Origin of the sequence: Streptomyces sp. NPDC007157, from assembly GCF_040634235.1 — a bacterium.
Lineage (GTDB): Bacteria > Actinomycetota > Actinomycetes > Streptomycetales > Streptomycetaceae > Streptomyces.
In genome coordinates, this window is the sequence record NZ_JBEYFE010000005.1 from 113,243 (window position 1) to 170,913 (window position 57,671).

Genomic DNA, 57,671 nt, shown 5'->3' on the forward strand with positions numbered 1-57,671 from the left:
CTTCGCCCCTCGGTCGCGGTCGGTCGCGGTCGGCCTAGCCGGTGACGACCGTCTCCAGATACAGCTTCACGTACCGGGCCACGTCCACGTCGAGTGCCACGTCCACCATGGCCTGTTCCCGGCCGCCGCCGTGGATCTCGGCCTCGCCCGGGCGGGGGCGGCGGTCCACGACGGTCTGGCCGCGGGTCGGTCCCGGGGCCAGGGAGACCTCGACCGGGAGCCGGCGGGTGGTCAGGCCGACCGGGTCGGCGACCGCACAGACCGCGCCCGCGTCACCGAGGCCGCCGTCCGCGTCGTCGCCGTCCGGGTCCGGGGCGGCGGGCCGGTGCGCCAGCAGGTCACCGGCGAGCCGGGCGCCCGGTTCCGCACTCGCGCGCAGCCTCCGCACGTCCGCGCCCGGCACCACGACCCGCTGGAAGACGTCCAGGCCGTACATGGTGATCGGCACTCCGGCGGTGAGCAGGATCGCGGCGGCCTCGGGGTCGTGCCAGACGTTGAACTCGGCGACCGGGGTGGCGTTCCCGGTGGCGACCGCGCCGCCCATGAAGACGATCCGCTCGATGTTGCGGGTGACCTCGGGGTGGGTGCGCAGCAGCAGGGCGATGTTGGTGAGCGGCGCGGTCGGGACGAGGGTGACCGGGCGGGGCGAGGTGAGGATCTCGCGGCGGAGCAGGGTGACGGCGTCGACGTCGGCGGGACGGCGGGTGGGCGCGGGCAGCCCCAGGTCGCCCATGCCGTCCGTGCCGTGCACGTGCCTGGCCGACCGGGCCGCCTCGATGAGCGGCCGCTCGGCCCCCCGCGCCACGGGCACGTCCCCGGCCCCGGCCCGCTCCAGCACGGTCAGCGTGTTCCGGACCACCCCGTCCACGTCGGTGTTCCCGGCCACACAGGTCACCGCCCGCAGATCGATCCCCGGGTGCCGCACGGCGAACAACAGGGCGAGGGCGTCATCGACACCGGTATCGCAGTCGATGATCACGGGGATGGGCAGACCAGCCACAGGGGGCTCCTTCCGTCACCCCGACTCTATGCGCCGACCAGAACACCCGAACGAACGGCAGGACAGCCGCCCCCTCACTCGTCCCGCAGTCCGGTCCCCCGCCCCCTCACTCGTCCCACACTCCGGTCCCCCGCCCCCTCACTCGTCCCACAGTCCGGTCCCGCGCCCCGCCACCCGCGCCCCGATCCGCCGCACCAGCTCCGCCGCCGGCAACGCGCCCACCCGCCGCCCGTCCCGCAGCCGTACGGCCGCCAGTCCCGCCTCGGCCTCCCGCGCGCCGATCACCGCCTGGTACGGCACGAGCCGGCCGCCGCGCACCCGCGCGCCCAGACTCCCCTGCCCGGGATGGGCGACCTCGGCCCGCAGCCCGCCCGCGACCGCCGCCGCGACCAGCGCCTCGGCCTGCGCCGACTGCGCCTCGGCGACCGGCAGGACGAGGAGTTGCACCGGCGCCAGCCAGGCCGGGAAGGCCCCGCCGTGCACCTCCAGAAGATGCGCGACGGCCCGCTCCACGCTCCCGATGACGCTCCGGTGCACCATCACCGGCCGGTGCCTGCCGCCGTCCGCCCCGACGTACCGCAGATCGAACCGCTCCGGCTGGTGGAAGTCGATCTGCACGGTGGACAGGGTCGACTCCCGCCCCGCCGGGTCCGCGATCTGTACGTCGATCTTCGGGCCGTAGAACGCGGCCTCCCCCTCGGCCTCCTCGTACGCCACGCCCGCCCCGTCCAGGACCTCCCGCAGCAGGACGGTGGCCCGGCGCCACAACTCCGGGTCGGCGACGTACTTTCCGCCGTCGCCGGGCAGCGAGAGCCGGTGCCGTACGGCGCTGATGCCGAGGTCGGCGTAGGCGCGGGCGATCAGCTCCAGGGCGGCACGGGCCTCCTCTACGGCCTGGTCGAGGGTGCAGAAGATGTGCGCGTCGTTGAGCTGGATGGCCCGCACCCGGGTGAGGCCGCCGAGGACGCCGGACAGCTCGGCGCGGTACATGCCCCCCAACTCGGCGATCCGCAGCGGCAATTCCCGGTAACTACGTGCCCGGGACCGGTAGATCAGCGCGTGATGCGGACACAGACTCGGCCGCAGCACGACCTCCTCCGCCCCCACCCGCATGGCCGGGTACATGTCCTCGCGGTAGTGCGCCCAGTGCCCGGAGATCTCGTACAGCTCGCGTTTGCCGAGGACGGGCGAGTACACATGCCGGTACCCGGCGCGGCGCTCCGCGTCCCGGACGTACTCCTCCAGGGTGTGCCGTACGACCGCGCCGTCGGGCAGCCAGTAGGGCAGGCCCGCGCCCATCAGCGGGTCGGTGTCGAACAGGTCGAGTTCACGGCCGAGTCGGCGGTGGTCGTGCATGGCGGATCTCCTCCGTCAGGGAGGCGAGCGACCCGCGACACGACAAAGCCCCGGGGCGTTCGCCCCGGGGCTTCGGACAGGTCAGGTGTCAGCGCGCCGGGACGGTCTCCGGCGTCGTCGTGGAGGACGGACACGGCTGGGCGCGCTTCATGCGGTCCACGGTAACGAGCGGGGCGGGCGACGGGCCACGGGTTATTCGGCTGCCTCGCCGGGCCGACCCCGCCCGGCGACCGCACCGACGTCACACATTCGTCACAACTCCCCCACGCGATCAGATCATCCGACTGACAGAGGGTCATGATCGGTCATATGACGATGACTTCGGTGCCGAGGAACCTGACCGCGGCCCTCACCGCCGCGTTCCTCGCCGCGACCGCGGCCACGGTCGCGGCCCCGTCCGCGGCGGCCGCGACGGTGCCCAGCTGTTCCACGACCGGTGACTCCACCAACCAGAAGGCCGACATCCACAGCCTGGCGAACCACCGCGGCGTGGTGGTCCTCAAGCTGGACACCAGCGTGAACAGCCTGCCGACCGAGCTGCACGTCGGCTCGTGGACCGTGCCGGTCAGCTGGGTGCCCACCGGTACCGCGAACACCTGGCAGACCGACGGGCCGATCCACCTCGACGCCTACGGCACGTGGGCCGCCTACGCCGACGCGCCGCTCATCCACTACCCGGGTCTGTCCACGGAGCTGTACGGCCTGGTGGACTACACGCTCCAGCCGGTCGTCCAGACGGCCCGCACCGACCGGGCCGCGTCCGACACCGACCACCGGACGGTGACCGTCTCCGGCACGGTGCTCGGCCGCGATCCCTACACCGGGCAACTGCAGCCGTACACGGGCCTCGCGACCGTGAAATGGCTGTCCGAGACCGAGCTGGAGCCCAGCACGACGGACGCCCCGCTGGCCGCCGACGGCACCTTCAGCCAGGCGATCACCGTGGCGGGCGGCGCCTGGGTCTCGGTGACCGCCAACCCGGGCACCGACCCGGCCGCGCACGTCGCGGGCACCGCCGCCTGCACGCTGGCACCGGGCCTCGCCAGGACCGACGGCGCCGTCAGCATCGGCGCCAGGACCTCCGCCTCCCCGGTGCGCTCCGGCGCCACGGTCACGCTGTCCGGCAAGGCGACCTGGACCGAGCAGGTCAGCCCGTACACGGTGCATCCCCTGGCGGGCCGCACGATCCAGGTGAGCTACGCCGACGGGGGCTCCGCTCCAGCGGTCACCACCACCGCGGTGACCGGCGCCGACGGCTCGTACAGCGTGCGGGTCACCGTCACCCGTCCGGGCTCCTTCTCGCTCGGCACGTCCGCGGAAGCCCCCTACCTCAGCAACGCCTGGGCCGACGTCACCCAGCAGGTCCAGATGCCGCTGTCGATCACGGGCTTCAAGACCACGCTGGGCGCCGACCACAAGGCCACCGCCTCCGGCAAGCTGGCCGCGACCGTGAGCCGTTCACCCGGTCTGGGCGGCCAGGCCGTGGACCTGGAGTACTCGGCCGACGGACACACCGGGTGGACCCGCGTGGCCACCGGGAAGGCCAAGGCCGACGGCACCTTCACGATCAGCGCGAGCAACCGCGCCTCCGGCTGGTACCGGGCACACCACCGCGCCTCCACGACCTACCAGGACCAGGTCACCACCGCGGTCAAGAAGTCCCGGACCGCCAGCCGGATCACCACGCTGAAGATCACCCCGCAGCCGGTGGCCAAGGGCAAGACCCTCACCGTGACGGGGGTACTGCAGCACCACACCACGGCCTGGAAGGCGTACGGCGGTCAGCGGGTCACCGTCCTGTTCCGGGCGACCGGCACCACCACCTGGAAGACCGTGACCACGGCGGCCACCAACAGCACCGGCCACTTCACCGCCAAGCCGAAGGCGACCCGCGACGGCACCTGGACGATCGACTACGCGGGCAACAGCACCCACTTCGCCACCCGGTCGGCGCAGGACTTCGTGGACGTCCACTGACCCGGCGACACCGGAGACCGCCCGGGGGAGCCCACCCGAACCCCGGGACTCACCCGGACGGACCGGAGCGGTGGTAGGCGGGCGCCAGTGGTGATGGCGTGATCTCACGCGTCCACCGCTCCTGTTCCCGGAGAGGCCCCCGCCATGAGAGTCATCGCCTCCGGTCTTGCCGTGGCCGGCCTGCTCGCCGTCTCCGCCTGTACGGCCGGCCGGGCGCCGCAAGCGTCCGCCGCGGGCGCCTCCCCCGCGGCGAACGCGACCGCCGCCGAGCGTCCCGCCCCCACCACCCCGGCCGCCTCGCCCGGCACCCCGGCGCTCACCCCCGACCAGGCCCAGGCCGCGCTGGTCGAAGAGGGCGACCTCGGGGTGCCGTGGACGGCCGGCGACTCCACCGCCACCTGGCACGACGGGCTGCTCAAGGCCGTCGCCGGGCAGCCCGACTGCCAGCGCCTGCTCGACGCCCTGTACGCCGACGAGCTGCTCGAACCGGCCGGCCCGCACGCCGTCACCGTCCTCGACGACGGCGACGACAACGCCCAGCTCCGCTACCAGGTCTATGCGAGCCGCGCCGCCGACGTGGACCGGACCCTGGCCTGGCTGCGGGCGGTACCCGGCGTCTGCGGGCGGTTCACCGCGCAGACGACGTCGGCCGGGACCGAGACCGTCCAGGTCGCCGACTCCGGGCTGGCGGCCTTCGGCGAGGCCCGGCAGGGGCTGCGGGTCACCCTCACCACGCAGCCCTCAACGCGCGACGACCCCACCACCCTCACCGTCGACATCGCCGTCGTCCGCGCCGGCGACGACGCGATCGTCCTCACCGCCGGCGCCCTCGGCACCCTCCCGGCGCACACCACCGAACAGACCCTCGACATCGGCGTCCAACGCCTCGCCCAGGTGAGGGAACAGGGCCGGGCACAGGCCTAGCGCCCGTCCTGGCACCCGGCCCCGGCGGTCAGGGGAGGATCGAGTCGACGTACCCGCCGTCCACCCGCAGGGCGCCTCCGGTCGTGGCCGATGCCTGCTCGGAGCTGAGGTAGACGACCATGTGGGCGATCTCCTCCGGCTCGATCAGCCGTTGCAGCAGGGACTGCGGCCGGTACTCGCGCATGAACGTCCGCTGCGCCTCCTCCCACGGCAGCTCCCGGTCCACGAGTCCGTACACGAAGTCCTCGACGCCGCCGGTGTGGGTGGGGCCCGCGACGACCGAGTTCACCGTCACGCCCGTACCGGCCGCCTTCTTGGCGAACCCGCGGCTCACCGCCAGCAGCGCGGTCTTCGACATCCCGTAGTGGATCATCTCGGCCGGGATGACCACCGCCGAGTCGCTGGCGATGTACTGCACGCGCCCCCAGCCGCGTTCGGTCATACCCGGCAGGTACAGCCGTGTCAGGCGTACCGCGGCGAGCACGTTGACCTCGAAGTAGCGCCGCCATTCGTCGTCGCTGAGCTCCAACGGGTCGGCGGCCCCGAAGACACCCAGGTTGTTGACGAGGATGTCCACCTGGGGCAGCAGCTCCGTCGCCCGGGCCGCGCCCTCGTCGGTGGCGACGTCGGCGGCCACGGACACCAGGTCGGCGCCGGGGACCTGCTCGGCCAGCGCCCGCACGCTGTCGGCGACCCGGCGTTCGTCACGGCCGTTGACACCCACGCGGGCGCCGGCCCGGGCGAGCCCCGCGGCGATGGCCGCACCGATCCCCTGTGTGGAGCCGGTGACCAGTGCGGTGCGTCCTGTCAGATCGATATGCATGGGCGGGAGGGTTCCCTTCGTCCACCTGCGAATGCCAGGGTTCGTGTACCGGTGCCTACGGATGCCACCGTCCGTCATGCGGGGCGGCGCGACCCGGCCACCTGGGCCGAACGGGCTACGGCGTCTCGTAGGGGTCCGCCGGCTGCCGCACTGTCCTCGCCGACCTCGCGTCCAGCACCGGCGGCCAGGCCGCGTCCGAACCCAACGTGCCCTTGGGGTGCCAGGTGCCGGTGACGGTGACCCAGGTGTCGGTGAGCGGCGCGTCCTCGCCCCGGATCTCCACCTTGCTGGTGGTGGCGTCGGCGGCGCAGCAGGTGACCATCAGCCGGGTCAGGTACCAGGTGCCGTCGGAGCCGTGCGTGACGAAACCCGTCATCCGGACGGTACGGCCGGTCAGCGAGCGCCAGCTGTCGTAGATCGCCCGCGAGCTGAACCCGGCGAGCGTCGGCGCCACCGGGTTCCCGGCCGGCAGCGCCGGGAAGGCCCCGACCCCCTGCGCCGCCCGCTGCGCCGCCTCGCGCTGGGCGCTGTACGAACCGAGCGCGCCGCCGCTCAACGACCGTGCGCGTCGGGTTTCACGTCCCGTGGCGCCCCGGTCACCACCACCGGGCGGTGGCCGCACCCCCTACAGCGGCGGCTGTGCCGGTGCCGGGCCCAGGGTCGTGGTGCCCGGGGCCGTTCGGTGGCCGAGGCCGGTGCGGTACGCGTCCAGGGCCGCCTCCACCCGGCCGGTGCGGCGCAGCAGGTCTCCCAGCAGCCGGCACAGGTCCGCCAGGTCGCCGGCCGCGCCCGCCCGCTCCAGCAGGCTCAGCGCGCGCACGTAGTGCTCCTCCGCGGCCTCCGTCTCCCGGGCGTCCTCGGCGATGATGCCGAGCAGGCGGTGCGCGGCGGCCGCGTGCACCGCGCCGCGCTCGGAGGAGAAGTCGCCGAGCACGTCGTGCAGCAGCGCGGCGGCCTCCTCGGACTTGTCCCGGCGGTGCAGTACGTCGGCCAGCTCGACGGCCGCCTGGCTGCGGTACAGGGCCGCCCGGGTCTCCGACAGCATCGCCAGGGCTTCCCGCAACTCCCCCTCGGCGCGCTCCAGTTCGCCGTTCTGGGCGTAGACGTAACCGCGCATCCAGTGGCAGTTGGCGAGTTCGGTGCGCAGCTGGAGCTGGCGGTACAGCTCGGCGGCCTTGGCGAGGGAGGCGTCGGCCTCGGCGACCCGGCCCTCGGCGAGCAGGGTGCGGGCGACGGAGCGGTGCATCCGGGCGATCAGCGCCGGGTCGCCGGCCTGCGGGGCGAGGGCGAGGGCGAGTTCGGCGGCCTGGGCGGCGCGGGCGTGGGCGCCCATGTCCATGTACGGGCCGATGGCGGAGGCGTAGAGGAGCAGGAGCGCGTCGGGGTCGTGCAGGCCGCCGCGGTTCAGTTCGTCGAGCGTGGTCTCAAGGAGGTAGACGGCGTACCGGAGTTCACCGGCCAGGTAGTGGCTGACGGCCCGGCCGCGGATCGCCGGGACGCGTACGGGCAGCGGCTCGTCGGCCGTCCGCACCTCGGCCCGCTCGAAGAACTCCCTGGCCTGCCCCAGCTCACCGGTGTCCAGGGCGCACTCGCCCATCCCGAGCAGTGCGGTGGCCTGCTCGACCGCCAGTCCGTGCGCCTCCGCCTCGTCGAAGAGGGCGGCGTACAGGGCGGCGGCCTCCTCGGCGGCGCCGGTGGCCAGGGTGCGCTGGGCCTCGGTGAGCCGCAGCCTGAGGTCGGTGGCGAGATGGGCGGGGCGCCCGCTGGCCAGCTCCTCGAAGCCGACGCCGAGCCGCCCGGCGATGTGCCGCAGCGCCTCGTCGGAGGCGCGCACCCGACCCGCCTCCAGCGTGGAGATATAGGCCGGTGTGTAGGCCGGTTCGGCCAACTGCCGCTGGGTCAGCCCCCGCTCGGTGCGCAGTTGCTGCACCCGTCGCCCGATGGTCTCCGGATCGTCCCGTTCCTGCATTCTGTCACTCCCCCCAACTCCCCCTGGACCCCTTGCCGTTGAGCTCTGTCAGCCCCTAGGTTAAACGGCGAATTAAACACGCTTAACCCGCCCCTGTCGTTGCGAGGTCGCCGTGCTCGGACGCACATCCGCACGCCCTGCCGCACTCCCCCACTCCAGGCTCCGCTCGATCGGAGGGACCGCCACCGTCCGTAGTGTGGCAGCCGCGGTGATCGCCGTGGCCGCGCTCATCACGGCCGCCAACGCGGGGCCCGCCGGAGCGGCGGACAACGGCTCCCGTTCCACCGTGCCGGCCACCGCCGAACACGCGCCGCGCTGACGCGCCCCACCTGCCCCGGCGGGACCGTCCCGGCCCCGCCGGCCGGACTTCGTCCCGGTGCGGCGACACCGAACTCCCGCTCCAGGGCTCCCGGTTCGCCGACCACCTCGGCAAGGCGAAGCCGATACACCACCTTTGACGCATACGCCCGACCCGCCGCGGCCGCCCCCTCCCCGGGCCGTCGGCGACCGCTTGCCGGCCGGGGAATCCCGGGTGCTGATTGTCAGTGGCATGACCTAGTCTTCATCACATCCGCCACACACGGCCCACAGCGCACGCACACCGTAAGCACCCGTGGGCCACCTTCCCGTGGCGCCCCACTTCATTCGATCCGGGGGGTTCGAATCAGCGTGCGTATGCGCACCCGCACCGTCACAGCCGCCACCACCCTGGCGGTCCTCTTCAGCTCCGCGGCCCTGGCCGCCACCACGCCGGCCTTCGCCGACACCAGTGCCCTGCTGCCGATCAAGTCGACCGGTGACATCGTCGTCGACGGCGTCCACCAGCAGGTCTTCATCAGCGACCCGAGCAACGGCAAGATCGTCGTCACCGACTACTCGGGCAATGTGCTCAAGCAGCTCACCACCGACCTCTCAGGGGTCACCGGCCTGGAGCTGTCCGCCGACTCGGGCACGCTCTACGCGGCCGTCCGGGACCTGGACGCCGTCGCCGTCATCGACACCGCGACGGACACCGAGACCACCCGCTACACCGTCGGCGACAAGCCACGAAGCGTCGCCGTCGCGGACGGCAAGCTGTGGTTCGGCTACGGCGGTGACGCCGAGGGCAACATCGGCTCGGTCGACCTGGCCGGCGACCACCAGGTCACCCTCGGCCAGGACAACAGCTGGTACTCGGCGCCTATCCTGGACGCGGCACCGGGCACCGACACCCTGGTCGCCGGCGACCGCGACCTGAGCCCCGCGTCGCTGACCTCGTACGACGTCTCGTCGGGCACCGCGACCCAGCTGGCCCACATCCGCACCGACGGCAGCAACCTCAACGACCTCCAGGTCACCCCCGACGGCAAGGACGTCGTGGTGGCCAGCGGGGCGCCGTACTACCACCAGGTGTACAAGACGTCCGACCTCAACGAGGACGGCAAGTACACCAGCACCGCCTACCCGAACGCGGTCGCGATCGCGCCCGACGGCACGGTCGCGGGCGGCAGCTTCGCCTGGTACGACCCGGACATCTACATCTTCCACCCGGGCAGCAGCGAGGCCGTGCGCACGTACGACTTCCCCAACACGGGCACGTCCAGCGGCGCCGACACCCTCGCCGACGGCGGTCTGGCCTGGACGCCGGACGGCTCCCGGCTGTTCGCGGTGACGTACAACGACGCGGACGTGTACTCCCTGCGCGAGTACGACACCCCGGGCCGGGCGGCCACCACCGTCACGGTGAACGCCCCGGCGACGGCGACCCGCGCCAAGCAGCTCACCGTCACCGGCACGGTCTCCTCGACGGCCGCGCTGCCCGCGGGCACCCAGGTCACGGTCACCCGCACCGACCTGGACTCCCCGACCGGCAAGGCGCTGCCTGCGGTCACGGTCAAGGCCGACGGCACCTACTCCTTCACCGACACCCCGCCGGCCGGCGGCAAGGTGACGTACACGGTCTCCTACGCGGGCGACGCCGACCACACGGCCGCCTCCGCCAAGGACACCGTGGACGTCTCGCGCGCCAAGCCGACGCTGACGCTGAACAACAACGGCAAGGTGTACGCGTACGGGCAGGACGTGAAGTTCACGGCCCACCTCGGCACGACGTACAAGAACCGCACGGTGGAGATCTGGGCCGACCCGTTCGGCTCGGACAAGCCCAACAAGCTGGCCAAGTCCGGCAAGGTCGACTCGCACGGCAACCTGTCCGTCACCCTGGACCTCAAGCGCGACACCAAGGTCACCGCGAAGTTCACGGGCGACGCACGCTGGCAGCCGCGTTCGGTGTCCAGCTCGGTGGGCGCGAAGGTCAGCATCTCCATGGCGGTCAGCCGCCAGTACAAGTCGAAGAAGGCCTGGGGCCAGACCTACGCCTACTTCCACAAGACCAAGAACCCGCTGTTCACGACCAAGATGCCCTACTACACCGGCCGTGCGCAGCGGTTCGACTTCCAGGTCTACTACCAGGGCAAGTGGTACTCCGACGACTCGAAGTACTTCGCGCTCGCCGGCAGCGGCATCTCCCAGGTCGAGTTCACCGGCAACCACAAGCAGGACGTCGGCTGGCGCTTCCGGGTCCGCTCCGACTACATCAACGGCACGTCCGGCGACACCGTCAACTCCACGACCTACGGCGCGTGGAAGTACTTCACCTTCACGAACTAGTGAATCAGCTGGTCTGAAGCTGCCGCAGGTGCTGCTGGACATGGTCCAGGGCACCCTCCCGGCGGCCCGGCACCCTGAGTCTCAACTCCGCGAGCGCGGGCCCCAGTTCACGGGCCCGCGCCGCCTCCTTGATGGCCCCCCACTGGTGGTGGGCCCGGTCCACGGCCGTCTCGACGGCCGGTGCGTCGGCCGGCTGCCCGGCGGCCAGCCGGACATGCGCGACGGTCAGCCAGGTACGACAGCTGCGCGCCGCGTCCCCGGCGAACATCGCCAGGTCGGCCCGCACCTCGGACCAGTGCAGGGCGTCCTCGGAGGCCGGCCCGTGCGCCCGCGCGGCGGCCTCCTCCCAGCGGGCAGCGAGCCCGTCGGCCTCCGCGTACCGGCCGCCCCGCGCGGCCGCGCTGATGGCGTCGTGCGGATCCCCGCTGTCCGGGGTGTGGGTGCTGAACAGAACACCGCTCGCGACCTCGGCGCCGAGCCGCGCGAGCACCTGCTGGTGCAACTGCGCCAGCGGCGGCCGGTGCCCGCTGCGCAGCACGGTCGCCACGGCCCTCATGTACGACGGTGACGCGACCTCCCGGCGGGCCGGCGGCGGTGCGATACGCCCGTACACGGCGTTGTTGCGCCCGGAGTCCAGGGGCACGGTACGCAGCCACTCCCAGGTCTCGTGGTCGGCGTGCAGGTCGAGGACGAGCGTGGTCGCCCCGGCCGGCCGCAACCGCAGCTCCTCGCGGATCCAGTGCCAGGGCAGGCCGGTGTAGCGGACGGTGGCGGGCGTGGTCCGGGCCAGCGCCAGATGCGGCAGCCGCTGCTTGCGGTCCAGCTGCAGCTGACCCGTGACGAACACGGTGAGCGGGCCGGGGGCGGCCGCGGCGGCCCGCAGCCGGGTCAGGACGGCCTGCGGCTCCAGAGGGTCGGCGAGTTCCACCACGTTCGCGGTGTCGGTGCCGGAGAGTATCGCCGGGGGCACGGCCGCGAGCACGGGGAGCACGGAGGCCGCGTCCACCAGGCACCCCTTGCCCGTCGGCGAGGCCGCGAGCAGCAGCACGGTTCCGGGCATCGGCCCTCCCCTAAGTTCCCCAGGTCCACTTACGTCAGCACCGTAACCGCTGCGCCTGCAAAGCGGGGGGTACGGGAGAGGTTTGGGCTGGGATGGGGGTGTTCCGGCCCCGGGCCCCTAGCCGGGGGTCGGCGTTCGGCGGATCGCGAAGATCGTGGTGTCGTCGGAGAGACGGCCCCGGCTGTGTCGGAGTACGCCGTCGCGGATGTGGGCGACCAGGACGGCCGGGTCGGAGGTGGCGGCCCGGGCGGCCTCCTCGGGCAGCGCGTAGAACTCGCCGTCCGCGTTCCTCGCCTCGGTGACGCCGTCCGTGGTGACGAGGAGCGTCTCGTCGGCGGCGAGGGCGATCCTGAGGGTCGGCGGAAGGCCGGACCCCGTCGCCAACTCGCCCATGCCCAGCGGGAGTCCGTCGCCCTGCGGCAACTCGCGTACCCCCGTCGGACGCACCGCGAGCGGCGGCTCGTGACCGAAGTTGACCAGCTCCACCGCGTCCGGCTCGCCCGGCAGGAAGCCCAGCAGCACCGCCGTGGCGAAGCGGTCGCCGTCGTCGCGGCCCAGGGCGACCGTGTGGCCCCGGTGCCGGAGCATCCGGGTCTCCAGCCGGCCGGCCACCGTCGCCAGGTCCTTCTCGTGATACCCGGCCTCCCGGAACGTGCCCAGCAGCGCGGCCGCCGTCTCCACCGCGCCCAGCCCCTTGCCCTGCACGTCCCCGACCAGCACCCGGATGCCGTGCGGGCCCGGCTGGATGTCGTAGAAGTCGCCGCCGACCCGGGCCACCGTGTCGGCGGCGAGATAGACCTCCGCATGGTCCAGCCCCGCCCACCCCGGCGGCAGCGGACGCAGCACGGTCCGGCGGGTCGTCTCGGCGATGTCCCGCATGTGCACCAGCCGCCGCTCGCCGCCGGCCCGGACCACGCAGGCGAGCATGGCCAGCAGCCCGGCGAAGGCGACCAGGATGAAGTCGGGCAGCCCGGCCTGGTACTGGTGCGGCCAGACGCTGTCCACGGCGATGTAGTCGAGGACCGCCAGCACGGCGAAGACGGCCGTCGCCCAGACCCCGCAGATCGCTGCCGCGATCCCGGGGACCAGCACGATCCAGGAGATGATCCGGAACCGCTCCGTGGTGTTGAGGTCGACCGCGGTGATCCCGGCCAGCAGCAGCAACGGCGCCGCCCAGGAGAAACTCCGGCCCCGCGCCCACTCCAGGGGCTGCCGGCGCAGCAGATCCTGCCACCACCGCGGGGCCGCGTGGTCGGTCACGACAGTCAGAGAACCACGCGCCGGGACCCGCCGCATGTCGTGGGCGCCCCAGAAACCCCGGACGGCCGACTTGCCAGGGGGTACCCGCAGGTGTGCCCTGGAAGCTGGGGGGCGAGGAGAGAGGAGCACTCTCATGGCTCAAGCGGCACCCACGTCCGGCGGTATGCCCCGGCGCGGCCCCACGCCCGACATCTTCAGCCCGCAGGCCCACGTCATGGCCAGACTGGCCTTCCCGGTCGTGACCGGGCTGATCTACGGCTACTGGGCGGCCGCGAACCGGCGCAGCGGCGGTCCCATCACCGGCTGGAACCTGCTGTTCGGCTTCGTGACGGCGATCGTCTTCGCCGTGGTGCTGTTCGGCGTGCTGACGATCGCCCCACGGCTGGGGCGGGAGGTGCACGCGCTGATGTGGACGGCGTTCATCGGGATCGCCTTCGGCTTCCTGTACAGCCAGAGCGGAGAGTCGATCCTGCGCTCCACCGGCATGTCCCTGGCGGTCGCGGCGGTGACGTTCGTCGTGATGTTCTACCGGTTCTACACGCACGAGGACGCGGTCGGCCATCGCATCCGGTGACCGTTCCCGGCCGCGCGTGGGCCCCGGCCGTGCCGGCCGGGGCCCACGCGTTCCCCTTTTTCCCTCACGGGAGTTTCCCCTCACCGGCCGCCGGGCCGCCCGAGGGCGCCCGGCGACATCCCTGCGAAGCCACTCCGGCCGTTCGACCGGGGGAGAGATCTCCGCACGACCAGGAAACACCCGTTCGGGCCAACCCTCCACCGGAGCACGGCGCCCCAAGGGTTTCCGGCGCCCGGCCGCCCGCCCCCGGCCGCCGTGTCGTCCATTCGGCTCGACCTGCCGCCCCACCGTGCCCCGGATGCAGTCACACCGCTCGCCCGACCCGCCCTCAGGGGCTTGCCTGGAGGCGTGCCCCCAGTGCCCTCCGCGCCCACCGGGCCCGCGCGGCCGGTACGGCGCACCCGGGCCGTACGTCACCGGAACGCCCTGTCGGCCCTGCTGATCGCGCTGTCCTGTCTGCTGCTGCCGTTCGGCGCGCTGGCGGCCTGGGCGGCGTACGGGCTGGCGAACACCGGACAGTACGTCAGCTCGATGGCGCCGCTGGCCGACGACCCGGACGTCCGGGACGCGGTGGCGGACACCGTCGGCCAGGGCATCATGCGCGAGGTGGACGTCGGCCCACCGATGCAGGGCACGGTCGCGCCCTTCGTGCGTGAGGCGGTCCGCTCGTTCACCCAGACCCGGGCGTTCCGGCTGGCCTGGGACGCGGGCAACCGGGCCACCCACGACGCGATCCTGCGCGCGCTCCAGGACGAGCGCGAGGAGGCCGTGACCGTCGACCTCGCGCCGGTGACCGCCCAGGTCAAGGACCAGCTCACCCAGGACCATGTGCCGCTCGCGGCCCGTATCCCGGTCCAGCACACGGCCGTTTCGGTGCTTCCGGCGGCGGAACTGGACCAGCTCCGGAAGGGGTTCCACGTGCTCGAAGTCGCCGGCTTCTGGCTGCCCGTCGCGGCCGCCGTCTTCGCGGTCGGCGGTATCGCCGTCGCCGTCCACCGCCGCCGTGCGGTGCTCGCGACCGCGCTCGGTACGGCGCTGGGCGGCGGCCTGCTGGGGCTCGCCCTCACCTTCGGCCGCCGGCTCACCCTGGCCGGCCTGCCGGCCGACGTCTCGCACCCGGCCGCGGCCGCCGTCTACGACGCCCTGACGTCCACCCTGCGCACGGTCTCCTGGCTGCTGCTGGGCCTCGGCCTGGCGGTGGCCGCGCTGGCCTGGCTCGGCGGACACGTCCGCCGGCGTCCGGGCAAGGAGCAGGAACCGGCCTCCGACACGCCCGATGCCGCCTCCCTCAGGACGGATTCACAGCCTGCCGGGCAGAACATGCCCATCCCGTGACCGGCCGCTCCGGCGGACGTCAGGGGCGCCGCGCCGCGAGTTCCGCGAGCGTGCGCAGCGCCCCCACCAGCTCGGGCTCGGCCACCGAGGCGAGCCCGAGCCGTACCGCGTCCGGCGTGCGCTTCGGGTCGACCCGGAACGCGGTGCCGGGCGTGATCCCGATGCCGTGCGCCGCCGCGGCCGCCGTGAAGCCGTCCGCCCGCCAGGGCGCGGGCAGTTCCCACCAGGCGAAGTACCCGCACGGGTCGGCCCGTACGGCGTACCCGTCGAGCAGCTCGCGGACGAGCCCCTGCCGCCGCCCGGCCTGCTCCCGCTTGGCCGCGACGAGCCGGGCCACGGTCCCGTCCCCGATCCACCGCACAGCCGCCTCCAGTGCGAACGCCCCCGGCCCCCACCCCCCGGACCGCACGGCCGCCGCCACCGCGTCCACCCGGTCCTGAGGGACGACGACGAACCCGACGGTGAGCCCGGGCGCGACCCGCTTGGAGAGCGAGTCGACGACATGGACGAGGCCGGGCGCGAGCGCGGCCAGCGGTGGCTCGGGTCCGGTGTGCAGAAACGACCAGACCCGGTCCTCCACGACCGGCAGCGCCAGATCGTCCACACAGCGGGCGAGTTGGAGCCGCCGCTCGGTCGGCACGGTCCGGGAGGTCGGATTGTGCAGGGTCGGCTGGAGGTAGAGGGCGGCGAGCGGGGCGGACCGGTGCGCGGCGCGCACGGACTCGACGACGGGCCCCCGCTCGTCCGTCTCCACCGGCACGAGCGTCACGGAGAGCCGGGCCGCTACCTCCTTGACCAGCGGATAGGTCAGCGGCTCGACCCCGACCCGGCCGCCCGGCCGGACCAGCGAGGCCAGGGTGGCGGCGACCGCCTGCCGGGCGTTGCCGGTGAACAGGACACGGCCGGGTTCGGGCCGCCAGTCGCCGGTGGCGAGCAGCGCGGCGACGGCCTCCCGGGCCCGCGGGGTGCCGTCGGTGGCGCCGGTGCGCAGCGCGTCGCCGAGCGCGTCGGGCCGCAGCAGGGGAGCGAGCGCGGGGGCCAGTAGTTCCGGCTGCCCGGGTACGGAGGGGTAGTTGAGCTCCAGGTTGACGCGGGCGGTGCCGTCCTCGACCAGTGCCCGCCCCTGCGGGGTGACCTCGGTCGCCCGGACGAAGGTGCCGCGCCCGACCTCGCCCACCACCAGCCCGCGCCGCACCAGTTCGGCGTAGACCCGCCCGGCGGTCGAGGGGGCGATGCCGTGCCGTCGTGCGAACGCCCGCTGCGGAGGCAGCCGTTGCCCGGCCCGCAACCGCCCCCGCGCGATTTCCAGCGCGATCCGGTCGGCGATCCCCCGAAAGTCGTCCACGGCCATCCCCCCACCAGCATTGCACCGAGGGCAAAGATCTTATTGCACCGAGGAGTTGGCCGCACCTAGGGTCGTTCACATGCCCCCCTTCCTCGCATACGACGACAATGACCCCCAAACGTCGCGAACCCCCTTGCTGCTGGTCCACGGCCACCCCTTCGACCGCACGATGTGGCACCCCCAGCGCATCGCCTTCGCCCCCTCCCGCCGGGTCATCGCCCCCGACCTGCGCGGCTACGGCGCCTCCCCGGTCACCCCCGGCGTCACCCCGCTCTCCCGCTTCGCGGCGGACCTCGCGGAACTCCTCGACGCGCTGGAGGTGGAGACCTGCGTTCTCGTGGGCCTGTCGATGGGCGGCCAGATCGCGATGGAGTGCTACGACCGCTTCGGCGCCGACCGTGTGCGGGGCCTGGTCCTGGCGGACACCTTCCCCACCCCGGAGACACCGGAGGGCAGGCGGGCCCGCAACGCCATGGCCGACCGGCTGCTGCGCGAAGGCATGCGGGGCTACGCCGACGAGGTCCTGGAGAAGATGGTCGCCCCCTACGCCCGTCCTCAGGTGAAGGCCCACGTCCACCGCATGATGACGGCCACCGACCCCGAGGGCGCGGCGGCGGCCCTGCGCGGCCGGGCCGAACGCCCCGACTACCGCCCCCTGCTGACGAAGGTCACGGTCCCGGCGCTGGTGGTGGTCGGCACCGACGACGAGTACACCCCCGTCTCCGACGCCGAGGCCATGCACGCCCTTCTCCCCGACGCCACCCTCCGGACCATCGACGCGGCGGCCCACCTGCCGAACCTGGAACGGCCGGAGGAGTTCAACCGAGCGCTGGGGGAGTTCCTGGCACGGGTGGACGAAGGGCCGTGATCCCGGTGACGAAGGGTTGCGATGCCGGTGGGCCAAGGGCCGTGATGCCGGTGACGAAGGGTCCTGATACCGGTGGACCAAGGGCCGTGATCCCGGTGGACGAAGGGCCGTGATCCGGGTGATCCGGGCCGGGTGACGGCGGCGCACGGCCCCGCACCCCGACCTCGCCTTCCTCCCCCCTCGGCGCCCCGCTCGCCCGCCGGCGCCTCGCTCGCCTTGCGCCTGGCTGCTGCGCCGGGCGGCCGGCACCGACCACCGCGCCCTCGTCGTGGACATCACGCTCCACCGGCACCGGCACCGGCACCGGCACCGGCACCGGCACCGGCACCGATAATGGACGCATGTCCCGCGAGTTCCCCATCGGCCTCACCCCTCCCGACTGGCTGGTAAGGAACCTCCGGCCCCAGCAGGCCGCGCCCCTCAACTGGGCCGCCCTGGCCCGCGCCGCCCTCGGCATGGCCCTCCCGCTCACCATCGGGCTTGCCGTCGGACAGCCCGCGTACGGCGCGCTCGCCTCCATGGGCGCCCTGTCCGGGGTCATCGGCGACACTGCCGACGCCTACCGGATGCGGATCCTCAACATCGCGATCCCCCAGCTCTTCGGCGCCGTCGGCGTCACCGCCGGAGCACTGGTCTACGGCCAGGGCTGGCTGACGGTCGCCGTCATCACCGGCATCGCGCTGATCTCCGGGATGATCTCGACGATCGGCGCGGTGTCCTCCGTCTCCGGCCTCCTCCTCCTGCTCAACTCCGTGATCGGCGCGGGCCTGCCGCTGCCCGGCGCCTGGTGGCTGACCCCGGTCCTGATGACCGGCGGCGGCCTGCTGATCCTCCTCCTCGCCCTGCTGGCCTGGCCGCTGCGCTCGGGCGTACCCGAACGCTCGGCGGTCGCCGCCACCTACCGCACGGTCGCAGACCAGCTCACGGCCATCGGCACCGCCGACGCCGAGAAGTACGACCGCGCCCGGCACACCGTCACCCAGTCGCTGAACCAGTCGTACGACCTGGTCCTGGCCCGGCGGGCCCGGTACCGCGGCCGCAGCCGCGAACTCACCCGCATGCTGGCCCAGCTGAACGCGATCACCCCGGTGGTGGAGGCCGCCCCCGCCGCCCGGCTCGCCGGAAAGCCGCTGCCGCCCGAGATCCCGGCGGCGATCCACCGCATCGCCGACGCCATCGACACCGGCTGCACCGGCCCGACCGTGCTCGACCTCCCCGAGCCGCGCAACGAGACCGCCCGGGCCGTCGACCACGCCCTGCGGCACGTCGCCGAGGTCGCCACCAGCCCCGACGTCGACCCGCGCGGCCTCGACGACCGCCTCGGCCGCCCCGCCGCCCTCGGCATCCGCACCGCCCGCGCCGCCCGCAACGTCGCGCTGTCCGCCAACTCCTGGCGCTACGGCATCCGCCTGGCCCTGTGCATCGGCATCGCGCAGGCGCTGGTCTCCCTGGTCCCGGTCCCGCGCTCCTACTGGGTCGCCCTGACCATCACCTTCGTCCTCAAGCCCGACTTCGGCTCGGTCTTCTCCCGGGCGCTGCTGCGAGCGCTGGGCACGGTGGTGGGTCTGGTGGTGGCGGCGACCGTCCTCACCCTGGTCCCGCGCGGCTGGCCGGACGTCCCGGTGATGCTGCTCCTGGCCCCGCTCATCCCCGCCCTCACCCCCCGGGGCTACGGCTTCCAGACGGCCGCCATCACCCCGGTGATCCTGCTCCTCTCCGACGAACTGAACCACCAGGGCACCGGCCTGCTCCTGCCCCGCCTCCTCGACTCCCTGATGGGCTGCGCCATCGCGCTGATCGCCGGCTATCTCCTCTGGCCGGAGAGCTGGCACACCCGGGTCGGCGACCAGCTCGCGAGCGCGGTCGCGGACACCGCGGACTACGTCGACCTGGCCTTCGAGGAGGGCGCGGAGCCGGCCGCCCGCGCCCGGATGCGGCGCCGCCTCTACCGCGACCTGTCCACCATCCGTACGGAGTTCCAGCGCGCCCTGACCGAGCCGCCGCCGACGGGACGGCGGGCGGCCGCCTGGTGGCCGCTCGTCGTCGCCGTGGAACGCATCATCGACGCGACGACGGCGGCCCGGGTCCGGGTACGGCACGGAGCACCGCCCCCGCCCCGCGCCGAGGTGGACCAGATCGCCCTTCAGCTACGCGAGTTGGCGGACGGCGTCCGCGAGGCGGAAACCCTGGTCGCGGTCCGCACGGACCTCACGGGCCCAGCGGACAGCGTCCTGGAACCCCTCCGCCAGGAGGTGGCGGCGGCCCGCGCGATCGCGTCCCCGCACTAGGACGCGCCCTGCCCCGCTCGGCGGGCACCGGCAGCAGCTCGCGTACTTTACTATCCCATTGCGACCTCGTGGTGCGAGCGTGACCTCGGGGGTGCGGTTGCGCACACGGGCGGCCGCCGAATGAACAAGGGGTGAACCAATAGGAACCGGCGGGGAGTTGAGAAGCGGCCTGAACTCGACGACCGTACGCCCGACAGGAGTCATCGACCCTCCCCAAGATCGCAACCTGGGGCCGCTAACCTTACGTGTCCGTCCTGGCCAGTGATTGACGGGTATCAACTCACGCGAAGGGTTGCGCACATGGGCATTCTCACTCTCCTGCGGAACGCATTCGGCCGGTCGCGAAAGCCGCGGCCCGCCGAGGCGGAGGGTGCAGACCAGCTCCCTTCGCAGCCGACGCCGGCACCGGCGTCGAAGCAGGAAGCACCGGAACCGGCCGCCTCTGCGGCGGTCCCGGAACCCCGCCCGGGGAACACCGACGAGCACGATCTGGTAACGGCGGCGTTCGAGAACGTGACCGTGCCGAAGCAGGCGTCACGAACGATCGAACCGGAAATCGAGGTTCACGCAGAGCCCCCGACCGAGCCGGAAGCGGCGGCTGAGCCTGCCGCACCGGCCGAGCCGGAGACCGTGACCGAGGCTGCCGCATCCGTTGAGCCGGAGGCCGCGGCCGAGGCTGACGCGCCGGCTGAGCCGGAGGCCGCGGCTGACGGCAAGGCGGAAGCGCCGGCCGAGGCAGAGGTCACGGCGGAGGCCGAGGCGGAAGCGCCTGCCGAGGCAGAGGTCACGGCGGAGGCGGAGGCGGAAGCGCCGGCCGAGGCAGAGGTCACGGCGGAGGCGGAGACTGCAGCGCCGGCCGAGGCTGCGGCGGAGATGGTGGCTGAGCCTGAGGTCGCGGCCGCGCCGGTGGCTACGCCGGACGCCGGAGCCGCGCCGGTGGCCGAGGCGGAGGCCGAAGCCGAGGCCACGGCCGACGTGACTGCGGAGCCGGTGCCGGAGCCCGAGGCCGAGCCCCTGGCCGAGGTGGCGGCTGAGCCGGAGGCCGAGGTCGAGTCCGAGCCGGTCGCGGAGGCGGAGCCCGCCACCGCCGAGCCCGAGAACACCACCCCGGCCGAGAAGGCCGAGGACGAGCCCGCACAGGCGACCACCGAGACGAACACCGCTCCCGAGCCGGAGGTCGAGCCCGAGGCGGTGGCCGAGCCGCAGGCCGAGGCCGAGCCGGCTGCCGAACCGACGCCCGAACCGGCCGCCGAAACGGTCACGGAGCCCACCCCCGAGGCCACTCCGGCCGACACCACCCCCGAACCCGCCGCGGCCGCCGACGGCGAATCCGCCCCGCAGGGGCCACCCGCACCCGACAACGAGACTGTCACGGGTGATGCGGGTGGGAAGAACGACCCGGCCGAAGGCGAAGCCGAGGCCGCGGTCGGCGACGACGCCGCAGCCACCGCCCTCGCCAAGGCCGGCCTCACCGGCACCCACGCCGCCACCTACCTCGTCCTCGACCGCTCCGCGAGCATGCGCGCGTACTACAAGGACGGCTCCGCCGCGGCCCTCGCCGACCAGACCCTCGCCCTCGCCGCCCACCTCACCCCGGCCACCGACACCCCCACCGTCCACGTGGTCTTCTTCTCCACCGAGGTAGACGGCACCACCGACCTCACCCCGGCCTCCCCCGAGAACGCGATCGACGAGGCACACGCCGGCCTCGGCCGGATGGGCCGCACCAGCTACCACGCCGCCGTGGAAGCCGTACTCGCGCACTACGACAAGAACGCCACCCCCGGCGCCCCGGCCACCCCCGCCCTCGTCGTCTTCCAGACCGACGGCGCCCCCGACGCCAAGACCCCCGCCACCCAGTCCCTCACCGACGCCGCGAAGTCCCACCCCTCGGTGTTCTTCTCCTTCGTCGCGTTCGGCGAGCACGAGAACAAGGCCTTCGACTACCTCCGCAAGCTGAAGACCGACAACACGGCCTTCTTCCACGCGGGCCCGACCCCCCTGGAACTCACGGACGCGGAGCTCTACGACGGCGTGCTGATCGACTGGCGCCCGTAAGCCCCGGCGGCACACCCCGCCGCGACAACCCACCGCACGGCCCCCATGCCGCCCGCTTCTCACCCCGCAAAACGGGAGGCGGGCGGCATACACATGTCGGCTACGATTTCAAGGTTCGCAAAAGCAGCAACGAATCCGACCTGGGAGCAGCCCCCGATGGCTCGACACCTCATCACCAGCGCCCTTCCGTACATCAACGGGATCAAGCACCTGGGCAACATGGTGGGGTCCATGCTCCCGGCGGACGTGTACTCGCGGTATCTCCGCCAGCGCGGCCACGACGTCCTCTACATCTGCGCGACGGACGAGCACGGCACCCCCGCCGAACTCGCGGCCAAGGAGCAGGGCCTCCCGGTCGACGAGTTCTGCGCCCAGGCGCACGACGCCCAGAAGGCGGTCTACGACGGCTTCGCGCTCGCGTTCGACTACTTCGGCCGCAGCTCCAGCCCCGAGAACCGCGAGATCACCCAGCACTTCGCCCGCCGCCTGAACGAGAACGGCTTCATCGAGGAGCGGTCGATCCGCCAGGTGTACTCCCCGGTGGACGGCCGCTTCCTCCCGGACCGCTACGTCGAGGGCACCTGCCCGCACTGCGGCTACGACAAGGCCCGCGGCGACCAGTGCGAGAACTGCACCCGCGTGCTGGACCCGACCGACCTGATCAACCCGCGCTCGGCGATCTCCGGCTCCACGGACCTGGAGATCCGCGAGACCAAGCACCTCTTCCTCCTCCAGTCCAAGCTGGAGAACGAGGTCCGCGAATGGGTCTCGAAGCACGACAAGGACTGGCCGCAGCTGGCCTCCTCGATCGCCCACAAGTGGCTGACCGAGGGCCTGCACGACCGGGCGATCACCCGTGACCTGGACTGGGGCGTCCCGGTCCCGGCCGACACCTGGCCGGAGCTGGCGGCGGAGGGCAAGGTCTTCTACGTCTGGTTCGACGCCCCGATCGAGTACATCGGCGCGACGAAGGAGTGGTCCGACCAGGACCCGTCCACCCGGGACTGGAAGTCCTGGTGGTACGACGTCGACAACGACGTCCGCTACACGGAGTTCATGGCGAAGGACAACGTCCCCTTCCACACGGTGATGTTCCCGGCCACCGAACTCGGGGTGCGCGAGCCGTGGAAGAAGGTCGACTACGTCAAGGCCTTCAACTGGCTGACGTACTACGGCGGCAAGTTCTCGACCTCGCAGAAGCGCGGCGTCTTCACCGACCAGGCCCTGGACATCCTGCCCGCCGACTACTGGCGCTACTTCCTGATCGCCAACGCCCCCGAGTCGGACGACTCCTCCTTCACCTGGGAGCACTTCACGGCCACGGTGAACAAGGACCTGGCCGACACCCTCGGCAACTTCGTCAACCGCGTCCTGTCCTTCTCCAAGAAGCGCTTCGGCGAGGATGTCCCGGCCGACGGCGAGCCCGGCGAGGCGGAGGCGAAGCTGGGCGAGCAGATCGCCGAACTCCTCGCCGAGTACGAGTCGCAGATGGAGTCCCTCCAGTTCCGCAAGGCCGCGGCGGCCCTGCGCGCCCTCTGGTCGGCCGGCAACTCCTACCTGGAGGAGAAGGCCCCCTGGCTGGAGATCAAGACGGACAAGGACGGCGCGGCCCTGACCCTGCGCACGGCGATGAACCTGATCCACCTCTACGCGGTGGTCTCGGAACCCTTCATCCCGGCGACGGCGAAGACCATGCGCGAGGCGTTCGCCCTGACCGAGGACACGGCCGTCTGGGTCACCGCCGCCGAGGCGAAGGCTCTGACCGCCGTCCCCGCCGGCACCCCCTTCACGGTCCCCCCGGTCCTCTTCGCCAAGCTCACGGACGAGGACCTGGAGACGTACAAGGAACGCTTCGGCGGCACCACCGCCGCTTAGCCCCGCCCGCGCCACACGCGCCACACGCACCGCCGAAGGCCCGGCAGGAGGACCCCCTCCCGCCGGGCCTTCGGCGTGAGGTGCCTTCGGCGTGAGGTAAGTCCCAGGAAAGAGACCTAGCAGACTCTTACCGCACCTTCACCACACGTTTACCTCCGGGATAGTGTGCGGCTCGTGAAACGCATTCTGATCCGTTCCGGGAAGAGCCCGTTCCGTGTCGCCACTCCGGCAGAGTTCATCCACCAGGACCTGATCGGAACGAATACCGGGAACCTGCTCTTCAGCGACTCGGCCCACAAGATGCTGACCACCCCGGACACCGAGGTGACGTCCAACGGCATCCGCACCGACCCCTCGGCCCGCCGGGCCGCGGAGATCAACGAGCAGTACGACGTCTTCGTCGTCCCGCTCGCCAACGCCTTCCGCCCGACGTTCCAGGCCTCCCTGGACCGGCTCACCACGCTGATCGAGCAACTCACCATCCCGGTCGTGGTGTTCGGCGTCGGCGCCCAGGCCCCCGCGGACTACGACACCGGCTGGCTGAAGCCCATGGCGGACTCGGTCCGCCGCTTCGCCCGCGCCGTCCTGGACCGCTCCGCCTCCATCGGCGTACGCGGCGAACTGACCTCGGACTACCTCAAGAGCCTCGGCTTCAAGGACATCGACATCATCGGCTGCCCGTCGATGTTCCTGTACGGCGACACCTTCCCGGAGATCCGGGCCACGGAGCTGAGCGCCGCCTCACGCATCGCCCTCAACCTGTCGCCGGACGCGATACCCGTCGGCGACATATCGGGCCTGGCCCGGCACGCGTGGGAGCGCTACCCCCACCTCACCTACTACGCGCAGAACACCGTCGACGCGGAACTGCTGATGTGGGGCGACACCTCGCCGGAGTCCGGGCACACGGACCCCTTCCCGCTCCAGCTCAGCCACGCCCTGCTCCAGGAGAACAAGGTCCGCATGCCGCTGGACCCGGCCACCTGGATCGACGAGCTGCGCGGCTACGACTTCGCCTACGGCACCCGTATCCACGGCAATGTCGCCGCCCTGCTGGCCGGCACCCCGAGCGTGGTCCTCACCCACGACTCACGCACCCTCGAATTGTGCCGCTACTTCGACATCCCGCACCGCGCGCTCACCGAACTGGGCGCCGACACCGACCCGCGGGAGCTGTACGAGGACGCCGACTTCTCCGCGATGCTCAAGGGGCACGGTGAGCGCTTCGAGCGCATCATCGCCTTCCTCGACCGCAACGACCTGCGGAACACCTACACGCACGGCGACGGCGGCGCCGCCTTCGACGCCCGGCTGGCCGCCCTCGACCTGCCCGCGTCGATGCCGGTCTGGGACGGCGGGGACGACGGCCAGATGCGGTACCGGATCACCCGGCTGCGCGAGCGGATCACCGCGGCCGACACGAAGGCCGCCCAGCACGCCAAGGAGAACAAGGAGCTGCGCAACCGGCTGGCCACCGCCGAGAAGCGCGCGACCGAGACGACCAGCCAGCTCGACGCCCTCCGCAAGGAACTGACCGCCGCCACCAAGCAGCTGTCCGCGGTGGAGCGCCGGGTCACCGGCATCGACAAGCGAGTACTGGTCCGCCTCGGCCCGGCCCTGCGCCGCCGCATGCGCAGCCCGCGACAGGACTGACCACCGCCACCGCCCCGCGCGCCCGTGCACCGGCCCCCGGATCCTCCACACGCGTCCGGGGGCCGAGCGTTTCTCAGCTCGCGGTGAGCACCCCGGCGCCCGCCGTCTTCGCCAGCTCCGCCGGCAGGTTCCCGGCGCTGCTCTCCAGGCCCGCCGTCAGGACCGGGGTCCAGTCGACCGTCGTCTTGATCTTCTTCGAGTTCGCGGCGTTGTAGGCGGCGACGAGGTCGGTCGTCGTGCCGTTGACGAGGTTGCCGCTGCCCGCGACCGAGCCGGTGCCGTCGCCGCTCAGCAGCTTGGAGACCTTGCTGGAGCTGGGCACGGTCCAGTAGTTGTTCTGCGCCACGACCTGGGCCTTCGCGCGGGAGTTGATGCTGTACTGCGGCGCGTAGCCGTTGAGGGTCGTGACGTCGTAGTAGTTGTTGTAGAGGTGCACCCGGCCGACACGGGTCAGCGGGGCGCGCTGGACGATGCCCTTCCAGACGTTGTGGTGCAGGGTGACGCGCAGCTTGCCGCCGGGCTCGCTGTCGCTGCTGCCGATCAGCATCGTCTTGTCGTGGCTGGTGAACTGGTTCTGCTCGACGGTCACCAGGTCCGAGCTCTTGGTGATGTCGAGTTCGCCGTCGTGGACCTGGTACTCACGGCCGTAGTACTTCGGATTGGTGCTGTCGAAGTGCCCGGCGTCGCTGAACGTGTTGTGGTCGGTCCAGACGTGCGTCGCCCCGCGCAGCGTCACCGAGTCGTACGCGGAGTTCCAGTTGCCGTCGTCGCCGTCGGTCGGGTCCCACTGCGGGAAGCAGTCCTCGGTGTCGGAGAAGGCCAGGTTGCGGACGATGACGTTGTCGACGCTCTGGATCTGGAGCATGCCGCCGGTGATGCCGGCCTTGGTGCCGGGGACGCCGACGATCGAGGTGTTGGCGGGCACCTTGAAGACGATGTTCGCGGCCTGCTTCTTCTGCGCGGCGGCCCGCGCCGTCTCCTGGGTCCCGGAGGGCAGCTTGGAGCGGCCGTACGTCGACGGGTCGAACGCCTTCAGGTAGGCGCTCAGCGAGTACCCCGTACCGGCCGCGTAGTCGGCGCAGGTCAGCTTCTTGCCACTGCCGTCCGTGTTGGCGTCGATGGTGCCCTTGACCTTGATGACGCGCGGGGTGGTGTCGGACGCCGACCCCAGCGCCTTCACCAGCTGGGCGCGGGTCGAGACGGTGAAGGTGTGCGCTGAGTCGGCCTTCGCCCCACCGGTCGTACCGGAACCGGACGACGCCCAGCCGTCCTTGGCGGCGAGCGTCTGGTCGTACAGGTCGACGGCCGACGTGGCGTTCGCGCTCAGCACGAGCGCGCCGGCACCGACGCCGGCGGCGACGACAGCGGCGGAGACGACGAGGGTACGTCGCGTACGAAGAGACCGACGGTGAGAGGCAGAGGCCACGGGGGAGTCCTTACATACTTCCGAAGTACGGGAAACGGGCCCGCTGGGGGCGGGCCTCACTCCTCTGTGGTTGTGGAGATCGAAAAGGTTGCCGTGAATTTTTCTGCGGGGTGGTGCCCATCCAGGAAGCGGGCGGCGAAAGTTGACCCAGGCAGCCGTTGCCCGGCCGGACAGTCCGGTGGGTGGCACCGGCCCGCCCCGACCTTCGCATGTCCACAACACATCCGTATGGTTTCGCCATGGCACCTGAGCTCATCCCGATCGCCTACGAGCCCCACGGCCGTACCGAGGCCATCGGTCACTACACCGACGGACAGTTCCTGGCGTCGGTCACCTACGCGTTCCCCGAGGGGTTCCGGCTCGACGAGGGCTGGGAGGAGCAGAAACGGCTCTACTCGGTGCTGCATCTCTTCGACGCCGAGGGGCACTACCGCGACTCGCAGATCTGGTGCGCGGGCAGCTGGGCCGAGCAGCAGCGCGTTCCGGACGGCACCGGGTCGGTGCTGGTGCGGGCCCGCGCACACATGGCGAACATGCTGCGCAGCCTGCCGAGGCGGACGTACACGGACATCGCGATACGCCCGTTCCAGCTCGTGGTGGACGGCGTGTTCTTCGGGCTGGTGGCGAAGGAGGACGACGACGGGGGATGGGCCGAGCTCTACCCGGACCACCTGGGCTTCGGTGAGCCCTGGGACGGCCGGTACGACACCTGACACCCCCGAGGGGCCGGCGAATCCGGAGGCGCCCGGGGTCTTCCTTTCCGAGTCCCGGGCGCCCGCGTCGCGGATGTCTCACGGATGTCAGCCGTTGCTCGTCTCGTCCGGCTCGACACCCAGCGTCAGATGGGCGCGGACGCCTCGGGCGATGTGGTGGCGGTTGTACTTCAGGTAGAGCAGGCCGCCCTCGTGCCCGTTGTCCGGGTAGATGCTGTCCCCGTCGAGGGTGGTGCGGGTGGTGGTGTTGCTCGCGTACGGCTCCACGTCGGCCGACAGCAGCACCGACTTCTCGTCGAAGAACAGCTGGCCCGTGTGGCAGGTGTGGCCGCCCTCGTATCCGGCGTCCGTCCACTCGCCGTCCACGTGCACCTTGACGTGGATGTGGACGCACCGGCCCTGGTACCAGCCGGGGAAGACGGTCTTGAAGGTGACGTGCCCGTGCCGGTCCGTGTGCCAGGTGCCGCGCAGGTAGCGGGTGTCGTCGGTCGGCTCCTGATGGCCGCCGCCACCGCCGGGCGGGGGGCCGGTGGGGGTGCCGGTGGGCGCGTCGGTCGGCGGGGGGCCGGTCGGCGGGGTGCCGCCACCGCCGCTGCCCATCTCCTCGTACCCCGAGTAGATGCCCGTCGCGTTGCAGTGCCATATGTCCACGGCCGCGTTCCTGAGCGGCTTGCAGGTCTCCGCGTCGATCACCTTGAGGGTGAGGTGCAGGGGGATGCCCTCCTGGTCCTCGGTGACGTCCTGGCGGAGCTTGTCGGCGTCGATGTAGTACGGGCCCTCGACCAGTTCGGAAGTGAGCTTGTAGCAGGCGCCCTCCGAGGACGAGGGCGAGGCCGCGGCTTGGGTGCCCTGCTCCGCGGCGGTGCCGTCGCTCGCGGCGAAGGCGCTGCCGACGCCCACCGCGGTCACGGCCACACTGCCCGCCGCCAGGACCGTACGACGGGCCAACCTTCTTCTTTCTTCCGGGGATTGGGCATCAGTGGGGGTGTGGGTGTCTGTCATGGTCAGGGACCGTAGACAAGCCGGAGTCGGTGGGAACATCGGAGCGAGCTGTGAATCGCGGTGCGCAAGCGAAAGGCTCGAAACCGACGCCGGTTTCGAGCCTTTCCTTCAGCTGTGCTGCTTCTGTACGCCCTACTTCGGCTGCGGCTTCCGGATGGTCAGGTGCAGCTCGCGCAGGCGGGCCTCGTCCAGCTCGGTCGGCGCGCCCATCATCAGGTCCTGGGCGTTGCCGTTGAGCGGGAAGGCGATGGTCTCGCGGATGTTGGGCTCGTCGGCGAGGAGCATCACGATGCGGTCCACGCCCGGGGCGATGCCACCGTGCGGCGGGGCGCCGAAGCGCAGCGCGCGCAGCATGCCGGCGAACTCGCGCTCGACGGTCTCCTCGTCGTAGCCGGCGATGCCGAACGCCTTGAGCATGATGTCCGGCTCGTGGTTCCGGATCGCGCCGGAGGACAGCTCGACGCCGTTGCACACGATGTCGTACTGCCAGGCCAGGATGTCCAGCGGGTCCTGGGTCTCCAGGGCCTCCATGCCACCCTGGGGCATCGAGAACGGGTTGTGCGAGAAGTCGATCCTGCCGGTCTCCTCGTCCTTCTCGAACATCGGGAAGTCGACGATCCAGCAGAACCGGAAGACGTTCTCCTCGAAGTGCCCGGCGCGCTTGGCGGCCTCGACACGCACCGCGCCCATGATCTTGGAGACTTCGTCGAACTCGCCCGCGCCGAAGAAGACGGCGTGACCGGCGGCCAGCTGGAGCCGCTTGGTCAGCTCGGCGACGTTGTCCTCGGTGAGGAACTTGGCGATCGGGCCGGAGAGCGAGCCGTCCTCGGCGACGCGGACCCAGGCCAGGCCCTTGGCGCCCTGCGAGACCGCGAAGTCACCGAGCTGGTCGAAGAACTTGCGGGGCTGGTCCTGGACCGCCGGCACCGGCAGCGCGCGGACGTGCTTGCCGGCGAAGGCCTTGAACTCCGAGCCCTCGAAGATGTCGGTGATGTCGACCAGCTCCAGCTGGGCGCGCAGGTCCGGCTTGTCGGAGCCGTACTTCAGCATCGCCTCGCGGAACGGGATCCGCGGGAACGGCGAGGTGACCTCGTGGCCACCGCCGAACTCCGTGAACAGCTCGGTCATCAGCTGCTCGATCGGGCGGAAGACGTCCTCCTGCTCGACGAAGCTCATCTCGACGTCGAGCTGGTAGAACTCGCCCGGCGAGCGGTCGGCGCGGGCGTCCTCGTCGCGGAAGCAGGGCGCGATCTGGAAGTAGCGGTCGAAGCCGGAGATCATCAGCAGCTGCTTGAACTGCTGCGGGGCCTGCGGCAGCGCGTAGAACTTGCCCGGGTTCAGGCGGGACGGCACCACGAAGTCACGGGCACCCTCGGGGGAGGTCGCGGTGAGGATCGGGGTGGCCATCTCGTTGAAGCCGAGGGCGACCATCTTGTGGCGGATGGCCGAGATCACGGCCGTACGCAGCATGATGTTGCGGTGCATGCGCTCGCGGCGCAGGTCCAGGAAGCGGTACTCCAGGCGCCGCTCCTCGTTGACCCCGTCCTCGGCGTTGATCGTGAACGGCAGCGGGGCGGCCGCACCGAGCAGCTCGACCTCGCCGACCTCGACCTCGACCTCGCCGGTGGGCAGGTCGGGGTTGATGTTCTCGGTTCCGCGGGAGACGACCTTGCCGTCGACCCGCACCGTCGACTCCTTGCTGAGCTTGTCCAGGGCCTCATAGGCAGGCGTGCCCGGACGTGCCACCAGCTGGGTGATGCCGTAGTGATCGCGCAGATCGATGAAGAGGATGCCGCCCAGGTCGCGCCGATTGTGCAGCCAGCCACTCAGTCGGACGTCGGTGCCGACGTCAGAGGAGCGGAGCTCGCCGCAGGTGTGGGACCTGTACCGATGCATCGTGGTTCATCCAGCCTTCGCGGATCGGGGTGTGGTGACAGCCTGGTGTTCACGCTGGTGTTTCACGTGAAACACCACCCAGCGTACCGGGCCCCCCAGGGCCGACTCCCCCCATTACCAGGGAGGTGATCGGTAGCTTTTTTCGATCTCATCTTCCTAAAGTGGGGCAATGCGAACTGGCGAGCCCCTGCCCGCCGTGGAGGACGTCCTCGCCGCCCTCGCGACCGGGCTGTGGCACTGGGACACGGCCACCGGGCTGGTCACCGCGGATGCGGAGGCGGCGCGGCTCATAGGGCTGCCGGCCGAACCGTCCCTTCTCTCGGAAGCCCTGGTCCGGTCCCGTTTCCACCCGGTGGACTGGAACGAGAACACCAGCATCACCCGGCTGGCCGCCACCGAGGGCACGCTCGGCGAGGTACGACTGCGGGTCATGGACGAGCGGGGCCGGCTGATCCGTACCGTCCGCAGCCGTTTTCGCCCGGTGTACGACTCCAAGGAGCGCGTCTACCGGGTCACGGGCACCATTCAGGAGGTCTCCGAGCCGTCCCCCGGCACCGCCGCCCAGCATCCGGTCACCGGCGACTGGCGGCGCTCCCGCGAGGCGTTCCTGCTGGACGCGGGCCGGGCACTGGCCGAGGCGCGATCCACCGAGGAGGTGCTGCGGGTCGCCGGGGGCCTGTCGATGCCCGGGTTCTCCCCGGACGGGCTGGCCGTCTTCGGAGTCAAGGGCGACCGGCTGATGATGATCGGCCACCACGGTCAGCAGATCGACGAGGACAGCCCCTTCACCAGCATGCCGCTGGACACCGACTACCCGGCGGCGGAGGTGGTACGGACGGGCCGGGCCGTCTACATCTCCTCGGCCGAGCAGTACCGGTCCCGCTACCCGGTCACCTGGCCGCTGGCCAAGCGGTTCGGCCGCCGGTCCTGGGCCTTTCTGCCGCTGACGGTGGCCGGGCGGACCATGGGCGCCTGGATGGCGGGGTTCACCTACCCGGTGTCGTTCACACCCGACGAGCGGTCCGTGCTCACCACGGTCGCCCGGATGCTGGCGCAGGCCCTGTCCCGGGCCGGGATCGCCGACTCGGAGCGGGAGCTGACCGACGGTCTCCAGCGCTCCATGCTGCCGACGCTCGGCCCCGAGATACCCGGCATGGACGCGGCCGCCCGCTACATCCCGACCGGCGGCGGACTCCAGGTGGGCGGCGACTGGTACGACATGATCCCGCTGCCGTCCGGCCGGTTCGCGCTGGTCATCGGGGACGTCCAGGGCCATGACGTACGCGCCGCGGGCATCATGGGCCAGCTCCGGATCGCGCTGCGCGCCTACGCCTCCGAGGGCCACCGCCCGGACGCGGTCCTCACCCGGGCCTCCCGTTTCCTGCACGGGATCACCTACGACGAGGAGATCGCCGACACGCGGTTCGCGACCTGCCTGTACGTCGAGGCGGACCCGGTGACCGGGGTGCTGGAGATCGCCCGCGCGGGCCATCTCGACCCGGCGATCCGGATGGCAGACGGCACGGTGCTGCGACGGCCGACGGCGGGCGGGCTACCGCTCGGCATCGACCCCGACGCGGACTATCCGACCACGCGGTTCACCCTCGAACCCGGCGAGATCATGATGATGTGCACCGACGGTCTGATCGAGACCGGCGGCCATGACATCGAGAGCGGCTGGCAGCGGGTCCGGGCGATCATGGAGGACCACGACAGCGACCTGGAGAAACTGGCCGACGCCCTGGTGCAGGCCGTGCACGGCCCCTCCTCGCACCACACCACCGGACCGCTGGCCGACCGCCGCGAGGACGACATCGCGGTCCTGCTGCTGTCCCGGCCGGGCGCCGTACGCGACGACGGGACCATCGCCGTACGGCCCCGGGTCCGCCGCACCCTGCTGTCGGTGGCCCAGGACGAGCCCGAGCGGATCGCCGAGGCCCGCCAGCAGCTGCGCGAGCTGCTGCACGACTGGGACTCGCCCGACCAGGTCGACTCGGCGGTGCTGCTGGTCTCCGAGATGCTCACGAACGTACTGGTGCACACCGACGCGGACGCGCTGCTGCTCGCCGAGGTCTGGGGCCAGGCCCCGGAGCGCCGGCTGCGCGTCGAGGTCACGGACGCCGGCGACGACCTCCCGCACAAGCGCCGCCCCGGGGAGCTGGCCTCCTCCGGCCGGGGCCTGGTCCTGATCGAGCTCCTGGCCGAGGCCTGGGGCGTCGCGCCGCGCGGGGAGGGCAAGAGCATCTGGTTCGAGCTGTACGAGGGCCACGAGGGCTGCGAGGGGTAAGGGAGCCACGGGGCCGGGCGGGGCGGCCCGTCCGCGGGGCCGGTCTAGTCCGTCGAGTACCGCGCTCGCAGCTCGTGCACGACTCCGAAAGCGGCCGCGGTGAGCGGTACGGCGAGGAGCATGCCCAGGATCCCGGCGACGGAGGCCCCTGCGGTGATCGTCACCATCACCACCGCCGGATGCATCTGCACGGTGCGGCTCTGGATCATGGGCTGCAGCACATGCCCCTCCAGCACCTGCACGGCGAGTACGACGCCGAGCGCCCACAGCGCGATGACGAAACCCCGGTCGGCGAGGGCGACCAGTACGGCGACGGCACCGGAGATGAAGGCGCCGAGGTAGGGGATGTAGGCGCCGACGAGGACCAGCGCGCCGAGCCCGACGGCGCCCGGCACCCGGAGGATCAGCAGACCGACGGTGATGCAGACGGCGTCGATGAACGCGATGACGGTGGTGCCGCGCATGAACCCCTCGACCCGCTCGAAGGCACGGCGGGCCATGGCCTCCAGCAGATCGGCGCTGCCGCCGGGCGCCACGGTCCGGATGGACTCGACGACGAGATGCGAGTCGCGGAGGAAGAAGAAGACGAGCAGCAAAGCCAGTACGGCCATGGCGATGCCCTCGCCGACCACGCTGACGCCGCTGATGACGTTGGAGGCGGCGGTCCCGCCGAACTTGCTCAGCAGCTCCTTGGCGTTGTCGGCGAGATCGTCGAGCGAGGTCCCGGCGGCGCCGAAGTGCTGGGCGAGCGACTTCGCGGCGTTCTTGAGGGACGAGGTGATCTGGCCGCCGGTGTCGATGAGCGCGGCGACCACGATGTACACGGCCCCGCCGACGACCGCGACGACGGCGACGCAGGTGAGACCGGCGGCGAGGGAGCGCTGCACGCCGGCTGTGACGAGCCGCCGGTACAGGGGCCCGAGCAGGGCGGTGCCGAGGAGGGCGAGCAGCACCGGGGTGACCGCGGTGCGAAGCTCCGAGCAGAGCCGGATGCCGACCCAGCCGACGCCGGCGGCCAGCAGCAGTACGGCACACCAGGCGGCGAACCGGCGCACGGGCTCGGGCAACAGGGACACGCGTCCAGCGGATCACGCAGAGCCGCCACACGCCCTGCAGTGCACCCCCTGCCGAGTGACCCGCCCCCGATGAACCCACCCACGCCCACCCACCACCCGACTCGGTCGGTCAGAGGGTGGGGTCGAGGACCCGGGAGCGACTCCGTCGGCGGAGGGGAGAGTCGGTGGTCGGGGGAAAGGTGAGAGGCCCGATGTCCGTGGACGTCGGGCCTCTTGGGGTGGCGGCTCTGTTACGCCTGCGGGCCGCTGTCCGTCATTCCGTGGACCGCCGGGATCGTGCCCAGGCGACCCTTCTGGAAGTCCTCGAAGGCCTGCATCAGCTCGTCCTTGGTGTTCATGACGAACGGGCCGTAGTGCGCCATGGGCTCCCGGATCGGCTGCCCGCCGAGGAGGACGACCTCCAGGTCCGGGGTGTGCGAGTCCTGCTTCTCGTCCGCGCGCACGGTCAGCGAGGAACCCGCGCCGAAGACGGCCGTCTGGCCCAGGTGGATCGGCCGGCGCTCCGTGCCCACCGCACCCTTGCCCGCCAGCACGTACGCCAGCCCGTTGAAGTCCTCGCGCCAGGGGAGCGTGAGCTCGGCGCCGGGGGCCAGCGTCGCGTGGATCATCGTGATCGGCGTGTGCGTGATGCCGGGACCGGCGTGCCCGTCCAGCTCACCGGCGATGACACGCAGCAGCGCACCGCCGTCGGGGGTCGTCAGCAGCTGGACGTTGCCACCGCGGATGTCCTGGTAGCGCGGCGCCATCATCTTGTCCTTGGCCGGCAGGTTCACCCACAGCTGGAGGCCGTGGAAGAGACCGCCGGACATGACTAGGGACTCCGGCGGAGCTTCGATGTGGAGCAGGCCGGCGCCGGCCGTCATCCACTGGGTGTCACCGTTGGTGATGGTGCCACCGCCACCGTTGCTGTCCTGGTGGTCGAAGATGCCGTCGATGATGTAGGTGACGGTCTCGAAGCCACGGTGCGGGTGCCAGGGCGTGCCCTTGGGCTCGCCCGGCGCGTACTCCACCTCACCCATCTGGTCCATCATGATGAACGGGTCGAGGTGGCGGTAGTTGATCCCCGCGAACGCCCGGCGTACCGGGAAGCCCTCGCCCTCGAACCCGCTCGGCGCGGTCGTGACGGTGAGCACGGGACGGGCCACGGCGTCGGCCGGTGCGGCCACCCGGGGAAGGGTCAGCGGGTTCTCGACGGTCACTGCAGGCATGTTGGCTCCTCCTTGTACGCCCAGTTTAGTTGAGCGTTGAACTTTCTGCCACCCCTAACGGCGAAAGCCCGGAGGACATTCCCTCCGGGCCCGGTCATCGCCGATCAGTGGATCAGTGGATCAGTGCATCAGTTGCTGAAGTAGATGTACTTCCAGCCGCTGTACGTCGTGGAGTTCACGGTGTCGCCGGACGCACCGTTGACGTACACCGAACGCAGCCGCGCCCGGATGCCGGACTCGCCGGGTGCGCCGAGCCGCACGGCCGACCTGCCGCTCGTGCCGAGCGCGAAGTACTCGGAGTCCGTCGAGTGCCACTTCCCCTGGTAGTAGACCTCCAGGTCCATGCGGTGCTCGCGGCCCGGGTAGTAGGTCATGGTCGTGGTGAACACCGGGTCGGTGTTCTTGTGGAACCAGTAGTACGACGTCGAACCGATCTTCGCCGTCCTGTAGTGCTTGGAGATCGCGGTGGAGATCTTGACCCGCGCGTACGCCGTGGCCTGCACGGTCTTCGGCGCGTAACGGGCGTCGCCGTCGAAGACCGCGGAGACAGCCGTGTCCCGGGTCATGTCCACCCACGCGGCGATGTTCCCGTGCGAGTCCACCTTGCCGGTCTTGATGAGCTTCTTGCCCTTGTCGCCGCCGAAGGGGTCGGCGTAGATCTTGACCGAGCGGTTCTTGTACGTCGTCCCCAGGTGCGCGGTGAACTTCACGTCGGTGCCGTAGTTGTACAGCTTGCCGTTGTTGTTCAGGCTCAGCCCCGTCGCCGTACGGGAGACCGCGACCTTGCCGGAGGCGGAGGCCGCGGTGTGCCCGGCGTCGCCCGCGAAGCTCACCTTGTACGTGACCGTGCCGCCGGCCGGCGGGGTGTCCGCGAACGAGTACGTGCCGTCCGCCTTGACCGTGGCGGAGGCCAGCGCCTTGCCGTTCGGGGACTCCAGGTCGGTGCGGGTCACCGCGAGCCGTGAACCGGCCGGGACGGAGACGCTCGCGGTGATCTTTCCGGTGACGGTGAGCTTCTTGGCCCGGGGCGCCGAGGCCGGCGCGTCGACGGTCAGGGCCGGGACGCTGAGCGCCGGGTCGGTGACCACCCTGAGCTGGTAGCCACCGGGCGAGGACACCAGCGCGAAGAGCCGGGAGGAGTCAGGGGCCCAGGCGACGTCGGCGGCCCAGGAGGCGGCGTAGGTGCGCACCGGCACGGTCGTGTCCGGGCGGTAGATCGCCAGCTGCTCCTCGGTCAGCTGGGCCACCAGGCCGTTCGGGGCGATGTCGGCGCTCCGCCCGGACGGGTAGGCGCCGGCGGGGCCGAACTTCCCGTCCGCGTAGGAGTGCCGTTGGGTGCCGTGCACCAGGACCTCTGCCGTACCCGGCACCAGGTCGATGTCGCTGACATAGCCCAGGGGGTAGCTGCCGTCGTGCCAGGCGGTCAGCCGCGGAGCGGCACCCGAGACGTCGAGGACGGCCATCATGCCCTTGGACATGTCGTTGAAGTCGCTCGACCCGACGGCCAGCAGACCGGGCTCGAACGGGTCGGTGTCGAGGAAGGCGCCGCCCCCGACCACGGGATGGTCCTGGTCCGCGGGGAACAGCCCGAGGGCCATCGGGTCGGCGCCGCCGGCCGGGTCCACCGCCGGGTCGATCGACCCCAGGTTCCCCTTCCCGTCGCCGTCCTCGTAGGTGAACCACACCTTTCCGGCGGAGTACTCGACGTACAGCGGCCCGATGCCCGTGGCCACGGGGTAGCGCGCCTTGACGTCCAGCGTGGCCGCGTCGAGGGCCACGATCTCGTGGCTGACTCGCGCGGTCGCGTACAGGGTGGCGCCGTCGTCGGACAGCGCCAGGTCGAAGATGCCGTCGATGCCGGTCACCGAGTCGACGCGATTGCCGTTGTAGTCGGCGGCCACGATGCTGTCGTTCGTGTCGTTGCCGACGAACACCCGCCCCAGGGGCGCGTCCACGACGATGCCCCCGGGGGAGCCGATGGTGACGGGGACCGCCGACGCCGGACCGGCCGCCGCGACGCCGAGCACGGCGGAGCTGAAGAGGACCGCGAGCGTCGTCGCGGCCGAGGTGCTGCGCATACGCACAGTGATGGACCCCCCACAGGAATCCCGGCGTCGCCGGGAGATCGAGAGCGCCGCGCGACACCCGGACACGTCCATGAGGAAGGCGCGATGTACGGGGCGCGGCAGCCGGAGGTCACCCTATGACATGCCTGTGACATTCTGAGGCGCTTTTCCGCCCCGGCGGATGTCAGCCGTACATCCGCCGCATCGCGAAGTCCACCATCTGTTCGACCGCCTTCGCGTCGAAGACCATCCGGTGCTCGCCCTCCATGTCGAGGACGAAGCCGTAGCCGGTCGGCAGCAGGTCGATGACCTCCGCGCCCGTGATCACGAAGTACTTGGACTCCTTGCCCGCGTACCGCCGCAGCTCCTTCAGCGAGGTGAACATCGGGATCACCGGCTGCTGGGTGTTGTGCAGGGCGAGGAAGCCGGGGTTGTCGCCGCGCGGGCAGTACACCTTGGACGTGGCGAAGACCTGCTGGAAGTCCTCGGCGGTCAACTGGCCCGTGGTGAAGGCCCGCACCGCGTCCGCGAGCGAGGGCGGGGACGGCTCGGGGTAGAGCGGGGGCTGCTGGCCGTACCCGCCCGCGCCGGGCATCTGCTGCTGCGGCTGGGCGTACTGCTGCTGAGCACCGACGTTCTGGTCGTAGCCGTACATGGGCGCAAGCCTACCGAGACACGCGGCCTCCGCGAGAAGGTAGACCCTTCTCACACTTCACCCGATGGGGGTTGCGTCTTATTACCGACGGGTAGCATCATCGGAGCTACTCGTTGGTATGTGAAAGCTTGCGCGGGGATTCAGTGCCTCGCCGATCCGGATACGGAGCCGTCACCATGGGGCACTACAAGTCCAACCTCCGCGACATCGAATTCAACCTCTTCGAAGTGCTCGGTCGCGACAAGCTGTACGGCACCGGCCCGTTCGCCGAGATGGACACCGACACCGCGAAGAGCGTCCTGGAGGAGCTGACCCGGCTCGCCGAGAACGAGCTGGCCGAGTCCTTCGCCGACGCCGACCGCAACCCGCCGGTCTTCGACCCGGAGACCAACACCGCGCCGGTTCCGGCCTCCTTCAAGAAGAGCTACAAGGCCTTCATGGACTCCGAGTACTGGCGGCTCGGCCTGCCCGAGGAGCTCGGCGGCACCACCACTCCCCCGTCGCTGATCTGGGCGTACGCGGAGCTGGTCCTCGGCGCCAACCCGGCCGTGTGGATGTACTCCTCCGGCCCGGCGTTCGCCCGCATCCTCTTCGAGGAGGGCACCGAGGAGCAGAAGAAGTGGGCGCAGTTCGCCGTGGACCGGACCTGGGGTTCGACCATGGTGCTCACCGAGCCGGACGCCGGTTCGGACGTCGGCGCCGGCCGCACCAAGGCGGTCCAGCAGGCGGACGGCTCCTGGCACATCGAAGGCGTGAAGCGGTTCATCACCTCCGGTGAGCACGACATGGAGGAGAACATCCTCCACTACGTGCTGGCCCGGCCCGAGGGTGCCGGACCGGGCACGAAGGGGCTGTCGCTCTTCCTCGTCCCGAAGTACCTCTTCGACCACGAGACCGGCGAGCTGGGCGAGCGCAACGGCGTCTACGCCACGAACGTCGAGCACAAGATGGGCCTCAAGGCCTCCAACACCTGCGAGATGACCTTCGGCGACCGGCACCCGGCCAAGGGCTGGCTGATCGGCGACAAGCACGAGGGCATCCGCCAGATGTTCCGGATCATCGAGTTCGCCCGCATGATGGTCGGCACGAAGGCGATCTCCACGCTGTCGACGGGCTACCTCAACGCCCTGGAGTACGCCAAGGAGCGCGTCCAGGGTCCCGACCTGGCGAACTTCATGGACAAGTCCGCGCCCAAGGTCACCGTCACCCACCACCCCGACGTCCGCCGCTCGCTGATCACGCAGAAGGCGTACGCCGAGGGCATGCGCGCCCTGGTCCTCTACACCGCCTCGATCCAGGACGCGATCGCGGTCAAGGAGGCGAACGGCGAGGACCCGAAGGCCGAGCACGCGCTCAACGACCTGCTCCTGCCGATCGTCAAGGGCTACGGCTCCGAGAAGGGCTACGAGCAGCTGGCCCAGTCGTTGCAGACCTTCGGCGGCTCCGGCTTCCTGCAGGAGTACCCGATCGAGCAGTACATCCGCGATGCCAAGATCGACACCCTCTACGAAGGCACCACCGCCATCCAGGGCCAGGACTTCTTCTTCCGGAAGATCGTCCGCAACCAGGGCGCGGCGCTGAACTCCCTCGCCGAGGACATCAAGAAGTTCCTGGCGCTCGGCACCGGCGGCGAGGAGCTGGCGGGCGCCCGCGAGCACCTCGCGAAGGCGGCCGTGGAGCTGGAGGCGATCGTCGGCCTGATGCTGACCGACCTCGCGGCCACCGAGCAGGACGTCAAGAACATCTACAAGGTGGGCCTGAACGCCACCCGCCTGCTGCTCGCCTCCGGCGACGTGATCGTCGGCTACCTGCTGCTCAAGGGCGCCGCGGTCGCCGCCGAGAAGCTGGAGACGGCGTCCACCAAGGCCGTGTCCTCCAAGGACGTCGCCTTCTACACCGGCAAGATCGCGGCGGCGAAGTTCTTCGCGGCCAACGTGCTGCCGGGTGTCACCCTGGCCCGCAAGATCGCGGCCGACGTCGACCTCGACCTGATGGAGCTGGACGAGGCGGCTTTCTGATCGTTCCGATCAACCCGGTTTGCCCACGGTGGCCCGCTCCCTCCCCGGGAGCGGGCCACCGTACGTCGTTAAGGTGAAGAGCATGAGCGAACCAGCCCGCCCGTCGCCCGCCACCGCCACTCCGCGGAGCGCTGCGCGCACCCCTGTCGCCTTCGACCGCGGCCACACCGACGACCTGATGTCCTTCCTCGCGGCCGGCCCCACGCCGTACCACGCCGTGGCGAACGCCGGTGAACGGCTGGAGAAGGCCGGTTTCCGGCAGGTCGCCGAGACGGACGCCTGGGACGGGACGGCGGGCGGCAAGTACGTGCTGCGCGGCGGCGCGATCATCGCCTGGTACGTCCCGGAGGGCGCCGCACCCCACACGCCGTTCCGGATCGTCGGCGCGCACACCGACTCCCCGAACCTGCGGGTGAAGCCCCGCCCGGACACCGGGGCGCACGGCTTCCGCCAGGTCGCCGTGGAGATCTACGGCGGACCGCTCATGAACTCCTGGCTCGACCGGGACCTGGGCCTGGCCGGCCGGCTCAGCCTGCGCGACGGCACCACCCGGCTGGTCGACGTGCGCCGGCCGCTGCTGCGGGTGCCCCAGCTCGCCATCCACCTGGACCGCGCGGTCAGCAGCGACGGGCTCAAGCTGGACAAGCAGCGCCATCTGCAGCCGATCTGGGGCCTCGGTGACGACATCCGCGACGGTGACCTGATCGCCTTCCTGGAGCAGGAGTCGGGTCTGCCGGCCGGCTCGGTGACCGGCTGGGACCTGATGACCTACGCCATCGAACCGCCGGCCTACCTGGGCCGCGACCAGGAGATGATGGCCGGCCCCCGGATGGACAACCTGCTGTCCGTGCACGCCGGTACGGCGGCCCTCGCGGCCGTGGCGGCGGGCGGCGCGCAGCTCCCCTGCATCCCGGTGCTCGCCGCCTTCGACCACGAGGAGACCGGTTCCCAGTCCGACACCGGCGCCGACGGCCCGCTGCTCGGCAGCGTGCTGGAGCGCTCGGTACTGGCTCGCGGCGGATCCTACGAGGACCGGGCGAGGGCCCTCGCCGCCACCGTCTGTCTCTCCTCCGACACCGGTCACGCCGTCCACCCCAACTACGCGGAGCGCCACGACCCCACGCACCACCCCCGCCTCAACGGTGGCCCGATCCTCAAGGTCAACGTCAACAACCGCTACGCGACGGACGGTTCGGGCCGCGCGATCTTCGCCGCCGCCTGCGACCGGGCCGGGGTCCCCTTCCAGACCTTCGTCTCCAACAACTCCATGCCCTGCGGCACCACGATCGGCCCGATCACCGCGGCCCGCCACGGCATCCAGACCGTCGACATCGGCGCGGCGATCCTCTCCATGCACAGCGCCCGTGAACTCTGCGGCGCCGACGACCCGTTCCTCCTCGCGAACGCGCTGACGGCTTTCCTGGAGGGCTAGTTGCACATGCCCCGCCCGCCCCTGGGTACCCGGTGTGGACCGGAACCACCGAACCTGAAGGGGAGGCAACGCTCATGGGGCTCGGCGGATGCATCATCCTCATAGCCGTGGGGGCCATCCTCACGTTCGCGACCGACTGGCACATGCAGGGCGTCAACCTCGATGTCGTCGGCCTGATCCTGATGGCGGTCGGGATCATCGGCGTCGCCACGTTCACCAACATCGCCCGCCGCCGGCGGGTCATGGTGCCGCCGACGACGGTTGTCGAGGAACGGCACCATCACCACCAGGACGAATACGGCGGCGGGTACGGCGCCTGACGAAGACGCCTAGGCCTCCTGGTCCATTCCGGCCAGGACCAGCGGCAGCCGGTCCGCTCCGCCCTCCGTGAGGCGGACCGGCACCCCCCAGTCCTGCTGGTGGACATGGCAGGCCGGGTACTCGTTGGCCGGGTCGTCGTCGCAGGACGCGGCCATCGCCGAGACGTGCAGGACGCCCTCGGTCACGGCCGGGTTCAGCTCCAGCTCCCTGGACAGGTCCGTGTCCGGACCGTCGCCCTTGAGCAGCAGCTCCGGCGGGGTCGAGGACACCAGGAGCCGCGTCGAAGGGCCGTAGCGCACGTCCAGCTTCTGGCCCGCCGGGGCCTGGAAGATCACGTCCAGCCGGAGGCGGCCGGGGGTCACCTCGGTCGCCGCCCGCTGGGTGCGGTGGGCGACCGACTCCACCCGGACCGCCTCCTCGGGCAGCCGCAGCCGGGTCAGCCGGTGGCGGGCCGACTCGACCACCACGATGTCGTCGCCGACCAGCACCGCGTCGCTCGGCTCTCTCAGATCCGTCGCCAGCGTGGTGACCTCGCCGGTCGCGGGGTCGTAGCGGCGCAGCGCGTGGTTGTAGGTGTCGGACACCGCGACCGAACCGTCGGGGAGCACCGTCACACCCAACGGGTGCTGGAGCAACGCCTGATCGGCCGCGCCGTCCCGGTGACCGAAGTCGAAGAGGCCGGTACCCACGGCGGTGTGGACGTGTCCGTCCAGGTCGACCCAGCGCAGGGCACTGGTCTCGGAGTCGGCGAGCCAGAGGCGGTCGGCGGTGGCGGCCAGACCGGACGGCTGCGCGAACCAGGCCTCGGCCGTCGGCCCGTCCACCAGCCCCTCGTTGGTGGTGCCGGCGGCGACCGCGACCGTCCGGCTCTCCGGGTCGTACGCCCACAGCTGGTGCACGCCCGCCATGGCGATCCACACCTTGCCGCCGAAGACCGCCACGTCCCAGGGGGAGGAGAGGTCGATCTCGCGGGCCGGGCCCGAGGTCGGGGAGCCCTGCCACCACTGGCGGCCGGTGCCGGCGAGCGTGGTCACCTCGCCGGTGGCCGGGTCGAGGCGGCGCAGGGCGTGGTTGACGGTGTCGGCGACGACCACCGAGCCGTCGTCGAGAAGCGCCAGGCCCTGCGGTTCGCTGAAGGCGGCGTCGGCCGCCGGACCGTCGGCGAAGCCGCGGATGCCGGAGCCGATCCGCCGCACGACCGTCTCCGCGTCCTCGGCCAGCTCCACCAGCTGGTGCCGGGTGGTGTCGCTGACCAGGAAGTTCCCGGAGGGCAGCAGCAGCGCCTTGCCGGGGAAGCGCAGAGCGGTCGGCTCGGGCTCCGGCGGCACGTACGGGCCGTCGCCGCGCCGCAGGGTGCCCTTCGCCTCGTGCTCCGCCTCCAGCTCCTCGACCAGCCGTGCGATCGCGTGCGCGTGGCCCTCGCCGGCGTGCTGGGCGACGACATATCCCTCGGGGTCGATCACCACCAGCGTCGGCCAGGCCCGCACCGCGTACTGCTTCCAGGTGGCGAGCTCCGGGTCGTCGAGCACCGGGTGCTCCACGCCGTACCGCTCCACGGCGTCGACGACCGCCTGGTGCTCCGCCTCGTGCACGAACTTCGGCGAGTGCACCCCGATGATCACCACCGTGTCCCGGTGCCGCTCCTCCAGCTCCCGCAGCTCGTCCAGGACGTGCAGGCAGTTGATGCAGCAGAACGTCCAAAAGTCCAGGATGACGATGCGTCCGCGCAGGTCCGCGAGGGTGTACTGCTTGTCGCCGGTGTTCAGCCAGCCGCCCTTGCCGATCAGCTCGGGGGCACGGACGCGGGCACGGCGCGGGGTGGGGGCCGGGGATGTGTCGCTCATGGATCAAGGGTGCCACTTGCCGGCGGAAGTGCGTTCCCCCCTGTGGACAACTCGCGTCTTCCCTGGTCAGGCGAGGGTGTGGCCCGTGGTCGCGTCCACGTGGGAGGGGATCTCGTCGTGCCGGTCGCCGACCGTGGAGGTGCCGGTCGGTTCGAAGAGGAGGATCGAGGCTCCGGCCGGGGCGGCCGGCTTGTGCTCGGTGCCGCGGGGGACGGTGAAGACCGAGCCCTTGTGCAGGACGACCGTGCGCTCGCCGGCGTCCTCCCGCAGGGCGATGTGCAGCTCGCCCGCCAGCACCAGGAAGAACTCGTCGGTGTGGTCGTGGACGTGCCAGAGGTGCTCGCCCTGGACCTTGGCGACGCGGACGTCGTAGTCGTTGACGGCGGTGACGATCCGGGGGCTCCACAGGTCCTCGAAGGAGCCGAGGGCGTCGGCGAGGGAGACGGGATCGCTGTTCGTGGCGCTGCTCGTGGCGTTCATGGCGTTCATCCTGGGCGCTCGCCCGGTGGTCGGGGGAGTGCTAGAAATCGCACATGACGCAAGGATCCTCGCAGTCGACGCATCGGGTGGCCGTGATCGTGGACGCGGGCACCAATCCGTTCGAGGTCGGTGTCGCCACCGAGCTGTTCGGGCTGCCGCGGCCGGAGCTCGGGCTGTCCGTGCCGCCGTACGAGGTGACCCTGTGCGCGCCCACCCCCGAGGTGCGGATGAACCACGGCTTCTTCACCCTGAGCGGAGTGGCCGGGCTGACGGCGGTGGACGCGGCGGACACGCTCGTCGTACCGGGGCGCCCGGACAACGTCGTACCGCGCGGTGCGGACGTCCTCGACGCGATCCGGCGGGCGCACGCGCGCGGGGTGCGGGTGGTGAGTTTCTGCACCGGGACCTTCGCGCTCGCCGAGGCCGGGCTACTGGACGGGCGGCCGGCCACCACGCACTGGCGCTGGGCCGACGCCTTCCGGCAGCTGCATCCGCGGGTGCTGCTCCGTCCGGACGTGCTCTTCGTCGACGACGGCGACCTGCTCACCGCCTCCGGCAGCGCGGCCGCGCTCGACCTGGGGCTGCACATCTGGCGGCAGGACCACGGCGCCGAGCTCGCCAACGCGGTCTCCCGGCGGCTGGTGTTCGCCTCGCACCGGGACGGCGGACAGCGCCAGTTCGTGGAACGGCCGGTGCCCGAGGTGCCGGACGACTCGCTCGGCCCGCTGCTGGCCTGGGCACAGGAACGGCTGGGCGAGCCGCTGACCGTGGCGGACCTGGCGGCGCGGGCGGCCCTCTCCCCGGCCACCCTGCACCGCCGGTTCCGCGCCCAGCTCGGCACCACCCCGCTGGCCTGGCTGACCGGGGAACGCGTGGCCCTCGCCTGCCGGCTGATCGAACGCGGCGAGGAACGACTGGACGTGGTGGCCTCGCGCAGCGGCCTGGGCACCGCGGCCAACCTGCGCGCACGGCTGCGGCGCGAGACCGGGCTCAGCCCGTCGGACTACCGGCGGCGTTTCGGGCCGGTGGGCCGGGAAGGGGTACGGACATGAGATTCCTGGTACGCGACCGGCTCCTCGGCTTCGGCGAGGACTACTGGATCGAGGACGACCACGGCGACAAGGTGTTCCTCGTCGACGGCAAGGCCATGCGGGTGCGCGACACGTTCGAGCTGAAGGACCGGCAGGGGCGCGTGCTCGTCGACATCCATCAGAAGATGTTCGCCCTGCGCGACACCATGGTGATCGAACGCGAGGGCGAACCCCTGGCCACCATCAGGCGCAAGCGGCTCTCGCTGCTGCGCAACCACTACCGCGTGCACCTGGTCGACGGCACCGAACTGGACGTCAGCGGCAAGATCCTCGACCGTGAGTTCGCCGTGGAGTACGACGGTGAGCTGCTGGCCGTGGTCTCCCGGCGCTGGCTGCACGTCCGGGAGACCTACGGTGTCGACGTCGTACGGGAGGACGCGGATCCGGCGCTGCTGATCGCGGTGGCGGTCTGCGTGATCCACCTCGCCGACAAGGAGCGGGAGGAGGACTGACGCCAAGGACGACCGACCCCGGGGAGGACCGACGCGGGAGACGGCCGACGCCGGAGACGACCGACGCCCCGGGGAGGACTAGCGCCGGGGAGTTTCGAGCCCCAGCAGGCGGTCCTTGAGCGCCGGGAACTGTTCTCGGGTGGCGGCGACCTTGGCCGGGTCGAGGTCGACGGTGAGGACCTCCTCGCCGGCGCCCGCCTCGGCCAGGACCTCGCCCCAGGGATCGACCACGATCGAGTGACCCGCCTGCGGAACTCCGGCATGCGTCCCGGCCGTTCCACACGCGAGCACGAACGCCTGGTTCTCGACCGCCCGCGCCTGGGCCAGCAGCGTCCAGTGTGCGCGTCGCCGCTCGGGCCAGCCCGCCGAGACCACCATCGTCTCGGCGCCGGCGTCGACGAGTGCGCGGAAGAGTTCGGGGAAGCGGAGATCGTAGCAGGTGGCCACGCCCAGCGTGGTCTCCGGGAGGCGCACGGTCACCAGTTCCTGCCCGGCGCCCATCAGCACCGCCTCGCCCTTGTCGAAGCCGAAGCGGTGGATCTTGCGATAGGCCGCGGCCAGATCACCGGAGGGGGAGAAGATGAGAGCCGTGTTGTAGAGGGGGCCCTCGGGGTCTCGCTCGGGGATGGAGCCGGCGTGCAGCCAGACGCCCGCGTCGCTCGCCGCCTTCGCCATCGCCTCGTACGTCGGGCCCTCGAGCGGCTCGGCCTCGCCGGCGAACTCCTCGTAGGCGAACGCACCGGTCGTCCACAGCTCAGGCAGTACGACGAGATCGGCGTCCGCCTGCTCGCGCACCAGCGCGGTCGCGCGCCGCCGACGAGATTCGACCGATTCGCCCTCGTTTACATCGATCTGGATGAGCGAGGCGCGCACACTACCACCGTCCTGGCATTCGAGCCGTCCACACGGGCCTACGATCGTCACACGAAAGCACTGCCGGGGTGCCTCACAGCAGCGTAACTTAGCGTTTCAAGACACCCGCCGACAGCAGCCACCGCCCACTGGCAGCGCCGCCACAACCTGCCCGAGTACCGACCGCCGAGGGGTCCCGTTCCGTGAGTCTGCATCCCACTCTCCAGCCCTACGCCGACGCCTGGACCCACTCCATCGAAGCGATATCCGAGCTGGTGACGCCCCTTCCCGAGGGCGAGTGGAACCGGCGGACACCATGCCCGGGCTGGTCGGTGCGGGACGTGGTCTCCCATGTCATCGGGATGGACACCGAGATGCTGGGCGACCCGCGCCCGATCCACACCCTTCCGCGCGACCTCTACCACGTCACCAACGAGCACCAGCGCTACATGGAGATGCAGGTCGACGTACGACGGCATCACACGGCGCCGGAGATGACCTCGGAGCTGGAGTACACGGTCATCCGCCGCAACCGCCAGCTGCGCAACGAGTCGCGGGAGCCGGGGCACCTCGTGCGCGGGCCGATGAGCAAGGAGATCACCCTCGAAGAGGCCATGCGCAACCACGCGTTCACCGTGTGGGCGCACGAGCAGGACCTGCGGGCGGCGCTGGGCCGGCCCGGCAACCTCGACTCGCCGGGCGCGCTGGTGGCCCGGGACGTGCTGCTCGGCGAGCTGCCCCGGGTGGTCGCCAACGACTCGGGCGCGCCGCGCAGTTCGGCGGTCATCTTCGATGTGCACGGGCCGGTGGAGTTCCTGCGCACCATCCGCATCGACATCCAGGGCCGCGGCACCCTGGAGACCACCCCCGCCCTCGGCCCCGCGGCCATCTTCACCCTCGACTGGGAGACCTACGTCCGCCTGGCCTGCGGCCGCACCACCGCGGACGCGGTCGCGGACCGGGTGAAGGCAGAGGGCGACCCGGAGCTGACGGCGGCGATCCTGCGGAACTTCGCGGTCACGCAGTAGCAGTGCGGTTCGCGGTAGCGCGGACCGACGGCCGGGAAACGGGACACAGGAAACGGGAAACAGCGGCACGCACCGGTAATTCGGTGTGCCTGGGCGGCCGTCGAGATCTACCTTGCCCGACATGACCACTGCCACCACAGCGCACGACGACCTCCCGCCCCGCCTGACCCGCCTCACCTTCCACGGCCCGCTCTCCGAGACCCGCGCGGCCGCGATGGTACGGCGGCTCGCGGCCACGCACCCCACCACCGTGCTCGACATCGGCTGCGGCTGGGGCGAGTTGATGCTCCGCCTGCTGGACGCCGTACCCCGCGCACACGGCGTCGGACTGGATGTGCACGCCGGGGATCTGGCGCGCGGACAGCGGGCCGCCGAGGCGCGCGGGCTGGCCGACCGGGTGGAGTTCGCCGAGGAGTCGGCGGCGGGCACGGCTCGCGGCCCGGCCGACGTGGTGCTGTGCCTCGGGGCGAGCCAGGCGCTGGGCGACGACCTGGTGACGGCCCTGCGGGAGCTGCGGCGGCTGGTGACCGACGGCGGGCGGGTCCTGCTCAGCGAGGGCTTCTGGCAGCGCACCCCGACCGAGGCGGAGCTCTCCGGGATGTGGCCGGGCGCCTCGACCGCCGACCACCACGACCTGGCGGCCCTGGTCGACCTGGCGGTGGCGGCGGGCTTCCGCCCGGAGTGGACGGAGACGGCGAGCCCAGCGGAATGGGAGGAGTTCGAGTCGGCGTACCAGGCGGACCAGGAGGTATGGCTGGCGGCCAACCCCGGCCACCCCCTGGCCACGGAGACCCGGGCCCGCCTGGACACCCACCGAGCGTCCTGGCTGACCTACCGAGGCGTACTGGGCCTGACCTACCTCACCCTCGTACCGACGACGAACTGACCCCCAGCCGCACCACCCCGGCACCCACCCGACTCACCACACCGCCGACTGCCCGATCGCCGCCCGGCGCCCACCCGACTCACCACACCGCCGACTGCCCGATCGCCGCCCGGCGCCCACCCGACTCACCACACCGCCGACTGACCGATCGCCGCCCCGGCGCCCACCCGATGGCCGCATCGACGCCCGCCCGATCGCCGTACCGCCGGCTGACCGACCGCACGCTCGGAAAGCCGCCGACGGCGATCGCCCCCACAGGTCGCCCAGCCTCACTGCCGACTGGAAACGGGTGGTGCGTGGGTGGGAGGAGAAATCACGCAGGCACGTGCACCGTCTCCACCCGGCTCGCCACCAACCGTTCCCGCTCCCGCCGAGCCGCCCGCCCCCGCAGCCGCAGGATCTGGCTGACCCCGATCGCCTGCAGCACGAACACGCACGAGAACGCCACCGAGTAGTCGTCGCCGGTCGCGTCCAACAGCACACCCACCGCGAACAACGTCGTCATCGAGGCCACGAATCCACCCATATTGGTGATCCCGGACGCGGTCCCCTGCCGCTCCGGCGGATTCGCCGGCCGCGCGAAGTCGAAGCCGAGCATGGACGCCGGCCCACACGCCCCCAGCACCGCACACAACACCACCAGCAGCCACATCGGCGCGTGCTCGGCCGGATACACCAGCGTCGCCGCCCACACGACGGCCGTCGCCCCGACCGTGCCCAGCGCCAACGGCAGCCGCGCCGCGTGATGCCGCGCGACGATCTGGCCGTAGACCAGACCGATCACCATGTTGGAGAGCACGACCAGCGTCAGCAGTTCACCGGCCGTGGCACGGGACAGCCCCTGCGCCTGGACCAGGAACGGCAGCCCCCACAGCAGCAGGAACACCATCGCCGGGAACTGGGTGGTGAAGTGCACCCACAGACCCAGCCGGGTCCCCGGCTCCCGCCAGGACGCGGCGATCTGCTTCCGTACGTACGCCGCGCCCCGGTGTGGGAAGGGCGCCGGCTCGTACCCCTCCGGGTGGTCCTTGAGGAAGCACAGCACGAGAACGAGCACGACCACCCCGGCCAGCGCGCTGCCCGCGAACGCCGGGGTCCACCCGATGCCGTGCAGCAGCCGGGCCAGGACCAGCGTGGAGACGAGGTTGCCCGCCATGCCGACCAGACCGGCGAGCTGTGCGACGAGCGGCCCGCGCCGCACCGGGAACCAGCGGGTACCGAGCCGCAGCACACTGATGAAGGTCATGGCGTCGCCGCAGCCGAGCAGCGCGCGCGAGGCGAGCGCGGTGCCGTACGACGGGGAGAACGCGAAGCCCAGCTGGCCGGCCGTGAACAGCACCGCGCCGATGGAGAGCACCTTCTTGGTGCCGAGGCTGTCGACCAGCAGGCCGACGGGTATCTGCATGCCGGCGTAGACCAGCAGCTGGAGTATCGAGAAGGTGGACAGCGCCGAGGCGTTGACATGGAAGCGGTCGGCGGCGTCGAGACCGGCGACGCCGAGGGACGTACGGAAGATGACGGCGACGAAGTAGACCGAGACGCCTATGGACCACACCGCGACGGCCCGGCGGCCGCCGGGCGGATCACCGGGCAACGAGACGCTGCTGCGGCTCATCGGACCTCACCCCGCGCCAGGTGCGCGAACCAGTCGACGTGCCGGTGCACCAGCTCGACGGCACGGTCCGCGTCCCCGGCGCGCAGCGCGTCCAGTATCTCCTCGTGCTCGGTGAGCGACTTGGCGATCCGGTCGGGGTGGGCGTTCATGATCGCGACGCCCATGCGCAGCTGGCGGTCGCGGAGCTGGTCGTAGAGCCGGGAGAGGATCTCGTTGCCGCCGTCGCGGACGATCTCGGCGTGGAAGCAGCGGTCCGTGACGGCCGCGGCGGCCAGGTCACCGGCGGCGGCTTCGGCCTTCTGCCGGTCCAGCAGTTCCTCCAGACGGGCCACGAGCATCGCCGACGGCGGTACGGCCTTGCGTACCGCGTGCTCCTCGACCAGCATCCGGGTCTCCACCACGTCCGCGATCTCCTGCGCGGAGACGGGCAGCACCAGGGCGCCCTTCTTCGGGTAGAGCTTGATCAGGCCCTCGACCTCGAGACGCAGCAGCGCCTCGCGGACCGGGGTGCGGGACACCCCTACGGCCTCGGCCAGTTCGCCCTCGGTGAGGAGCGTGCCGCCCTCGTAGTGACGGTCCAGGACGGCTTGCTTGACATGGGAGTACACACGGTCGGCGGCGGGGGGCTGCTTGACGGCCAGGCTCATGTCCACAGGATAGATACAACACGTACGCATGCAGGAGGGCCGTCCACCATGCGGACGTGACCTATGTCTCCCCCAGCAACCGCACAACCATCTGTGCTACTTACGTGTCCTACACGTGCGGCCCGCACTTCCCTGCCGCCTCAACTTGGCCGCACTACAGGGGCATTCGACTCGACTCGGGGTAACTCACTTGATTACCGGCATTAAGGGCACCCGCTTCCGCAGAGCTGTCGCCGTCGCCGTCACGTCCGGCGCGTTGCTCGCCACCGGGGCCCTCACCGCGGCGCCCGCGCAGGCTGTCACGGCGCCCACCATTGTGGCCAAGGGCGGCTACCTCATGAACAACGCCAACGCCGCCTCGCTGTACACGAAGAAGGCGGACACCAAGCTGTCCACCGGCTCGACCACGAAGATCATGACCGCCAAGGTCGTGCTCGCGCAGTCGAACCTGAACCTCGCCAAGAAGGTCACGATCCAGAAGGCGTACAGCGACTACGTCGTCGCCAACAACGCCTCCCAGGCGCACCTGATCGTCGGCGACAAGGTCACCGTCGGCCAGCTGCTCTACGGGCTGATGCTGCCCTCCGGCTGCGACGCCGCCTACGCGCTCGCCGACACGTACGGCTCGGGCACCACCCGCGCCAAGCGCGTCGCCAACTTCATCTCCAAGATGAACGCCGCCGCCAAGAGCCTGCACCTGACGAACACGCACTTCGATTCCTTCGACGGCATCGGCAACGGCAACAACTACTCGACGCCGCGCGACCTGACGAAGATCGCCAGCAGCGCGATGAAGAACGCCACGTTCCGTACGGTCGTCAAGACGAAGAAGTACACGGCGAAGACGATCACCAAGACCGGTTCCACCCGCACCATGGGTGCCTGGACCAACACCAACACGCTTCTCAGCAGCTACAGCGGCGCCATCGGCGTGAAGACCGGCTCCGGCCCCGAGGCCAAGTACTGCCTGGTCTTCGCCGCGACCCGCAAGGGCAAGACGGTCATCGGCACCGTCCTCGCCTCCTCGTCGATCACCCAGCGCGCCACGGACGCCACGAAGCTCCTCAACTACGGCTTCGCCCGCCTCGGCTGACACCCCGGCACCCGGACGACGAAGGCCCGCCGCAACACCTGCGGCGGGCCTTTCGCATGCCCGAGCGACCCGGCGCGGCAGAACTCTCATCCTTCCCTCGCAATCGTGAACATCGCAGTATTTGACTGACATATTCGATTTCCTTCGCCCTACGTTCCGCGGCGGAGGTGGTTCCCATGAACGAACCCAACAAGCAAGCGAAGCCCGCCAAGTCTCACGAGGCGATCGACGTCAGCGACTTCGTGTACGCGGCGACCGGAGCCCGGGTACGACGACTGACCATGCCGGACGGAAAGCACTGGTTCCCGGCGGTGGATGTGTGCAAGGAGCTGGGTTACACCACGCCCAGCAAGGCACTGGCGGATCACGTCCCGGAGACGCATCGAGAGAGTCTCGAGAGCGTGACTGGAAGTCACGCTCTCAGCATTCCCGCAGGTCGGGACTGGCGTCGAGACATGAATCTCATCGATCTCCAGGGCCTGATCATCCTCGTCAACGGCTGCACGAAGCCCGCCTGCGCCCCCTTCAAACAGTGGGTCGCCGAAGTCGTCGCGACAGTCCAGCGAGAGGGTTCCTACACTCTCGAAGAGGCCGAGGTGCAGCCCACCGAACCAGGCGCCCCCATCGCCTACGCCATGCCGGACCAGGTCGCCGAGGCCATCGTCCGGCTTGAGGCGCACAACCTTCAGCTGGACGAGCAGTTGGCGGACGGGCAGCGCGAACTGATCGAGTTGCAGAAGAGCAGGCTCGCCGTGCAGCAGGCCATGGTCCGGGCCATGGAACGAATCGCCGACCGGCTCGACGAACTCGTCCTCGAACGTCGTAAGCCGTACGGCCCGCCCCCGGCGCTGCCGACCACCGAGTCCGTACTCGCCGACTGGCGACGGCGGTTGTCGGTGACCGAGGACGTGTGGACGGTGGCCGTCGTCATCGCCCCGGTCCTCGTCGAGCGGGGTGAGCTGCGGGAGCCGCTCGAATCGATCGCCGCGCGTACCGGCCTGACGGTGCACCGCGTCAACGAGTGTCTCCGGCTGCTGCGCAAGCACGCCTGCATTTACTCGCGGGGCGGGACGGAGGAAGGGGCGCCGGTCTACGTGCTGAACCGGCTCTGAAAGCGAGTGGGCGGTCGCAAGACGAAGTTGCGACCGCCCACTTTCCCGACCTATGGGCTCTCAGCCCCAGGTGATCAACCGCTTCGGCTGTTCCAGGATCGCCGCGATGTCCGCGAGGACCTTGGAGCCCAGTTCGCCGTCGACCAGGCGGTGGTCGAAGGACAGGGCCAGCGTGGTGACCTGGCGGGGCTTGACCTTGCCCTTGTGGACCCACGGCTGGAGCTTGATCGCGCCGACCGCCAGGATCGCCGCCTCGCCCGGGTTGAGGATCGGCGTCCCCGTGTCGATGCCAAAGACGCCGACGTTGGTGATCGTCACCGTGCCGCCCTGCATGGCACCGGGCGAGGTCTTGCCGTCCCGGGCCGTGGTCACCAACTCACCGAGGGACTCGGCCAACTGCGGCAGCGTCTTCGCGTGGGCGTCCTTGATGTTCGGGACGATCAGGCCCCGCGGGGTGGCCGCGGCGATGCCCAGGTTGACGTAGTGCTTGAGCACGATCTCCTGGTTCGCCTCGTCCCAGGACGCGTTGATGTCCGGGTTGCGCCGGATCGCGACCAGCAGGGCCTTGGCGATGAGGAGAAGCGGGTTCACCCGGAGGCCCTGCAGGTCCTTGTCCTGCTTCAGCTCCTCCACCAGCTTCATCGTGCGGGTCACGTCCACCGTCACGAACTCCGTGACATGCGGCGCCGTGAACGCCGAACCCACCATCGCCGCCGCCGTCGCCTTGCGGACGCCCTTGACGGGGACCCGGGTCTCACGCACACCGTCGTACGACACCGCGGGAGCCGCCGCGACGGCAGGAGCCGTCGGCGCGGCCGGCGCCGGTTCCGGGACCGCCGTCGGTGCGGCCGCCACCGCCGCGTGGATGTCCTCACGCGTGATGACGCCCTCCGGGCCCGACGGGGTCACCGTGGCCAGGTCGACGCCCAGGTCCTTCGCCAGCTTGCGCACCGGCGGCTTCGCCAGCGGGCGCGGACGATCCACGGCGGGGGCCGCGGGGACCACTGCGGCGACCTCGGCGTGGCCGTTCAGCTCCTTCTGGACCGCCGCCTGCACCGCGGCCTCGGCGACCGTCACCTCCAGGCCCTTGCGCGGGCGGCGCTTGGTGGAGGAGGTGGCGACGCCGTAGCCGACGAGGACCGGCTGGCGGCCCTGTGGCTTCTCCTCCGGCTCCGGAGCCGGCACGGGCTCCGCCACGGGAGCGGCCGTCCCGCCCGACACGTCCACCGCGATGATCGCCGTGCCCACGTCGACCGTGGTGCCCTCGGCGAAGCGCAGCTCGCGCACCACCCCGTCGTAGGGGATGGGCAGTTCGACGGCCGCCTTGGCCGTCTCGACCTCGCACACCACCTGGCCGTCGGTGACCGTGTCGCCCGGCTGGACGTACCACTTGAGGATCTCGGCCTCGGTGAGCCCCTCGCCCACGTCCGGCATCTTGAATTCGCGTACGGACGCTTCCGTCATCGTCGTCACGACCTTCTCCTCAGTACGCCAGGGCACGGTCGACGGCGTCGAGCACCCGGTCCAGGCCCGGAAGGTACTCCTCCTCCAGGCGGGCCGGCGGATAGGGGGCGTGGTAGCCGCCCACCCGGAGCACCGGGGCCTCCAGGTGGTAGAAGCAGCGCTCGGTGATGCGGGCGGCGATCTCCGCGCCCGAGCCGAAGAACACCGGTGCCTCGTGGACCACGACCAGGCGGCGGGTCTTCTCGACCGAGGCCTGGATGGAGTCGAAGTCCAGCGGGGAGACGGACCGCAGGTCGAGGATCTCCAGGGACCTGCCCTCCTCGGCGGCCGCGTCGGCTACCTCCTGGCAGAGCTTCACCATCGGGCCGTAGGCGGCCAGGGTGAGGTCGGTGCCCTCGCGGACCACCCGCGCCTTGTGCAGCGGGCCGGGGATGGCCTCCGTGTTGACCTCGCCCTTGTCCCAGTAGCGGCGCTTGGGCTCGAAGAAGATCACCGGGTCGTCGCTCTGGATGGCCTGCTGCATCATCCAGTAGGCGTCCGAGGAGTTGGACGGGGAGACGATCTTCAGGCCCGCCACGTGCGCGAACAGCGCCTCGGGGGACTCCGAGTGGTGCTCGACCGCGCCGATGCCGCCGCCGTAGGGGATACGCACGACGACCGGCATCTTCACCTTGCCGAGCGAGCGGGCGTGCATCTTCGCGAGCTGGGTGACGATCTGGTCGTACGCCGGGAAGACGAAGCCGTCGAACTGGATCTCCACCACCGGGCGGTAGCCGCGCAGGGCGAGACCGATCGCGGTGCCGACGATGCCGGACTCCGCGAGGGGGGTGTCGATGACGCGGCTCTCGCCGAAGTCCTTCTGCAGGCCGTCGGTGACCCGGAAGACGCCGCCGAGCTTGCCGACGTCCTCGCCCATGACGAGGACCTTGGGGTCGGCCTCCAGGGCGCGGCGCAGCGACTCGTTGATCGCCTTGGCCACCGCCATCTTTTCCGCCGCCATGATCAGACCCCCTCTACGTCCGCGAACGACGCCTGGTAGGCGGCGAACTGCGCTCGCTCCTCGTCGACGAGCGCGTGCCCGTCCGCGTACACATGCTCGAACATGGCGAAGTTGTCCGGGTCCGGCATGGCTCGGACCGCTTCGCGCACCCGCCTGCCCAACGCCTCGGACTCGGCTTCGAGTTCCGCGAAAAATCCCTCGTCCGCGTGGTTTGAGGCCTCCAGGTAGCGGCGAAGGCGCAGGATCGGGTCCTTGGCCTCCCAGGCCTCGCGCTCCTCGTCGGCCCGGTACTTCGTCGGGTCGTCGGAGGTGGTGTGGGCGCCCATCCGGTAGGTGTACGCCTCGACCAGCGTCGGGCCCTCGCCGCTGCGGGCGCGCTCCAGCGCCCACTTGGTGACCGCGAGGCAGGCCAGCACGTCGTTGCCGTCCACGCGGACGCCGGGGAAGCCGAAGCCCTGGGCGCGCTGGTAGAGCGGGACGCGGGTCTGCTTCTCGGTCGGCTCGGAGATCGCCCACTGGTTGTTCTGGCAGAAGAACACCACCGGGGCGTTGTAGACCGCGGCGAAGGTGAACGATTCGGCGACGTCGCCCTGGCTGGATGCGCCGTCGCCGAAGTAGGCGATGACCGCCGAGTCCGCGCCGTCCTTGGCGACGCCCATGGCGTAGCCGGTGGCGTGCAGGGTCTGGGAGCCGATGACGATCGTGTACAGGTGGAAGTTGTTGCTGTTGGGGTCCCAGCCGCCGTGGTTGACGCCGCGGAACATGCCCAGCAGGTTGGTCGGGTCGACCCCGCGGCACCAGGCCACGCCGTGCTCGCGGTAGGTCGGGAAGACGTAGTCGTCCTCGCGGGTGGCGCGCCCGGAGCCGATCTGGGCGGCCTCCTGGCCGAGCAGGGACGCCCACAGGCCCAGCTCGCCCTGGCGCTGCAGGGCGGTGGCCTCGGCGTCGAAGCGGCGGGTGAGCACCATGTCGCGGTACAGCCCGCGCAGGTCGTCAGGGGTGATCCCGGCGACGTACGCGTCGTACTCGGCGTTCTTGACCCGCTTGCCCTCGGGCGTCAGCAGCTGCACGAGTTCGGGATCGGTGCTCTTCTGCGTGGTGGTGCGAGTGGTGCGCTTGGTGCCGGTCTTGCTGCCGGCGGTACCGGCTTTGCCTGCGGCGCTGCGTCGCGGTTGGCTCGCGGCACTGCTGTCCACGGTCACGTGTGCTCCTCCGTCGGTCCGGCCCCCGGGGTTGCCGGGTGAACCAGTGCGGCTCACCTGCTTCCGACACCGGTGGCACGGGGTGGGCGCCACTCGGACGGGAACAGGCGTGACAGGTGCCCCGGCGAGCGCCCTGCAAGGTGCACGTTACCCAGTGCTCCACATTTCTGTGAAACCCCTCCTGACCTGCGATTTTGCTTGGAAATCCAAGTACTTTTTGCTTGGGTTTCCTAGTAAATCGACAGAGGCCGGAAGGTCGCTGGTCAGAGCCTTGCAGGAGGCCGGAGCTACCGCACGTTATCCCGCCGCACCGGGCCACGGGAAGAGTTCGCCGACGCTCACCGAGCCCGCTCTCCCCCCGTTCCGCCCCGCCCGCCGCGCACGGCGAACCGTTCGTTCCCGTGCACCCGGTCAGCGCACCCGGGTCCGTCACCGCCCACCACGTGACCGAAAGCGACCAACAGCGACTGCCTGCGACAATCCCCAGCTCACAGGCCCAGGCGTTGCCCTAGCATCTGCCGCGTGCCGCGCCCATGTGTACCACCCCCAGCGCCCCACGCGCCCCCTCTGGGCGCCCTGCTCCGGCTGTACGCCGCCGGTTCCGCGCTCACCTGCGAACCCGTCGAACAGGGGCTGCTCAACCGCGGCTACCGCGTCCGCACCACCCACGGCCGTTACTTCCTCAAACACCATTTCGACCCCGACACCGCCGACCCGGCCGCCATCGAGCGCCGCCACCTGGCCACCCAGCGCCTGGCCGCCCTTGGCGTCCCGGTCGCCCCGCCGCTGGCCCACCGCGAGGGCCGAACGGTCGCGGTCGTCGGCGGCCACGCCTACGCGCTGCACCCTTGGATCGACGGCAGGCACCGGCACGGCGGGCAGCTCACGCACGGGGAGTGCGCGCGGCTCGGTGCGCTCCTGGGCGCCGTGCACGCCTGCCTGGAGCGCGTGATGCCCCCCAAGGGGCGCACGCGTCCGGCCACCAGCCCCCATCCCGTCGAGAGCGCCGACCCCGCCCAGACCTTCGCGCTCATCGACGACCTGCTCGCCCACGTCAGCCGGCACCGCCCCGCCGACGCCTTCGACGAACTCGCCCGCCACCGGCTGCTCGAACGCCGCGCGCTCCTGGAGCAGCACGCCGGCCGGCGCCCCCCGCGCGGCGCCTCGGTGGGCTGGGTGCACGGCGACTTCCACCCGTTCAACCTGCTCTACAAGGACGACGGACCCGCCGCGATCGTCGACTGGGACCGGCTGGGCGTGCAGCCCCGCGCGGAGGAGGCCGTGCGCGCCGCCGCCATCTTCTTCGTGCGCCCGGCGGGGGCGCTCGACCTGCCGAAGGTGCGGGCGTACGCGCGCGCGTACCGGCGCGCGGCCGGCGCCACGCCGTCGGAGCTGGCGGCGGCCGTGCACCGCGTGTGGTGGGAGCGGCTCAACGACTTCTGGATGCTGCGCTGGCACTACGAGCGCCGTGACACCCGCGCGGACTCTCAGTTCCCGGCCGCCTCGGCGCTGGCCGTGTGGTGGACCAGCGAGTACGACGCGGTGTGCGACGCGTTCGTCCGGTGAGGACCGTCGCTCAGCCCCGCGGGGGTGTCGGTGTCCTTCAGGGGTTGCCCAGGCCGGCGCCGGAGATCGTGTTGCCCTCGTCCGTGCTGCCGTCGCCGCCGTCCGTGCCCGTCGATTCGGAGGGGTCCGTCTCGGGGGAGCTCTCGGTGTCGGTGGGCTGCGAGGCGCTCGCCGTGTCCGAGGGCTCGTCGGTCGGTTCGGTGCTCTCCGTCTGGGACTGGGTGT

Annotated in this window: 46 protein-coding genes and 1 pseudogene (1 of these 47 cut by a window edge); 23 read left to right on the forward strand and 24 right to left on the reverse strand. The window is 71.3% G+C overall.

Annotated features, from left to right (window positions below; genetic code table 11):
- Nucleotides 1-34: 34 nt before the first annotated feature.
- Together ABZ642_RS10755 and thrS are read right to left on the reverse strand one after the other, a co-directional pair.
- Entirely contained in the window at nt 35-1,000 is a 966-nt protein-coding gene (locus ABZ642_RS10755) for a nucleoside hydrolase (protein WP_360480494.1), read from the reverse strand.
- Between the two features lie 138 nt (nt 1,001-1,138).
- Nucleotides 1,139-2,356: a threonine--tRNA ligase gene (thrS, locus tag ABZ642_RS10760; RefSeq protein ID WP_360480497.1), complete on the reverse strand. Its 1,218-nt coding sequence runs from the start codon at nt 2,354-2,356 to the stop codon at nt 1,139-1,141.
- Nucleotides 2,357-2,665: 309 nt separating this feature from the next.
- Here thrS and ABZ642_RS10765 point away from each other — a divergent pair, with 309 nt between their 5' ends.
- Together ABZ642_RS10765 and ABZ642_RS10770 are read left to right on the forward strand one after the other, a co-directional pair.
- A complete protein-coding gene (locus ABZ642_RS10765) occupies nt 2,666-4,333 on the forward strand; it encodes a hypothetical protein (protein ID WP_360480500.1) in 1,668 nt (555 codons plus the stop codon).
- Between the two features lie 144 nt (nt 4,334-4,477).
- Complete coding sequence (locus ABZ642_RS10770; protein WP_360480503.1) at nt 4,478-5,257, forward strand: hypothetical protein; 780 nt, start codon at nt 4,478-4,480, stop codon at nt 5,255-5,257.
- A gap of 28 nt (nt 5,258-5,285) precedes the next feature.
- Here ABZ642_RS10770 and ABZ642_RS10775 read toward each other — a convergent pair whose 3' ends face one another.
- The 3 genes and pseudogenes from ABZ642_RS10775 to ABZ642_RS10785 form a co-directional block, all read right to left on the reverse strand.
- Nucleotides 5,286-6,080 (reverse strand): SDR family oxidoreductase, encoded by a 795-nt coding sequence (locus ABZ642_RS10775; protein WP_360480506.1) that lies wholly within the window; start codon nt 6,078-6,080, stop codon nt 5,286-5,288.
- A 115-nt stretch (nt 6,081-6,195) separates the two neighbouring features.
- Nucleotides 6,196-6,624 (reverse strand): annotated as a pseudogene (locus tag ABZ642_RS10780) (TIGR03943 family protein); the annotation flags it as partial.
- Nucleotides 6,625-6,705: 81 nt separating this feature from the next.
- On the reverse strand, nt 6,706-8,049 hold the full coding sequence (locus ABZ642_RS10785; protein ID WP_360480508.1) for a helix-turn-helix domain-containing protein: 1,344 nt from the start codon (nt 8,047-8,049) through the stop codon (nt 6,706-6,708).
- A gap of 196 nt (nt 8,050-8,245) precedes the next feature.
- Here ABZ642_RS10785 and ABZ642_RS10790 point away from each other — a divergent pair, with 196 nt between their 5' ends.
- The gene (locus ABZ642_RS10790) at nt 8,246-8,368 is read left to right on the forward strand and encodes a hypothetical protein (protein WP_360480510.1); all 123 of its coding nucleotides are present in this window, start codon (nt 8,246-8,248) and stop codon (nt 8,366-8,368) included.
- Between the two features lie 356 nt (nt 8,369-8,724).
- A complete protein-coding gene (locus tag ABZ642_RS10795; RefSeq protein WP_360480512.1) occupies nt 8,725-10,698 on the forward strand; it encodes an Ig-like domain repeat protein in 1,974 nt (657 codons plus the stop codon).
- 4 nt (nt 10,699-10,702) lie between these two features.
- Here the strand turns inward: ABZ642_RS10795 and ABZ642_RS10800 are convergent, their stop codons facing one another.
- Nucleotides 10,703-11,758, reverse strand: coding sequence for a hypothetical protein (locus ABZ642_RS10800; protein ID WP_360480515.1), 1,056 nt, complete (start codon nt 11,756-11,758; stop codon nt 10,703-10,705).
- Nucleotides 11,759-11,875: 117 nt separating this feature from the next.
- A complete protein-coding gene (locus ABZ642_RS10805) occupies nt 11,876-12,979 on the reverse strand; it encodes a PP2C family protein-serine/threonine phosphatase (RefSeq protein ID WP_360481293.1) in 1,104 nt (367 codons plus the stop codon).
- Nucleotides 12,980-13,151: 172 nt separating this feature from the next.
- Here ABZ642_RS10805 and ABZ642_RS10810 point away from each other — a divergent pair, with 172 nt between their 5' ends.
- Both ABZ642_RS10810 and ABZ642_RS10815 read left to right on the forward strand, forming a co-directional pair.
- The gene (locus ABZ642_RS10810; RefSeq protein ID WP_360480518.1) at nt 13,152-13,592 is read left to right on the forward strand and encodes a hypothetical protein; all 441 of its coding nucleotides are present in this window, start codon (nt 13,152-13,154) and stop codon (nt 13,590-13,592) included.
- A gap of 357 nt (nt 13,593-13,949) precedes the next feature.
- Nucleotides 13,950-14,927, forward strand: a complete 978-nt coding sequence (locus ABZ642_RS10815; protein WP_360481296.1) for a hypothetical protein — start codon at nt 13,950-13,952, stop codon at nt 14,925-14,927.
- Nucleotides 14,928-14,946: 19 nt separating this feature from the next.
- Here ABZ642_RS10815 and ABZ642_RS10820 read toward each other — a convergent pair whose 3' ends face one another.
- The gene (locus ABZ642_RS10820; protein WP_360480521.1) at nt 14,947-16,272 is read right to left on the reverse strand and encodes a PLP-dependent aminotransferase family protein; all 1,326 of its coding nucleotides are present in this window, start codon (nt 16,270-16,272) and stop codon (nt 14,947-14,949) included.
- A 79-nt stretch (nt 16,273-16,351) separates the two neighbouring features.
- Between ABZ642_RS10820 and ABZ642_RS10825 the strand changes: the two genes are divergently transcribed.
- The 5 genes from ABZ642_RS10825 (at nt 16,352) to ABZ642_RS10845 (ending at nt 25,014) form a co-directional block, all read left to right on the forward strand.
- The gene (locus ABZ642_RS10825; RefSeq protein WP_360480524.1) at nt 16,352-17,140 is read left to right on the forward strand and encodes an alpha/beta hydrolase; all 789 of its coding nucleotides are present in this window, start codon (nt 16,352-16,354) and stop codon (nt 17,138-17,140) included.
- Between the two features lie 341 nt (nt 17,141-17,481).
- Nucleotides 17,482-19,428, forward strand: coding sequence for an FUSC family protein (locus ABZ642_RS10830; protein ID WP_360480526.1), 1,947 nt, complete (start codon nt 17,482-17,484; stop codon nt 19,426-19,428).
- A gap of 630 nt (nt 19,429-20,058) precedes the next feature.
- Nucleotides 20,059-21,486 carry a VWA domain-containing protein gene (locus ABZ642_RS10835; RefSeq protein ID WP_360480529.1) on the forward strand — a complete coding sequence of 476 codons (1,428 nt, stop codon included), beginning with the start codon at nt 20,059-20,061 and terminating at the stop codon, nt 21,484-21,486.
- 156 nt (nt 21,487-21,642) lie between these two features.
- Entirely contained in the window at nt 21,643-23,361 is a 1,719-nt protein-coding gene (gene metG, locus ABZ642_RS10840; protein ID WP_360480532.1) for a methionine--tRNA ligase, read from the forward strand.
- 174 nt (nt 23,362-23,535) lie between these two features.
- Nucleotides 23,536-25,014, forward strand: a complete 1,479-nt coding sequence (locus ABZ642_RS10845; protein WP_360480534.1) for a polysaccharide pyruvyl transferase family protein — start codon at nt 23,536-23,538, stop codon at nt 25,012-25,014.
- A 73-nt stretch (nt 25,015-25,087) separates the two neighbouring features.
- On the opposite strand, the gene ABZ642_RS10850 is transcribed toward ABZ642_RS10845, so the two are convergent.
- Nucleotides 25,088-26,440, reverse strand: a complete 1,353-nt coding sequence (locus ABZ642_RS10850; RefSeq protein WP_360480537.1) for a polysaccharide lyase family 1 protein — start codon at nt 26,438-26,440, stop codon at nt 25,088-25,090.
- A 239-nt stretch (nt 26,441-26,679) separates the two neighbouring features.
- Here ABZ642_RS10850 and ABZ642_RS10855 point away from each other — a divergent pair, with 239 nt between their 5' ends.
- Nucleotides 26,680-27,153 (forward strand): hypothetical protein, encoded by a 474-nt coding sequence (locus ABZ642_RS10855; RefSeq protein WP_360480540.1) that lies wholly within the window; start codon nt 26,680-26,682, stop codon nt 27,151-27,153.
- Nucleotides 27,154-27,240: 87 nt separating this feature from the next.
- Here ABZ642_RS10855 and ABZ642_RS10860 read toward each other — a convergent pair whose 3' ends face one another.
- Complete coding sequence (locus tag ABZ642_RS10860) at nt 27,241-28,155, reverse strand: intradiol ring-cleavage dioxygenase (protein ID WP_360480543.1); 915 nt, start codon at nt 28,153-28,155, stop codon at nt 27,241-27,243.
- Nucleotides 28,156-28,287: 132 nt separating this feature from the next.
- Complete coding sequence (gene aspS / locus ABZ642_RS10865) at nt 28,288-30,051, reverse strand: aspartate--tRNA ligase (protein ID WP_360480546.1); 1,764 nt, start codon at nt 30,049-30,051, stop codon at nt 28,288-28,290.
- Between the two features lie 169 nt (nt 30,052-30,220).
- Between aspS and ABZ642_RS10870 the strand changes: the two genes are divergently transcribed.
- Nucleotides 30,221-32,338 (forward strand): SpoIIE family protein phosphatase, encoded by a 2,118-nt coding sequence (locus ABZ642_RS10870; RefSeq protein WP_360480549.1) that lies wholly within the window; start codon nt 30,221-30,223, stop codon nt 32,336-32,338.
- A 44-nt stretch (nt 32,339-32,382) separates the two neighbouring features.
- On the opposite strand, the gene ABZ642_RS10875 is transcribed toward ABZ642_RS10870, so the two are convergent.
- The 4 genes from ABZ642_RS10875 to ABZ642_RS10890 form a co-directional block, all read right to left on the reverse strand.
- Nucleotides 32,383-33,414 (reverse strand): AI-2E family transporter, encoded by a 1,032-nt coding sequence (locus ABZ642_RS10875; protein WP_360480552.1) that lies wholly within the window; start codon nt 33,412-33,414, stop codon nt 32,383-32,385.
- Between the two features lie 230 nt (nt 33,415-33,644).
- The gene (locus tag ABZ642_RS10880; RefSeq protein ID WP_360480555.1) at nt 33,645-34,622 is read right to left on the reverse strand and encodes a pirin family protein; all 978 of its coding nucleotides are present in this window, start codon (nt 34,620-34,622) and stop codon (nt 33,645-33,647) included.
- A 128-nt stretch (nt 34,623-34,750) separates the two neighbouring features.
- Nucleotides 34,751-36,700: an Ig-like domain repeat protein gene (locus ABZ642_RS10885; protein ID WP_360480558.1), complete on the reverse strand. Its 1,950-nt coding sequence runs from the start codon at nt 36,698-36,700 to the stop codon at nt 34,751-34,753.
- 172 nt (nt 36,701-36,872) lie between these two features.
- Nucleotides 36,873-37,343, reverse strand: a complete 471-nt coding sequence (locus ABZ642_RS10890) for an SseB family protein (RefSeq protein WP_360480561.1) — start codon at nt 37,341-37,343, stop codon at nt 36,873-36,875.
- A 176-nt stretch (nt 37,344-37,519) separates the two neighbouring features.
- Between ABZ642_RS10890 and ABZ642_RS10895 the strand changes: the two genes are divergently transcribed.
- From ABZ642_RS10895 to ABZ642_RS10905, 3 genes are all read left to right on the forward strand, one after another.
- Entirely contained in the window at nt 37,520-39,361 is a 1,842-nt protein-coding gene (locus tag ABZ642_RS10895) for an acyl-CoA dehydrogenase (protein WP_360480564.1), read from the forward strand.
- Between the two features lie 82 nt (nt 39,362-39,443).
- Nucleotides 39,444-40,793: a M18 family aminopeptidase gene (locus ABZ642_RS10900; protein WP_360480567.1), complete on the forward strand. Its 1,350-nt coding sequence runs from the start codon at nt 39,444-39,446 to the stop codon at nt 40,791-40,793.
- Between the two features lie 74 nt (nt 40,794-40,867).
- On the forward strand, nt 40,868-41,113 hold the full coding sequence (locus tag ABZ642_RS10905) for a DUF6458 family protein (protein WP_360480570.1): 246 nt from the start codon (nt 40,868-40,870) through the stop codon (nt 41,111-41,113).
- A gap of 9 nt (nt 41,114-41,122) precedes the next feature.
- Here the strand turns inward: ABZ642_RS10905 and ABZ642_RS10910 are convergent, their stop codons facing one another.
- Entirely contained in the window at nt 41,123-42,958 is a 1,836-nt protein-coding gene (locus ABZ642_RS10910) for a thioredoxin-like domain-containing protein (RefSeq protein WP_360480573.1), read from the reverse strand.
- A gap of 66 nt (nt 42,959-43,024) precedes the next feature.
- The gene (locus ABZ642_RS10915; protein ID WP_360480576.1) at nt 43,025-43,438 is read right to left on the reverse strand and encodes a cupin domain-containing protein; all 414 of its coding nucleotides are present in this window, start codon (nt 43,436-43,438) and stop codon (nt 43,025-43,027) included.
- A 53-nt stretch (nt 43,439-43,491) separates the two neighbouring features.
- Between ABZ642_RS10915 and ABZ642_RS10920 the strand changes: the two genes are divergently transcribed.
- Both ABZ642_RS10920 and ABZ642_RS10925 read left to right on the forward strand, forming a co-directional pair.
- The gene (locus ABZ642_RS10920; RefSeq protein WP_360480579.1) at nt 43,492-44,490 is read left to right on the forward strand and encodes a helix-turn-helix domain-containing protein; all 999 of its coding nucleotides are present in this window, start codon (nt 43,492-43,494) and stop codon (nt 44,488-44,490) included.
- Nucleotides 44,487-44,981, forward strand: a complete 495-nt coding sequence (locus tag ABZ642_RS10925; protein ID WP_360480582.1) for an LURP-one-related family protein — start codon at nt 44,487-44,489, stop codon at nt 44,979-44,981. The genes ABZ642_RS10920 and ABZ642_RS10925 overlap by 4 nt, the downstream gene beginning before the upstream one ends.
- Before the next feature lie 78 nt (nt 44,982-45,059).
- Here the strand turns inward: ABZ642_RS10925 and ABZ642_RS10930 are convergent, their stop codons facing one another.
- Nucleotides 45,060-45,854, reverse strand: a complete 795-nt coding sequence (locus ABZ642_RS10930; protein WP_360480585.1) for a carbon-nitrogen family hydrolase — start codon at nt 45,852-45,854, stop codon at nt 45,060-45,062.
- Between the two features lie 182 nt (nt 45,855-46,036).
- Here ABZ642_RS10930 and ABZ642_RS10935 point away from each other — a divergent pair, with 182 nt between their 5' ends.
- Together ABZ642_RS10935 and ABZ642_RS10940 are read left to right on the forward strand one after the other, a co-directional pair.
- Entirely contained in the window at nt 46,037-46,861 is an 825-nt protein-coding gene (locus tag ABZ642_RS10935; RefSeq protein ID WP_360480588.1) for a maleylpyruvate isomerase family mycothiol-dependent enzyme, read from the forward strand.
- 121 nt (nt 46,862-46,982) lie between these two features.
- Nucleotides 46,983-47,747: a class I SAM-dependent methyltransferase gene (locus ABZ642_RS10940; protein ID WP_360480591.1), complete on the forward strand. Its 765-nt coding sequence runs from the start codon at nt 46,983-46,985 to the stop codon at nt 47,745-47,747.
- A gap of 313 nt (nt 47,748-48,060) precedes the next feature.
- On the opposite strand, the gene ABZ642_RS10945 is transcribed toward ABZ642_RS10940, so the two are convergent.
- Complete coding sequence (locus tag ABZ642_RS10945) at nt 48,061-49,362, reverse strand: MFS transporter (protein WP_360480594.1); 1,302 nt, start codon at nt 49,360-49,362, stop codon at nt 48,061-48,063.
- The gene (locus ABZ642_RS10950) at nt 49,359-50,009 is read right to left on the reverse strand and encodes a GntR family transcriptional regulator (RefSeq protein ID WP_360480597.1); all 651 of its coding nucleotides are present in this window, start codon (nt 50,007-50,009) and stop codon (nt 49,359-49,361) included. The genes ABZ642_RS10945 and ABZ642_RS10950 overlap by 4 nt, the downstream gene beginning before the upstream one ends.
- Nucleotides 50,010-50,199: 190 nt before the next feature.
- Between ABZ642_RS10950 and ABZ642_RS10955 the strand changes: the two genes are divergently transcribed.
- Together ABZ642_RS10955 and ABZ642_RS10960 are read left to right on the forward strand one after the other, a co-directional pair.
- Entirely contained in the window at nt 50,200-51,102 is a 903-nt protein-coding gene (locus ABZ642_RS10955; RefSeq protein WP_360480600.1) for a D-alanyl-D-alanine carboxypeptidase, read from the forward strand.
- 176 nt (nt 51,103-51,278) lie between these two features.
- Complete coding sequence (locus ABZ642_RS10960) at nt 51,279-52,214, forward strand: BRO family protein (RefSeq protein WP_360480602.1); 936 nt, start codon at nt 51,279-51,281, stop codon at nt 52,212-52,214.
- 60 nt (nt 52,215-52,274) lie between these two features.
- On the opposite strand, the gene ABZ642_RS10965 is transcribed toward ABZ642_RS10960, so the two are convergent.
- Genes ABZ642_RS10965 through pdhA form a run of 3 tightly spaced genes read right to left on the reverse strand, consistent with a single transcriptional unit; the run spans nt 52,275 to nt 55,880 of the window.
- Nucleotides 52,275-53,687 (reverse strand): dihydrolipoamide acetyltransferase family protein, encoded by a 1,413-nt coding sequence (locus ABZ642_RS10965; protein ID WP_360480605.1) that lies wholly within the window; start codon nt 53,685-53,687, stop codon nt 52,275-52,277.
- Nucleotides 53,688-53,697: 10 nt separating this feature from the next.
- Nucleotides 53,698-54,678, reverse strand: coding sequence for an alpha-ketoacid dehydrogenase subunit beta (locus tag ABZ642_RS10970; RefSeq protein ID WP_360480608.1), 981 nt, complete (start codon nt 54,676-54,678; stop codon nt 53,698-53,700).
- A gap of 2 nt (nt 54,679-54,680) precedes the next feature.
- The gene (gene pdhA, locus ABZ642_RS10975; protein ID WP_360480611.1) at nt 54,681-55,880 is read right to left on the reverse strand and encodes a pyruvate dehydrogenase (acetyl-transferring) E1 component subunit alpha; all 1,200 of its coding nucleotides are present in this window, start codon (nt 55,878-55,880) and stop codon (nt 54,681-54,683) included.
- A 522-nt stretch (nt 55,881-56,402) separates the two neighbouring features.
- On the opposite strand from pdhA, the gene ABZ642_RS10980 reads away from it, so the two are divergent.
- On the forward strand, nt 56,403-57,446 hold the full coding sequence (locus ABZ642_RS10980; RefSeq protein ID WP_360480614.1) for a phosphotransferase: 1,044 nt from the start codon (nt 56,403-56,405) through the stop codon (nt 57,444-57,446).
- Nucleotides 57,447-57,483: 37 nt separating this feature from the next.
- Here ABZ642_RS10980 and ABZ642_RS10985 read toward each other — a convergent pair whose 3' ends face one another.
- Nucleotides 57,484-57,671 carry the end of a protein kinase gene (locus tag ABZ642_RS10985; protein WP_360480616.1) on the reverse strand. It continues 1,402 nt past the right edge of the window, so the window shows 188 of its 1,590 coding nt (coding positions 1,403-1,590); its start codon lies off the right edge, out of view — the gene reads right to left on this strand; the stop codon is at nt 57,484-57,486.

Coding starts and splice junctions, on each gene's coding strand:
- ABZ642_RS10920 (WP_360480579.1), top strand. CDS start 43,492: ATGACGCAAGGATCCTCGCAGTCGACGCATCGGGTGGCCGTGATCGTG.
- ABZ642_RS10915 (WP_360480576.1), bottom strand. CDS start 43,438: ATGAACGCCACGAGCAGCGCCACGAACAGCGATCCCGTCTCCCTCGCC.
- ABZ642_RS10825 (WP_360480524.1), top strand. CDS start 16,352: ATGCCCCCCTTCCTCGCATACGACGACAATGACCCCCAAACGTCGCGA.
- ABZ642_RS10795 (WP_360480512.1), top strand. CDS start 8,725: ATGCGCACCCGCACCGTCACAGCCGCCACCACCCTGGCGGTCCTCTTC.
- aspS (WP_360480546.1), bottom strand. CDS start 30,051: ATGCATCGGTACAGGTCCCACACCTGCGGCGAGCTCCGCTCCTCTGAC.
- ABZ642_RS10940 (WP_360480591.1), top strand. CDS start 46,983: ATGACCACTGCCACCACAGCGCACGACGACCTCCCGCCCCGCCTGACC.
- ABZ642_RS10970 (WP_360480608.1), bottom strand. CDS start 54,678: ATGGCGGCGGAAAAGATGGCGGTGGCCAAGGCGATCAACGAGTCGCTG.
- ABZ642_RS10810 (WP_360480518.1), top strand. CDS start 13,152: ATGGCTCAAGCGGCACCCACGTCCGGCGGTATGCCCCGGCGCGGCCCC.
- ABZ642_RS10855 (WP_360480540.1), top strand. CDS start 26,680: ATGGCACCTGAGCTCATCCCGATCGCCTACGAGCCCCACGGCCGTACC.
- ABZ642_RS10945 (WP_360480594.1), bottom strand. CDS start 49,362: ATGAGCCGCAGCAGCGTCTCGTTGCCCGGTGATCCGCCCGGCGGCCGC.
- ABZ642_RS10800 (WP_360480515.1), bottom strand. CDS start 11,758: ATGCCCGGAACCGTGCTGCTGCTCGCGGCCTCGCCGACGGGCAAGGGG.
- ABZ642_RS10885 (WP_360480558.1), bottom strand. CDS start 36,700: ATGCGCAGCACCTCGGCCGCGACGACGCTCGCGGTCCTCTTCAGCTCC.
- ABZ642_RS10925 (WP_360480582.1), top strand. CDS start 44,487: ATGAGATTCCTGGTACGCGACCGGCTCCTCGGCTTCGGCGAGGACTAC.
- metG (WP_360480532.1), top strand. CDS start 21,643: ATGGCTCGACACCTCATCACCAGCGCCCTTCCGTACATCAACGGGATC.
- ABZ642_RS10950 (WP_360480597.1), bottom strand. CDS start 50,009: ATGAGCCTGGCCGTCAAGCAGCCCCCCGCCGCCGACCGTGTGTACTCC.
- ABZ642_RS10880 (WP_360480555.1), bottom strand. CDS start 34,622: ATGCCTGCAGTGACCGTCGAGAACCCGCTGACCCTTCCCCGGGTGGCC.
- ABZ642_RS10870 (WP_360480549.1), top strand. CDS start 30,221: ATGCGAACTGGCGAGCCCCTGCCCGCCGTGGAGGACGTCCTCGCCGCC.
- ABZ642_RS10860 (WP_360480543.1), bottom strand. CDS start 28,155: ATGACAGACACCCACACCCCCACTGATGCCCAATCCCCGGAAGAAAGA.
- ABZ642_RS10895 (WP_360480564.1), top strand. CDS start 37,520: ATGGGGCACTACAAGTCCAACCTCCGCGACATCGAATTCAACCTCTTC.
- ABZ642_RS10910 (WP_360480573.1), bottom strand. CDS start 42,958: ATGAGCGACACATCCCCGGCCCCCACCCCGCGCCGTGCCCGCGTCCGT.
- ABZ642_RS10905 (WP_360480570.1), top strand. CDS start 40,868: ATGGGGCTCGGCGGATGCATCATCCTCATAGCCGTGGGGGCCATCCTC.
- ABZ642_RS10960 (WP_360480602.1), top strand. CDS start 51,279: ATGAACGAACCCAACAAGCAAGCGAAGCCCGCCAAGTCTCACGAGGCG.
- ABZ642_RS10775 (WP_360480506.1), bottom strand. CDS start 6,080: ATGCATATCGATCTGACAGGACGCACCGCACTGGTCACCGGCTCCACA.
- thrS (WP_360480497.1), bottom strand. CDS start 2,356: ATGCACGACCACCGCCGACTCGGCCGTGAACTCGACCTGTTCGACACC.
- ABZ642_RS10770 (WP_360480503.1), top strand. CDS start 4,478: ATGAGAGTCATCGCCTCCGGTCTTGCCGTGGCCGGCCTGCTCGCCGTC.
- ABZ642_RS10785 (WP_360480508.1), bottom strand. CDS start 8,049: ATGCAGGAACGGGACGATCCGGAGACCATCGGGCGACGGGTGCAGCAA.
- ABZ642_RS10890 (WP_360480561.1), bottom strand. CDS start 37,343: ATGTACGGCTACGACCAGAACGTCGGTGCTCAGCAGCAGTACGCCCAG.
- ABZ642_RS10765 (WP_360480500.1), top strand. CDS start 2,666: ATGACGATGACTTCGGTGCCGAGGAACCTGACCGCGGCCCTCACCGCC.
- ABZ642_RS10830 (WP_360480526.1), top strand. CDS start 17,482: ATGTCCCGCGAGTTCCCCATCGGCCTCACCCCTCCCGACTGGCTGGTA.
- ABZ642_RS10900 (WP_360480567.1), top strand. CDS start 39,444: ATGAGCGAACCAGCCCGCCCGTCGCCCGCCACCGCCACTCCGCGGAGC.